The organism is Aquibium sp. ELW1220, from assembly GCF_030398385.1.
Taxonomy (GTDB): domain Bacteria; phylum Pseudomonadota; class Alphaproteobacteria; order Rhizobiales; family Rhizobiaceae; genus Aquibium.
This window is the reverse complement of sequence record NZ_JAOAOQ010000009.1, coordinates 114513-170787: the sequence shown is the minus strand read 5'-3', so window position 1 is coordinate 170787 and position 56275 is coordinate 114513. Positions and strand designations below refer to the sequence as shown.

The 56275-nt window shown below is 67.4% G+C and carries 52 protein-coding genes and 2 pseudogenes (2 of these 54 only partly in view); 26 read left to right on the top strand and 28 right to left on the bottom strand.

The genetic code is table 11. From position 1 onward, the window contains the following. Positions 1-1176, bottom strand: partial view of a phosphoenolpyruvate--protein phosphotransferase gene (gene ptsP, locus N1F91_RS11295; RefSeq protein WP_289992207.1) — the 5' portion only. The gene continues 1095 nt to the left of window position 1, outside the view; only the first 1176 of its 2271 coding nucleotides appear in the window; its start codon is at positions 1174-1176; the stop codon falls past the left edge of the window. Between the two features lie 76 nt (positions 1177-1252). Then, positions 1253-2527, bottom strand: coding sequence for an aspartate kinase (locus N1F91_RS11290; protein ID WP_289992206.1), 1275 nt, complete (start codon positions 2525-2527; stop codon positions 1253-1255). Between the two features lie 232 nt (positions 2528-2759). Here N1F91_RS11290 and N1F91_RS11285 point away from each other — a divergent pair, with 232 nt between their 5' ends. Then, entirely contained in the window at positions 2760-3485 is a 726-nt protein-coding gene (locus N1F91_RS11285) for a gamma-glutamylcyclotransferase (protein WP_289992204.1), read from the top strand. Between the two features lie 52 nt (positions 3486-3537). Here N1F91_RS11285 and N1F91_RS11280 read toward each other — a convergent pair whose 3' ends face one another. From N1F91_RS11280 to N1F91_RS11265, 4 genes are all read right to left on the bottom strand, one after another. Further along, positions 3538-4602 carry a dipeptidase gene (locus N1F91_RS11280; RefSeq protein ID WP_289992202.1) on the bottom strand — a complete coding sequence of 355 codons (1065 nt, stop codon included), beginning with the start codon at positions 4600-4602 and terminating at the stop codon, positions 3538-3540. Positions 4603-4744: 142 nt separating this feature from the next. Further along, positions 4745-6715: a biotin carboxylase N-terminal domain-containing protein gene (locus tag N1F91_RS11275; protein WP_289992201.1), complete on the bottom strand. Its 1971-nt coding sequence runs from the start codon at positions 6713-6715 to the stop codon at positions 4745-4747. 196 nt (positions 6716-6911) lie between these two features. Next, a complete protein-coding gene (locus N1F91_RS11270) occupies positions 6912-8078 on the bottom strand; it encodes an acyl-CoA dehydrogenase family protein (protein ID WP_289992200.1) in 1167 nt (388 codons plus the stop codon). Positions 8079-8344: 266 nt separating this feature from the next. Next, complete coding sequence (locus tag N1F91_RS11265) at positions 8345-9943, bottom strand: carboxyl transferase domain-containing protein (RefSeq protein WP_289992199.1); 1599 nt, start codon at positions 9941-9943, stop codon at positions 8345-8347. 223 nt (positions 9944-10166) lie between these two features. Here N1F91_RS11265 and N1F91_RS11260 point away from each other — a divergent pair, with 223 nt between their 5' ends. Further along, positions 10167-10448 carry an SCP2 sterol-binding domain-containing protein gene (locus N1F91_RS11260; RefSeq protein ID WP_289992198.1) on the top strand — a complete coding sequence of 94 codons (282 nt, stop codon included), beginning with the start codon at positions 10167-10169 and terminating at the stop codon, positions 10446-10448. A 770-nt stretch (positions 10449-11218) separates the two neighbouring features. Further along, on the top strand, positions 11219-11632 hold the full coding sequence (locus N1F91_RS11255; RefSeq protein ID WP_289992196.1) for a hypothetical protein: 414 nt from the start codon (positions 11219-11221) through the stop codon (positions 11630-11632). A gap of 142 nt (positions 11633-11774) precedes the next feature. On the opposite strand, the gene N1F91_RS11250 is transcribed toward N1F91_RS11255, so the two are convergent. Further along, the gene (locus tag N1F91_RS11250) at positions 11775-12344 is read right to left on the bottom strand and encodes an N-acetyltransferase (protein ID WP_289992192.1); all 570 of its coding nucleotides are present in this window, start codon (positions 12342-12344) and stop codon (positions 11775-11777) included. A 111-nt stretch (positions 12345-12455) separates the two neighbouring features. Further along, a complete protein-coding gene (locus tag N1F91_RS11245; protein ID WP_289992190.1) occupies positions 12456-13589 on the bottom strand; it encodes a type III PLP-dependent enzyme in 1134 nt (377 codons plus the stop codon). 2242 nt (positions 13590-15831) lie between these two features. Between N1F91_RS11245 and N1F91_RS11240 the strand changes: the two genes are divergently transcribed. The 4 genes from N1F91_RS11240 (at position 15832) to N1F91_RS11225 (ending at position 19757) form a co-directional block, all read left to right on the top strand. Then, on the top strand, positions 15832-17031 hold the full coding sequence (locus N1F91_RS11240) for an amidase (RefSeq protein WP_289992225.1): 1200 nt from the start codon (positions 15832-15834) through the stop codon (positions 17029-17031). Position 17032: 1 nt separating this feature from the next. Further along, positions 17033-17932 carry a LysR family transcriptional regulator gene (locus N1F91_RS11235; protein ID WP_289992189.1) on the top strand — a complete coding sequence of 300 codons (900 nt, stop codon included), beginning with the start codon at positions 17033-17035 and terminating at the stop codon, positions 17930-17932. 86 nt (positions 17933-18018) lie between these two features. Then, entirely contained in the window at positions 18019-18684 is a 666-nt protein-coding gene (locus N1F91_RS11230) for a DUF1007 family protein (RefSeq protein WP_289992187.1), read from the top strand. After that, positions 18684-19757, top strand: a complete 1074-nt coding sequence (locus N1F91_RS11225; protein ID WP_289992185.1) for a nickel/cobalt transporter — start codon at positions 18684-18686, stop codon at positions 19755-19757. Before N1F91_RS11230 ends, N1F91_RS11225 begins: the two co-directional genes overlap by 1 nt. A gap of 116 nt (positions 19758-19873) precedes the next feature. Here the strand turns inward: N1F91_RS11225 and denD are convergent, their stop codons facing one another. From denD to N1F91_RS11195, 6 genes are all read right to left on the bottom strand, one after another. After that, entirely contained in the window at positions 19874-20842 is a 969-nt protein-coding gene (gene denD / locus N1F91_RS11220; RefSeq protein WP_289992183.1) for a D-erythronate dehydrogenase, read from the bottom strand. Positions 20843-20844: 2 nt separating this feature from the next. Continuing rightward, positions 20845-21045 carry a hypothetical protein gene (locus tag N1F91_RS11215; RefSeq protein WP_289992181.1) on the bottom strand — a complete coding sequence of 67 codons (201 nt, stop codon included), beginning with the start codon at positions 21043-21045 and terminating at the stop codon, positions 20845-20847. Then, entirely contained in the window at positions 21045-21803 is a 759-nt protein-coding gene (locus tag N1F91_RS11210) for an SDR family oxidoreductase (RefSeq protein ID WP_289992179.1), read from the bottom strand. The genes N1F91_RS11215 and N1F91_RS11210 overlap by 1 nt, the downstream gene beginning before the upstream one ends. Positions 21804-21893: 90 nt before the next feature. Beyond that, positions 21894-22874: a cation diffusion facilitator family transporter gene (locus N1F91_RS11205; RefSeq protein WP_289992177.1), complete on the bottom strand. Its 981-nt coding sequence runs from the start codon at positions 22872-22874 to the stop codon at positions 21894-21896. A gap of 132 nt (positions 22875-23006) precedes the next feature. Next, a complete protein-coding gene (locus N1F91_RS11200) occupies positions 23007-23732 on the bottom strand; it encodes a GNAT family protein (protein ID WP_289992176.1) in 726 nt (241 codons plus the stop codon). A 37-nt stretch (positions 23733-23769) separates the two neighbouring features. Beyond that, on the bottom strand, positions 23770-24468 hold the full coding sequence (locus N1F91_RS11195) for a GNAT family protein (RefSeq protein ID WP_289992175.1): 699 nt from the start codon (positions 24466-24468) through the stop codon (positions 23770-23772). A 66-nt stretch (positions 24469-24534) separates the two neighbouring features. Here N1F91_RS11195 and N1F91_RS11190 point away from each other — a divergent pair, with 66 nt between their 5' ends. The 3 genes from N1F91_RS11190 to N1F91_RS11180 all read left to right on the top strand — a co-directional run bounded on the left by N1F91_RS11190 (position 24535) and on the right by N1F91_RS11180 (position 26522). Then, positions 24535-24804, top strand: a complete 270-nt coding sequence (locus N1F91_RS11190; protein ID WP_289992173.1) for a type II toxin-antitoxin system VapB family antitoxin — start codon at positions 24535-24537, stop codon at positions 24802-24804. A 3-nt stretch (positions 24805-24807) separates the two neighbouring features. Then, entirely contained in the window at positions 24808-25218 is a 411-nt protein-coding gene (locus N1F91_RS11185; protein ID WP_289992172.1) for a type II toxin-antitoxin system VapC family toxin, read from the top strand. Between the two features lie 116 nt (positions 25219-25334). After that, on the top strand, positions 25335-26522 hold the full coding sequence (locus N1F91_RS11180) for a pyridoxal phosphate-dependent aminotransferase (protein WP_289992171.1): 1188 nt from the start codon (positions 25335-25337) through the stop codon (positions 26520-26522). On the opposite strand, the gene N1F91_RS11175 is transcribed toward N1F91_RS11180, so the two are convergent. The 4 genes from N1F91_RS11175 to N1F91_RS11160 form a co-directional block, all read right to left on the bottom strand. Continuing rightward, complete coding sequence (locus N1F91_RS11175) at positions 26510-28288, bottom strand: SLC13 family permease (protein WP_289992169.1); 1779 nt, start codon at positions 28286-28288, stop codon at positions 26510-26512. The two genes, N1F91_RS11180 and N1F91_RS11175, sit on opposite strands and share 13 nt — an antisense overlap. A 162-nt stretch (positions 28289-28450) precedes the next feature. Beyond that, positions 28451-29206: an SDR family oxidoreductase gene (locus tag N1F91_RS11170; protein ID WP_289992168.1), complete on the bottom strand. Its 756-nt coding sequence runs from the start codon at positions 29204-29206 to the stop codon at positions 28451-28453. Between the two features lie 196 nt (positions 29207-29402). Then, positions 29403-30239: a hypothetical protein gene (locus N1F91_RS11165; RefSeq protein WP_289992167.1), complete on the bottom strand. Its 837-nt coding sequence runs from the start codon at positions 30237-30239 to the stop codon at positions 29403-29405. 26 nt (positions 30240-30265) lie between these two features. Next, the gene (locus tag N1F91_RS11160) at positions 30266-30703 is read right to left on the bottom strand and encodes an ABA4-like family protein (RefSeq protein WP_289992166.1); all 438 of its coding nucleotides are present in this window, start codon (positions 30701-30703) and stop codon (positions 30266-30268) included. A 171-nt stretch (positions 30704-30874) separates the two neighbouring features. On the opposite strand from N1F91_RS11160, the gene N1F91_RS11155 reads away from it, so the two are divergent. Beyond that, positions 30875-31507 carry a TetR/AcrR family transcriptional regulator gene (locus N1F91_RS11155; RefSeq protein ID WP_289992164.1) on the top strand — a complete coding sequence of 211 codons (633 nt, stop codon included), beginning with the start codon at positions 30875-30877 and terminating at the stop codon, positions 31505-31507. A gap of 35 nt (positions 31508-31542) precedes the next feature. Here the strand turns inward: N1F91_RS11155 and N1F91_RS11150 are convergent, their stop codons facing one another. The 3 genes from N1F91_RS11150 to N1F91_RS11140 are packed head-to-tail and all read right to left on the bottom strand — an operon-like array spanning position 31543 to position 33561. Continuing rightward, the gene (locus N1F91_RS11150; protein WP_289992162.1) at positions 31543-32289 is read right to left on the bottom strand and encodes a tellurite resistance TerB family protein; all 747 of its coding nucleotides are present in this window, start codon (positions 32287-32289) and stop codon (positions 31543-31545) included. A gap of 52 nt (positions 32290-32341) precedes the next feature. Beyond that, the gene (locus tag N1F91_RS11145; RefSeq protein ID WP_289992161.1) at positions 32342-32545 is read right to left on the bottom strand and encodes a hypothetical protein; all 204 of its coding nucleotides are present in this window, start codon (positions 32543-32545) and stop codon (positions 32342-32344) included. A gap of 44 nt (positions 32546-32589) precedes the next feature. Next, positions 32590-33561, bottom strand: a complete 972-nt coding sequence (locus tag N1F91_RS11140) for a rhodanese-related sulfurtransferase (RefSeq protein WP_289992159.1) — start codon at positions 33559-33561, stop codon at positions 32590-32592. A 157-nt stretch (positions 33562-33718) separates the two neighbouring features. Between N1F91_RS11140 and N1F91_RS31120 the strand changes: the two are divergent. The 3 genes and pseudogenes from N1F91_RS31120 to N1F91_RS11130 all read left to right on the top strand — a co-directional run. Next, positions 33719-34285: pseudogene (locus N1F91_RS31120) on the top strand (N-acetylmuramidase family protein); the annotation flags it as partial. A gap of 30 nt (positions 34286-34315) precedes the next feature. Further along, complete coding sequence (locus N1F91_RS31115) at positions 34316-34615, top strand: peptidoglycan-binding domain-containing protein (RefSeq protein ID WP_354670540.1); 300 nt, start codon at positions 34316-34318, stop codon at positions 34613-34615. Positions 34616-34712: 97 nt separating this feature from the next. Then, entirely contained in the window at positions 34713-35363 is a 651-nt protein-coding gene (locus N1F91_RS11130) for a 2-dehydro-3-deoxy-phosphogluconate aldolase (RefSeq protein WP_289992153.1), read from the top strand. Positions 35364-35415: 52 nt separating this feature from the next. On the opposite strand, the gene N1F91_RS11125 is transcribed toward N1F91_RS11130, so the two are convergent. After that, a complete protein-coding gene (locus tag N1F91_RS11125; RefSeq protein ID WP_354670539.1) occupies positions 35416-37266 on the bottom strand; it encodes a DUF882 domain-containing protein in 1851 nt (616 codons plus the stop codon). 247 nt (positions 37267-37513) lie between these two features. After that, the gene (locus tag N1F91_RS11120) at positions 37514-39028 is read right to left on the bottom strand and encodes a sigma-54 dependent transcriptional regulator (protein WP_289992151.1); all 1515 of its coding nucleotides are present in this window, start codon (positions 39026-39028) and stop codon (positions 37514-37516) included. 231 nt (positions 39029-39259) lie between these two features. On the opposite strand from N1F91_RS11120, the gene N1F91_RS11115 reads away from it, so the two are divergent. The 5 genes from N1F91_RS11115 (at position 39260) to N1F91_RS11095 (ending at position 43518) form a co-directional block, all read left to right on the top strand. Beyond that, the gene (locus tag N1F91_RS11115; RefSeq protein ID WP_289992149.1) at positions 39260-41038 is read left to right on the top strand and encodes a M3 family oligoendopeptidase; all 1779 of its coding nucleotides are present in this window, start codon (positions 39260-39262) and stop codon (positions 41036-41038) included. Between the two features lie 73 nt (positions 41039-41111). Next, positions 41112-41519 (top strand): toll/interleukin-1 receptor domain-containing protein, encoded by a 408-nt coding sequence (locus N1F91_RS11110; RefSeq protein ID WP_289992147.1) that lies wholly within the window; start codon positions 41112-41114, stop codon positions 41517-41519. Further along, the gene (locus tag N1F91_RS11105; RefSeq protein WP_289992145.1) at positions 41516-41926 is read left to right on the top strand and encodes a toll/interleukin-1 receptor domain-containing protein; all 411 of its coding nucleotides are present in this window, start codon (positions 41516-41518) and stop codon (positions 41924-41926) included. The genes N1F91_RS11110 and N1F91_RS11105 overlap by 4 nt, the downstream gene beginning before the upstream one ends. Positions 41927-42015: 89 nt before the next feature. Next, positions 42016-42288, top strand: coding sequence for a hypothetical protein (locus tag N1F91_RS11100; protein WP_289992142.1), 273 nt, complete (start codon positions 42016-42018; stop codon positions 42286-42288). A gap of 291 nt (positions 42289-42579) precedes the next feature. Then, on the top strand, positions 42580-43518 hold the full coding sequence (locus N1F91_RS11095; protein ID WP_289992140.1) for a DUF3445 domain-containing protein: 939 nt from the start codon (positions 42580-42582) through the stop codon (positions 43516-43518). A 100-nt stretch (positions 43519-43618) separates the two neighbouring features. On the opposite strand, the gene N1F91_RS11090 is transcribed toward N1F91_RS11095, so the two are convergent. The 5 genes and pseudogenes from N1F91_RS11090 to N1F91_RS11070 form a co-directional block, all read right to left on the bottom strand. Next, a complete protein-coding gene (locus N1F91_RS11090; protein WP_210321285.1) occupies positions 43619-43912 on the bottom strand; it encodes a hypothetical protein in 294 nt (97 codons plus the stop codon). Positions 43913-43987: 75 nt separating this feature from the next. After that, positions 43988-44509 (bottom strand): annotated as a pseudogene (locus N1F91_RS11085) (adenylate kinase); the annotation flags it as partial. Positions 44510-44568: 59 nt separating this feature from the next. Further along, on the bottom strand, positions 44569-46404 hold the full coding sequence (gene ilvD / locus N1F91_RS11080; protein WP_289992138.1) for a dihydroxy-acid dehydratase: 1836 nt from the start codon (positions 46402-46404) through the stop codon (positions 44569-44571). A gap of 146 nt (positions 46405-46550) precedes the next feature. Then, a complete protein-coding gene (locus N1F91_RS11075; protein WP_289992137.1) occupies positions 46551-47006 on the bottom strand; it encodes an SRPBCC domain-containing protein in 456 nt (151 codons plus the stop codon). Further along, positions 47003-47332, bottom strand: coding sequence for a metalloregulator ArsR/SmtB family transcription factor (locus tag N1F91_RS11070; RefSeq protein WP_289992136.1), 330 nt, complete (start codon positions 47330-47332; stop codon positions 47003-47005). The genes N1F91_RS11075 and N1F91_RS11070 overlap by 4 nt, the downstream gene beginning before the upstream one ends. A gap of 193 nt (positions 47333-47525) precedes the next feature. On the opposite strand from N1F91_RS11070, the gene N1F91_RS11065 reads away from it, so the two are divergent. From N1F91_RS11065 to N1F91_RS11035, 7 genes are all read left to right on the top strand, one after another. Next, positions 47526-48971, top strand: coding sequence for a homospermidine synthase (locus tag N1F91_RS11065; protein WP_289992134.1), 1446 nt, complete (start codon positions 47526-47528; stop codon positions 48969-48971). 80 nt (positions 48972-49051) lie between these two features. Beyond that, positions 49052-49426, top strand: a complete 375-nt coding sequence (locus N1F91_RS11060; protein ID WP_289992132.1) for a hypothetical protein — start codon at positions 49052-49054, stop codon at positions 49424-49426. A gap of 37 nt (positions 49427-49463) precedes the next feature. After that, complete coding sequence (locus tag N1F91_RS11055) at positions 49464-50144, top strand: zinc metallopeptidase (RefSeq protein WP_289992130.1); 681 nt, start codon at positions 49464-49466, stop codon at positions 50142-50144. 25 nt (positions 50145-50169) lie between these two features. Further along, the gene (locus tag N1F91_RS11050) at positions 50170-51423 is read left to right on the top strand and encodes an AMP-binding protein (protein ID WP_289992128.1); all 1254 of its coding nucleotides are present in this window, start codon (positions 50170-50172) and stop codon (positions 51421-51423) included. Between the two features lie 159 nt (positions 51424-51582). Continuing rightward, positions 51583-53916 (top strand): 5'-nucleotidase C-terminal domain-containing protein, encoded by a 2334-nt coding sequence (locus N1F91_RS11045; RefSeq protein WP_289992127.1) that lies wholly within the window; start codon positions 51583-51585, stop codon positions 53914-53916. 136 nt (positions 53917-54052) lie between these two features. Further along, the gene (hemH, locus tag N1F91_RS11040) at positions 54053-55117 is read left to right on the top strand and encodes a ferrochelatase (protein ID WP_289992125.1); all 1065 of its coding nucleotides are present in this window, start codon (positions 54053-54055) and stop codon (positions 55115-55117) included. Positions 55118-55178: 61 nt separating this feature from the next. Then, positions 55179-56275: the 5' portion of an FAD-dependent oxidoreductase gene (locus tag N1F91_RS11035; RefSeq protein WP_289992123.1), read on the top strand. 118 nt of this gene lie beyond the right edge of the window; 1097 of the gene's 1215 nt are visible here — the first part of the coding sequence; its start codon is at positions 55179-55181; its stop codon lies beyond the right edge, outside the window.

Below are 56275 nucleotides of genomic sequence, written 5' to 3'. Positions count from 1 at the left end.
GTTCTCGGCCATCGACACCGCGCCCTTGGCCTGGCCTGTCACGGGAATGCCGATGGCCCGGGCGACGATCACGACGTGGCTGGTGGCGGCCGCGTCCTCCAGCACCAGCCCGCGCAGCTTGTCGCGCGGATAGTCGAGCAGGTCGGCTGCACCCATCGAGCGCGACACCACGATCGCGTCGCGCGGAAGCGTTGCGGCGAGGTTCTCCGGACCGTGCCCCATCAGCTGCCTGAGCAGCCGGTTACCGAGGTCGTCGAAATCGTTCATCCGGTCGCGCATATAGGGATCGGTCATGTGCATCATGCGCGCGCGCATGTCGCTCTGCACCTTTTCCACCGCCGCTTCCGCCGTCAGGCCGTTGCGCACCGCCTCCTCCAGCCGGCGCACCCAGCCGCGGTCGTGCGCGAACATCCGGTAGGCCTCGAGCACGGCGCGGTGCTCGCCTTCGCTTGCCACGTCGCGCCGCGACAGCATGTCGTCGATCGAGACCCTGAGCGAGCCGAGTGCCGTGTCCAGCCGGCGCAGTTCGGTGTCGACGTCCTCGTTGAACAGGTTGGTCACCACGATGCGCGGCTCGTGCAGCACCACGTGGCCGAGCCCCACGCCCTCGTTGAAGGACAGGCCGTCGATCGTCACCGGGCGCGACAGGTCGAGCTCCATGCCCGGCCGGGTGAGGCGCCGCAGGTCCCCCGTCGCGATCATCTCGGCGATGACCATGGCGGTGGTTTCCAGCGCCTCCACCTCGTCGTCGCCATAGTGGCGCTTGGTCTTGTTCTGGACGACGAGGACGCCGAGCGTCCGCCCGGCGCGCAGCACCGGCACGCCGAGGAACGAGTGGTAGATCTCCTCGCCGGTCTCCGGCAGGTAGGTGAAGGCCGGATGGTTCTGCGCGTCCTGCAGGTTGAGCGCCCGCGCGCTGGCTGCGATGGTGCCGACGAGGCCCTGCCCGAGCCGCAGCTGCGCCAGGTGCACCGAGCTCGGGTTCAGGCCTTCGGTGGCGTAGAGCTCCAGCACCGAGTCCGCCCGCAGCACGTAGAGGGAGCACACCTCCGCCACCATGTTGGAGGCGATCTCGCGCACGATGCGGTCGAGCCGGGCCTGCGGCTCCGCCGCCTCGGCCATCATCTCGCGCAGCCGTCTCAGCAATACCCGCGGGCTGCCGGCGATTTCACGCATCGGGCGTTTCTCCCACGGCCTTCCGCCGCCTCCGCGCGAATCGCGGATGCGGCAGGCCGAGCAACGTTTGGTAGGACTATTGCTTATCCAGACCGTAGACGGAATGCAAAGTCCGCACTGCAAGCTCGGTGTAGGCGCCGTCGATCAGGATCGAGATCTTGATCTCCGACGTCGTGATGGCGCGAATGTTGATGCCCTTTTCCGACAGCGCCTTGAAGGCGGTGGCGGCCACGCCCGCATGGCTGCGCATGCCGATGCCGATCACCGAGACCTTGGCCATGCCGGTATCGTGCTGCACCAGCTCGAAGCCGATGGTCTCGCGCGACCGGTCGAGCACGGCAAGCGCCTTGTCGAGATCGCTCGACGGCACCGTGAAGGTCATGTCGGTGCGCGATCCGTCCTCGGAGATGTTCTGGACGATCATGTCGACATTGATGTTGGCTTCCGCCAGCGGTCCGAAGATGCCGGCCGCGACGCCCGGTCGGTCGGCGACGCGGCGAAGCGATATCTGGGCCTCGTCCTTGGCATAGGCGATGCCGGTAACAACCTGCTGTTCCACGATTTCGTCCTCGTCGCATATGAGGGTGCCGGGGGGATTGAGAAGATCGCCCATGCCCGGTGCGTCCGGATCCTCGAAGGAGGACCGTACGAAGGTGCGCACCTTGTGCACCATGGCGAGTTCGACCGAGCGCACCTGCAGCACCTTGGCGCCGAGCGAGGCCATTTCGAGCATTTCCTCGAAACTGATCTTCGCCAGCCGCCGTGCCTTGGGCTCGATGCGCGGATCGGTGGTGTAGACGCCGTCCACGTCGGTATAGATGTCGCAGCGGTCGGCCTTCACGGCCGCCGCGATCGCCACCGCGCTGGTATCGGAGCCGCCGCGGCCGAGCGTGGCTATGCGGTGATCCGGTCCGATGCCCTGGAAGCCGGCGATCACGGCCACCTGACCCTCGCCGAAGCGCTTGATCAGGAACGAGCCGTCGATGTCGGTGATGCGCGCCGCGCCGTGGGCGTTGTCGGTGCGGATCGGGATCTGCCAGCCCTGCCAGGAGCGCGCATGGATGCCCATCGACTGCAGCACCAGCGCCAGCAGCCCCGACGTGACCTGTTCGCCCGATGCCACCACGGCGTCATATTCGCGGGCGTCGTAGATGTTGAAGTTCGCCCCTTCGGCCTTCGATGCGTCGCGCACCCAGCCGACCAGTTCGTTGGTCTTGCCGGCCATGGCCGACACGACGACCGCCACCTCGTGGCCGGCGTCCACCTCGCGTTTGACGTGCCGCGCCACGTTGCGGATGCGACCGATATCGGCAACCGAAGTCCCGCCGAATTTCATCACGATGCGCGCCATGGAAGCGATATGCCTTTGCGGGGGTCGCAGCCTCTCGGGCCGCGGAAACTGAAGGGAGGCGCAACGGGCTGTGCCGCCGCGCGGATGCGCGGCTTCCATAGCCAAAGCGCCCCGGCTTCGCAAGCACCGGCCCGGCCGGCGTCTGGCCCTGAACGAAGTGTCACGCGCGCGGATGCTTGAACAAGGCGTCCGGGCGGGATTATCTGGCGCTGCCAAGGAGACGAGACGTGCCATGAATGCGAAGAGGCCGCCGCGATGCATGCGGCTGACGAAGGACCATGTCGCGCGGCTCGCGCGCCACATTCCAGACCCCGGATTTCAGGTCTTCCCCGGCATGGTGCCCGCGACCGACGCCGACTACGAGCGCGTCGTCGCCGAGATCATGGCCGGCGCGCCCGAGGACGGGTTCTGGGTGTTCGGCTACGGCTCGCTGATCTGGAACCCGGAATTCGACTTCGTGGAGCGGCGCACTGCGCTGGCGCGAGGCTGGCACAGGCGCTTCTGCCTCGGCTGGGACTACCGCTACCGCGGCAACCGCGAGCAGCCGGGCCTGATGCTGGCGATCGATCGCGGCGGCCAGTGCCACGGCGTGGTGTTTCGCCTGCCCGGCGATGCGGTCAAGCCCAACATGGACCGGCTGATCCGGCGCGAGATGAGCATGGTCCCATCGGCCTTCCCGCCGCGCTGGATCAAGGTGACGACCCCGCAAGGGCCGCTGAAGGCGCTGACCTTCGCGATGAACCGCAACAGCGGCCGCTACATCGGCGACCTCACCGAGGAGGCGACCGCCGACATGCTGGCCACCGCCTGCGGCTTCCGCGGCTCGATGGCGGAGTATCTTCACGCCACTGTCGCGCATCTCGAGGAGATGGGCATCCACGACCGCCACCTCTGGCGCCTGCAGCACCTGACGGCCGACCGGATCGAGCAGCTGCACGGGCCGTGTCGCGGCGATTGAGCACGGGTGTGCCGTTGCTCGGCAACGGACACCCGCCGCCGCCGAAGCCGTTTCACCCGATCGTCCGCTCCAGCAATCCGACCCAGTTCCGCCAGGCGATCTTCTCGATCAGATCCCGGCCATAGCCGCGCGCCTCCATCGCCTCGATCAGGCGCGGCAGGCCGGCGACGTCGCGGATGGCGGCTGGAATCGGAGCTCCGTCGAAGTCCGACCCGAAGCCGACGCCGTCCTCGCCCAGCGCCTCCACGAGCGCGTCGAGATGCGCGATCATCACGTCGAGCGCGGTGTCGCCGCCCATGCGGCCGTCGGAGCGCAGGAAGCCGGTCGCGAAGTTGAGCCCCACCATGCCGCCGGTCTCGCGGATCGCCGACAATTGCCATTCCGTCAGGTTGCGCGCCGAGGGGCAGAGCGCGTGCACGTTGGAATGGGTGGCGACCAGAGGCGCGTCGGTGATCGCCGCCACGTCGCGGAACCCCTTCTCGTTGAGATGCGACAGATCGACGAGGATCTTCAGCCGGTTGCAGGCGCGCACGAGGTCCTTGCCTGCGTCCGTCAGTCCCGGTCCGGTATCCGGCAAGGATGGAAAGCGGAACGGCACGCCCTCGCCGAAGACGTTACGCCGGCTCCAGACGGGGCCGAGCGAACGCAGGCCGGCGGCGTGCAGCACGTCGAGCAGCGCGAGATCCGGCCCGATCGCCTCCGCGCCCTCGATGTGGAACAGCGCCGCGATCGAACTGCGATCCATCGCCGCGCGGATGTCGGCGGCACTGCGGCAGACCGTCAGCGCCCCGTCCGACGCGCGTTCCAGCCGGAACAGGATCGACGCCATAGCGAAGGTGGCCGCCGCTGCGTCGCCCTGCGCCAGTTCGGGCGGCAACCGCTCGTCGCTGCCGGGCGGCGGCGCGGGGGACGAGAAATCGATCGGCCCGAGCGGCGGCGGGAAGACGGCGAAGAATCCGCCCGCAAAACCGCCCTGCCTTGCCCGCGGCAGGTCGATGTGTCCCTTGCGCGCGCCGTCGAGAAAGAGCCGTTCGGGCTCGGCCACCTTGGCGGAATGCAGCCTGAGCAGCGTGTCGTTGTGGCCGTCGAAGACCGGGACGGGTGTGGATGAGGGCATGGGCGGACGAGGCGTCTCCGTTGCGGGTCGCGTGCGGCCCCTCCCCGGCGCGCGCAGCCGCCGAGTCCTAGCGGAGCGCGGCAGGCAGGGCAAACGCGAACGCATCGTCGCTACCCCCTTCGCATTCGCGGCGACGTTTCCGTCAGCCGTCGAGCTCGAGTTCCACGATCACGTCGCCGGCGCGCACCTGCTCGCCGCAGCCGGCCCGGACAGCCGACACGGTGCCGGAGCCGGAGGAGGCAAGCACCGTCTCCATCTTCATCGCCTCCACCATGCCGACCGTCTGCCCGGCCTCCACCCGGTCGCCGGCCGAGACGGAAAGCGCGCGCAGCGCCCCGGTCACCGGCGTCCGGATGACCGAGGGATCGGCCTCCGGCAGTCGCGAAGCGAGCCGGTCCGGTTCGCTGAAGCGCCAGGTCCGGCCGTCGCGATCGAGCCAGACGTCGCGCCCCTCGGCGAATACGGTCGCGACGGCGAGCGACCCGCCCCCCGCCGCATCCTCCCCCAGGACCGCGTAAAGGCGCGCGCCCTCGATCCGCGCCTCGGCGAGCGCTGCCGCCTCCCCGTCGACGAAGACTCCGGCGAGGCGGCCGCGATCGAAGCGCACCACGGTCTCGAAGCGCGTGCCGTCGCAGTCGAGCGTGATCGGGCAGGCGGCGATGCCCGTCGAGCGGAACCAGCCGCCCGGCGCCGACAGCGCCAGCCACGCGGCGGCCAGCGCCACCGTCTCCCGCTCCGGCGGTGCGGCGCGCAGCAGCGCGGCGTCGGCGGCGATCCAGCGGTCGATCAGGTCCGTCGTCACGGCGCCGGCGCGGAACTCCGGCGACGCCAGCAGGTCGACGAGGAAGCCGCGGTTGGTTTTCAGCCCGAACAGCGGCCGGCGCCGCAGCGCCAGCACCAGCCGGCCGATCGCCTCGTCGCGGTCGCGGCCATGCGCGATCAGCTTGGCGATCATCGGGTCGTAGAAGGGCGTCACCGCCTGCCCTTCCTCCACGCCCGTGTCGATGCGCAGCCCCGGCTCGTCGGGCGACACCTCCGGCCGCCAGCCGCGCACCGTCCCCGTCTGCGGCCGGAAGCCGGATTGCGGGTCCTCCGCATAGAGCCGCGCCTCGATGGCATGGCCGGCGAAGACGACCTCCTCCTGCCGCAGCGGCAGCGGCTCGCCCTGCGCCACCCGCAGCTGCCATTCGACGAGGTCGAGCCCGGTCACCATCTCGGTCACCGGGTGTTCCACCTGCAGCCGCGTGTTCATCTCCAGGAAGTGGTAGCCGCCGTCCGCGCCGGCGATGAACTCCACCGTCCCCGCCCCGACATAGGCCACCGCCTTCGCGCAGGCGATCGCGTCGCGCGCCATCGCGTCGAGCACGCCCGCGGCGATTGGCGGCGGACTTTCCTCGACGATCTTCTGGTGCCTGCGCTGCGCCGAACAGTCGCGCGCGCCGAGATGGATGACGTGGCCGTGGCCGTCGGCAAAGACCTGAACCTCGATGTGCCGCGCCTCCTCCACCAGCCGTTCCAGGATCAGGTCTCCGCTGCCGAAGGCGTTCTCCGCCTCGCGCCGCGCACTCGCGATGGCTTCGGCGAGATCGTCCGCCGTCCGCACCCGCCGCATGCCGCGCCCGCCTCCGCCGGCCGACGCCTTCACAAGGAGAGGGAAGCCGATCCGCTTCGCCTCCGCGGCCATCCTTTCGGCCGACTGGTCCTCGCCGTCATAGCCCGGCACCACCGGCACCCCGGCCGCCGCCACGAGGATGCGCGCCTTCGCCTTGTCGCCCATGGCCCGGATCGCCGATGCCGGCGGCCCGACGAAGACCAGCCCGGCCGACGCGCAGGCATCGGCAAAATCCGCGTTCTCCGACAGGAAGCCATAGCCCGGATGCACCGCGTCGGCTCCCGCCAGTCGGGCCGCGGCAAGGATGGCATTCTGATCGAGATAGGACCGCGCCGCCTCCGCCGGCCCGATCCGCACCGCGCGGTCGGCCATCCGAACATGCGGCGCCCCGGCATCGGCATCGCTGTGGACCGCGACCGTGGCGATCCCCATCCGCTGCGCCGTGCGGATGATCCTGCAGGCGATCTCGCCGCGATTGGCGATGAGGAGGGAGCGGATCATCGTCGTGCGTCCTTCGAGGCTCGCTCCGCTCGCACCTCGGGATGAGGACCCTCGGTGCGGATCGAGCGCAGTCCTTTGGTTGCGGCGTTCCAGATCTGCAGGAAGCCCCCCCGGTCCTCATCCTGAGGGTCCGAAGGACGGGCGAGACCCGTGGCTCGCCCCGAAAGCGAAGCGAGCCTCGAAGGACGCACCACTCTCATCCCCGCGCCCTGTTGCCGGTCCCGGGCAGCGTGCCCTCCAGCTTGGCGATGATGCCGAGCATGATCTCGTCGGCCCCGGCCCCGATCGACACCAGCCGCGTGTCCCGCCAGGCCCGGCTCACCGGATTGTCGGCCGTGTAACCCATCCCGCCCCAGTACTGCAGGCAGGCATCGGTGAGTTCGCGCGCCAGTCGCCCGGTCTTCAGCTTGGCCATGGAGGCGAGCCGCGTCACGTCGGCGCCGGCCACGTACTGCTCGATCGCGCTCCAGGTCAGGGCGCGCAGCGCCTCCACCTCGGTGCGGAGCTCGGCCAGCCGGAAATGCACCACCTGGTTGTCGAGGATGGGCTTGCCGAAGGCCTGCCGCTGGCCGGTATACTCGATGGTCAGGTCGATCAGCCGGTCGAAGCCCTTCAGCGAACTCGCCGCCGAATAAAGCCGCTCCTCCTGGAACTGCAGCATCTGGTAGGTGAAGCCCATGCCCTCCTGGCCGATCAGGTTGGCCACCGGCACCCGCACCTCGTCGAAGAACAGCTGGGCGGTGTCGGAGGAATGCATGCCGATCTTGCGGATCTTCTGCCGCGTGATGCCCGCGGCATCCATCGGCACGCAGATCAGCGACTTGTTCTTGTGCGGCGCACCGTCCGAGGTGTTTGCGAGCAGGCAGCACCAGTCGGCCTCCATGCCGTTGGTGATCCACATCTTGGTGCCCGTGATGACGTAGTCGCCACCGTCCCTGCGCGCCACGGTCTTCACCGCCGCCACGTCCGAGCCCCCGCCGGGCTCCGAGACGCCGAGGCAGCCGACCACGTCACCCGCGATCGACGGCGCGAGGAAGTTCCGCTTCACATGGTCGGAGCCGAAGCGGTTCAGCGCCGGGGTGCACATGTCGGTGTGGACGCCGATCGCCATCGGCACGCCGCCGCAATGGCACGCGCCCAGTTCCTCGGCCATCACCATGGAATAGGAGAAGTCGAGCCCGAGCCCGCCATAATCGGGATCGTACTTCACGCCGAGCAGGCCGAGATCGCCCATCTTCTTCAGGACGTCGTGCGAGGGAAACGCCTCCGCAGCCTCCCAGGCGTCGACATGGGGATTGAGTTCCGTCTCGACGAACCGCGCCACGGTCCGGCGCAGCGAGTCGTGTTCGGGTGTGAAGTGCATGTGGTTTCCTCCAAATACCGTCCTGCAAAATAGATACGGGGACAGTTTACTTAACTCGGACCGATGATGAATTTAACGGAAGGCAAATACAATCCGAATTAAGCAAACTGTCCCCGTATTCACCCACACGCCCATCATGCGATTCTTCAAGTCGACGCTCCCCGAGAAGTGAAAATCCTTCCGAGACACCATCAACGACAACTTTCACATCGTCCGACCCGACAAATTTCGGTTATCGGGTAGACGGGGTAAAACTGTCCCCGCATTCACCCCCGCGCCACCCCAAACGTATTCGCCCGCAGCACCCGCCCCTCGCCCTCCGCTGCAATGGTCAGGCACAGCGCCAGCACGGCGCGCGTGTCGCGCGGATCGATGATCCCGTCGTCCCACAGCCTGGCCGTGGCGTAGAGCGCGGTGGACTGCGCCTCTACGCCGGCGCGGATGCCGGCCGTCATCTTCGAAAGCGCCGCCTCGTCGACCGCGCCGCCTTTTCCCCGCGTGATGATCTCCATCACCTTCGCCGCCTGTTCGCCCCCCATGACGGCGGTGCGGGCCGACGGCCAGGAGAAGATGAAGCGGGGCGAGAAGCCCCGGCCGCACATGCCGTAGTTGCCGGCGCCGTAGGATCCGCCGATTACGATCGTGAACTTTGCCACCCGCGCATTGGCCACCGCCTGGATCATCTTCGACCCGTGCTTGATCGCCCCCTCGCGCTCGGCCGCGGTGCCGACCATGTAGCCGGTCGTGTTCTGCAGGAAGACCAGCGGCGTGCCGGCCTGGTCGCAGAGCTGGATGAACTGCGCCGCCTTGAGCGACCCTGCCGGCATGATCGGACCGTTGTTGGCCAGGATGCCGACGCGATGTCCGTCGATCGCGGCGTGGCCGCACAGCGTGTCGGGCGCATATTCCGCCTTGAATTCGAAGAAATCCGAGCCGTCGACGACGCGGGCGATCACTTCCCTCATGTCGAAGGGCTGGCGTCCGTCGGCGGAGACGATGCCCGCAAGCTCCTCGGCGTCGAACAGCGGCGGCGCGGCGGCCGACATGCGCCCGGCCTCGTCCCAGGTCAGGTTGCGCATGATCTCGCGACCGATTGCCAGTGCCTGCAGGTCGTCGTCGGCGACATGCTCGCCAAGCCCGGTGACGCGGCCGTGCAGGTCCGCCCCGCCGAGGTCCTCGTCGCAGGCGTCCTCGCCGATCGCCGCCTTTACCAGCGGCGGGCCGGCGAGGAAGATCTTCGAGCGGTCGCGCACCAGCACGACGTAGTCCGACAGGCCCGGCAGGTAGGCGCCGCCGGCCGTCGAGGATCCGTGCACGATGGCGACCTGCGGGATGCCGGCCGCCGACAGCCGCGCCTGATTGGCGAAGGAGCGCCCGCCTTCCACGAACATCTCCGCCTGGTGGAGCAGGTTGGCCCCGCCGCTCTCCACCAGATAGATCAGCGGCAGGCGGTTCTCGAAGGCGATCTCGTGCAGGCGCAGTGCCTTCTTCAGCCCGATCGGCGGCACCGTGCCGCCCTTGATGCCGCTGTCGGACGCCGAGACGATGCAGCGTCGCCCCGCCACGACGCCTATGCCGGCGATCGTGCCGCCGCCCATGATGTTCCGGCCGCCGTCGTCGTCATGCATGCGCAGGCCGGCCAGCGTCATCAGTTCGAGGAAGGGCTGGCCGCGGTCGAGCAGGCGCTCGACGCGCTCGCGCGGCAGGATCTGGCCGCGCTCGGCGAACCGGTCGGCGCGCGAGGCCGAATTGGCGCGGATCTTCGCCTCGAGGTCGCGCACCTCCGACAGCTTCGCCGCCATCGCCTCGGCATTGGCGCGAAAGGCCTGCGAACGCGTGTCGAGCCGGGACGCGAGCACTGGCATCAGGGACACGCCTTTGAACCGGGGCATCGCGTCGCACCGCGGAAACATTCCGCGCGCAAGATGCTTCGATGGGTCAATGCCGGCTCCTCCTCCCGCATCGTCCAAGGCTAGACAACGTTGACGTAAACGTCAATCGGCTGGTAAGGGAGGAAAACACCAACGGCACGGCGCCGACGCGTGACACAAACGGGCGAACGATGTTCGCCGCATCATGGAGACTGAGATGAGCCTCGACCAGATCGCATCCAAGATCGACCAGCGCCTTTCGGGCACCGGCTTCGACCGGTCCGTCAAGATCGACCTCGGCGCCGACGGTGCCATCCTGATCGACGGCGAAAGCGCCACGGTCGGCGATGGCGATGCCGACTGCACGATCTCGATGAGCATGGACAACTTCGAATCCCTGATCGCCGGCGACCTCAACCCCACCGCCGCCTTCATGACCGGCAAGATGAAGGTCGCCGGCGACATGTCGGCCGCCATGGCGCTCAGCCAGGCGCTCTGAGGCAGGCCGCAGCCGGCGCCCAAACGCGCCAGCCAGCGCCCGCCGGCGCCCCCTCCGCCTCGTCATCCCGGAACGCGGCGTCGAGCGAAGCGAGGCGGCGCGTATCCGGGATCCATGCCTCGGCGCTACCGGCAAGCGTGACGGCGCCGAAGCCCCCCGGGCGCCGCCGCCTTACTTCGTCGTCCCGCCCTTCGACACCGGCCGAGGCATGGATCCCGGGTCTGCGCCTCCGCTTCGCTCCGGCTTCGCCCAGGATGACGAAGGGGAAAGGGCGCCGGAGCAATGGATGAAGCGGAGCCGCGGCAAAGGCGAGGCAGCCGGACGCAACGGCGAAGCAGACAGACGCAACGCCCCTCCAAACGCGTACCCCTTCGCCTCGTCATCCCGGAACACGGCGTCGAGCGAAGCGAGACGGCGCGTATCCGGGATCCATGCCTCGCCCGTCGGCAGGTGCCGGTTCCGCCCGCTCTCACCGATCCGCGCCCCTCTTCGCACGGCACGCCCCCGGCCCTGGTCTCGCCGTGCAGGCCGTCGGCGGTCTGGAGGCCGGCGGTCTGGAGGAAATACGGGGACAGCTTACTTAATTCGGCAGAATTCGATGCCTTCTTCAGTCCTTCTCGATTCGAGTTAAGTAAACTGTCCCCGCATTTCCGGCAGCCATTGCACCGGGCCGCCACCAACGAAATCAACACCTTCCGCGATTTTTACCTTGTTCTATCCACACCCCCCTCCACCTGCGTCACGATGAGCGCGGCCGATGGAGGGCTGGGATGGACAGGGACGAACGAACGCTCAGGCAGATCATCGCGGCACTCGCCGCGCTGGCCGTGCACGCCGAGCGGTCGGCTGCCCGCGCCTTCCTCGTCCGCTGTTTCGTGCTGGCCCTCCTGCGTCGCGCCGAGGACGTGCTCTGCCGCTACGTCGCCGACGTGACCGGCATCGATCAGCCCTTCTTCGAGGACGAGGCACAGCCCGGCAGCGATCCTGCCGATGCGGCAGTGCTCGCCTGGCGCCTGCGCTGGCTGGCGGCCTTCCTTGGCGCCCTTCTCGACGACGCCTGCGCGCTCCACGCCTGGACGCCGGCCCTCCAGGGCCCGCGCCGGCCGCGGGCTTCGCACCCGCCTGTCGGCACCCTTAGCGTCGCCTTGGGCTGCGGCGCGTTCCAGCCCTACGACACGTCCTGATGCCGTCGGCCCGGCCGCATCTTCATCACGGAAATGGACCGGCGGGCGGAACTCTCCGCACGGCCCGCCGGAGCTTGCGCGGACAGGCGTGCGGGGACTCGCGCGGCCGTGCAGCAATGCGGAGAAGACTGCGCCGCCGGAACTAGGCCGCCATCCGCTTGCGCTCCGCCTTCGCCTTGCGGCCGGCCGCCTTCAGCGTGCCCCTGGCGCCGTCGAGCCAGCCCTCGATGAGTTCGAGCGCCAGGAACCTGCTCTTCTCGTAGGGGCCGGGCATCGACAGCGCGTCGGTCTTGCCCGCCGAGAACCCGAAGCGGGCATAATAGGGCGCATCGCCCACCAGCAGGATCGCGCCATGGCCGAGCCGCCGCGCCTCCGCGATCGCTTGGCGCATCAGCGCCGAGCCTATGCCGGCCGACTTGACCGAAGGGTCAACCGCCAGCGGCCCGAGCAGCAGCGCGGGTGCGCCGCCCTCGCCGGCCGTGACGTCCCACAGGCGCACGGTGCCGACGAGCCGGCCGTCGGCGTCCTTCGCCGAAAAGGCGAGCCCCTCCGACGGACGCCGCCCGCGCCGCAGCTTCTCCGACGACTTGCGCTTGCGGCCGGAGCCCATGGCCCGGTCGAGCAGCGCCTCGCGCTGGGCGACGTCGGCAGCGGTTTCGGCGTGAATCATCGGCGCAACGCCGGCGCCGGTCATGGCAAGGTTGCAGTTCATCTCCGCGATCCTTCACAAGCGGATGAATTGTCCACGAGCGAACCCGTCGCCGGGGCGAAACCCCGGCGGCAGGCATGATCTGAAGGCGTCCGGCAGAAGGCCGGCGAGCCGTCAGATCACGTAGGATCGGAGCGGCTCGAAGCCGTTGAAGGCGACCGAGGCGTAGGTCGTCGTGTAGGCGCCCGTGCCCTCGATCAGCACCTCGTCGCCGATGGTCAGCGACAGCGGCAGCGGATACGGCGTCTTCTCGTACATCACGTCGGCCGAATCGCAGGTCGGGCCGGCCAGCACGCAGGCACCGAGCTCGGTGCCGTCGCGCGGGGTGACGATCGGGTAGCGGATCGCCTCGTCCATCGTCTCGGCCAGCCCGCCGAACTTGCCGATGTCGAGATAGACCCAGCGCACGTTGTCGTTGTCGGCCTTCTTGGAGATCAGGACGACTTCCGACTTGATGACGCCCGCATTGCCGACCATGCCGCGGCCCGGCTCGATGATGGTCTCCGGGATCTGGTTGCCGAAATGCTTCGACAGCGCCTCGAAGATCGCCTGGCCATAGGCCTGCGCCACCGGCACGTCACGCAGGTAGCGCGTCGGGAAGCCGCCGCCCATGTTGACCATCTTGAGCACGATGCCTTCCTCGGCCAGCGTCGCGAAGACGCGCTTGGCGTCGCCGAGCGCGCGGTCCCAGGCGGTCAGGTCGCACTGCTGCGAGCCGACGTGGAACGACACGCCATGAGCCTCGAGGCCGAGCTCTCGCGAGCGGCGCAGCACGTCGACCGCCATCGCCGGTACGCAGCCGAACTTGCGCGACAGCGGCCACTCGGCGCCCTCGCCGTCGGTCAGCACGCGGCAGAACACGCGGCTGCCGGGGGCGGCGCGGGCGACCTTCTCGACCTCTTCAACGCAATCGACCGCGAACAGCCGGATGCCGAGCTCGAAGGCACGCGCGATGTCGCGCTCCTTCTTGATGGTGTTGCCGAAGGAGATGCGCTCGGCCGGCGCGCCGGCATCCATCGCCATCTCCACCTCGGCCACCGAGGCGGTGTCGAAGGACGACCCCATCGAGGCGAGCAGGCGCAGGATCTCCGGCGCCGGGTTGGCCTTCACGGCGTAGTAGATCTTGCTCTGCGGAAGCGCCTTCTCGAAGGCGCGGAAGTTGTCGGCGACCACGTCGAGGTCGACCACCAGGCAGGGGCCGGCGGGACGACGGGTGGCGAGGAAGTCGAGGATACGCTGGGTGGCCATCGGGTCTCTCCAATCGCGCCTTTCGGGCGCGCACAAGCAGGCTCTGCGACGCCGGCCGTCAGCCGCGCGAACACAGGGTGGACAAAGTCGAGACGTCGAAGGCGTGGAGCCAGCCGGTGGAGACCCCGGAACCACGCAATGCCGTCTCGCGGCGATGGATCACGACCGCCCGGCCGTAATCCGCTTTGTCTGCCTTGGCTTGGATGGGAGATCCCAACCGCACTGCCGGCAATGATGGTGTGCCTCTTCAGTAACCCCGGTCTTTGGACGACCGGAAGAGAACCAGAAAGGCCCGCACCGTCGTTGCTTCAAGGTGTCCTCGGATCGGCGGTTGGCCGTCGAACCGACCGGAGGGGTTAGCTCCGGTTACCTTACCGATTTCCTCGCCATTCGAGGGACCGGCGGACACCCACAGGCACGTGCGACTTTGGGCAAGCGCGGATATAGGGACAGGGGGTGTCACAATCAACGGAAAAATCACGTCGCCACGAAAAACTTCGTGTACGTAAGACGAGCGGCGCGACGGCGGATTGCCGCCGTGGCTCGCATCGGCCAGACGGCCGCTTGCCAGGATTTGGGGAGCCGACGCGACATGAGTCTGGCGCTTGCGATCGCCGTGGTGATCGGCACGCTCCTGCTCGTCGTCTTCGCGCTCCATCAGGTGTTCAAGTCCTTCAGGACAAGTGCCAAATCCCCGCCCCACTCGGCGCCACCGATGACGCGCCGCGTCAAGGCGCTGGCGTCCCGGATAGGCGAAATCAAGGCCGGTCATGAGGCGGCCCATGCCGCCGTTGCGGGCCTTGACCCCGGCGCTTCCATCGATGACGCCCTCGCCGCCTTCACAAGGCACGCACCGGGTGCCACCCTCGTCGCGGATGCCGATGCTCTGGGAGAGCGGTTCGACGCAACCGGCCACGCGCCCTGTCTCGCCGTCATCGCCGGCCTGGCCCCTCGCGAGTCCGAATCAGCCGAGGCGAAAGCATCGGCGAAATGCGTCCGCCATGCCGTTGCCGACGTGCTGCGGCGCGCCCCGCCGGCGCTCGCGAGCGATCTGGTGGACCGGCTTGCGCGGGACGACCCGGACCGCTGGACGTGGCTCGCCGGCGAAGGCCGGATCCTTCGGGAGGTCGCGACCCGGCTGCGCTCGATGGACGCCAATGAGGCTGGGCGCGTCGAAGCCCTCGACCAGGATCTTGCCCGGCATCGCACGAAGCGCGACATCGAGGAGGCTGAAAGGCAACTCGCTTTTTATGAGGGCCGCGCCGAAGTCGACAGCACCTATGTCATGGCAACCGAGTTCGTCCGCTGGAGCCTGCTTCCCGGCACCGGCCTCCACGAGCGCTTCGACGGGCTCGTCGCACGCAATTCTGGTCATCCGAGCTGGCGCGAGTTGCGGCTGCAAATGGACCTCATCCTGATCGAGCGAAACCTGCACAGGGACGTTGCCGCCGCCACTGAGCGCATCGCGGCCGGTTTCGACGACCCCGAGCCCTTCGTGGTCGACATTGCCGCCGAAGTCGCCACCGACCTCATCGAGCAGGGCTATCTGGACGAAGCCTTCCGCACCCGGATACACGATGGTATGCGGCGAGCCCGAATGAGGGGCATCTCGGACGGCGCGAAGCTGGCGGCGCTGGAAGCGGCTCTCGAACGGCCTGCCCGCGGCGAACCGGCGGCGACGGTCGAACGCCCGGGAATCACCGTCGAGGAGGCCGAGCAGATCCTGTCGGATATCGAGACATATGTAACGGTGGCGAATCCCAATCGCGTGGGCCGCGATCTCGTGCGGATCGGCAAGCTGGCCGATCCGGCATTCACCGAACGAGTGGCCGAGTTCGTGAAGCAGCGTTCGCTCCAACCCGACTGGCGCATCGTCGCGCTCGACATGGATCTCATCCGGATCGACGGCTCCTGGCGCGACTTGGCCGAGGCCGACCTGCCGATCCGTTTCGAGGATGCCTGCCATCCGGACCTGGAGGGCATGGCCGCGCGCCTCGACGGCGCCTTCGACGACGAGGACGAAGCCGTCGTCGACAATGGAGCCGACATCGCCGCCATCATCATCGAGCAGGGCTACCTGGACGAGGATTTCCGCGAACGGATGCGGGTGGGGCTGAAGCGCGCCCGGGCGCGGCATGGGCCGAAGCTCAGCGCCCTCGACAGGCTCGAAGCGGCGCTCGACGCGCTTGCGCAATCGCATCCGCTGAACGATGCTCGCGCCGACGTTTCACCGGCAAAGACGATGACCCGCATGCATGACGCCTACAACGCCTTCCTCGACCGGAACGAGCCCGCCCCCGAAAGCGCATCGACCGGGCCGCTGGCCGGCCTGACGCTGGCGGTCAAGGACATCTACGACATCGCCGGCCAGAAGACCGGCGGCGGCAATCCCCAGAAGCTGGCCGAGGCGGACCCGGCCGTGCGCACCGCGCCGGCCGTGCAGGCGCTGCTCGACGCCGGCGCGCGCTTCGTCGGCCGCACCCAGACCGACGAGCTGACCTTTTCGCTGATGGGCCAGAACGCGCACTACCCATTCCCGGTCAATCCGGCAGCACCCGACCGCGTCACCGGCGGCTCCTCCTCCGGCTCGGCCGCGGCGGTGGCGGGCGGCCTGGCCGACGTCGGCCTCGGCTCCGACACCGGCGGCTCGATCCGCGGTCCGGCGAGCTTCTGCGGCCTGATCGGCCTGCGCCTCACCCACGGCGCTGTCTCGCTCGACGGCGCGATGCCGCTGGCCCCCTCGCTCGACACCTTCGGCTGGTTCGCGAAGGACATCGCGACCTACGAGCGGGTGGCCGACATCCTGCTTCCCGCCGATCCGCACGATGCGGCGCGCCGCTGGAAGCCGATCCGGCTGGCAATCCTCGACAACCTCGTCCTCGGTCCCGCCGAGCGGGCGGAATACGAGCGGATGGTCGGGACCGTCGCACGCGTCATCGGCACGCCGGAGACGGCGCAGCCCCTGCCGCAATCGATCGACGATCTCTACTGGGCCTTCCGCCGCATCCAGGCCGCCGAAGCCTGGGCCGTCCACGGCCCGTTCATCGCGTCGGGCGACCGCAAGCTCGGGCCGGGCGTCAAGGAGCGCTTTGAATTCGGCGCCACCATCGACGCGGCGACCGTGCGGCACGAAACCGCCGTGCGCGACGCCTTCCGGGCCGCGCTCGCCGACAGGCTGGGCACGGGCGGCCTCCTCGTCCTGCCCACCATGCCGGGCGCCGCGCCGCTGACCGACACCGGCTTCGACGCCATCCAGGCCTATCGCGAGCGCGCGCTGCGGCTGCTCTGCCTGTCGGGCCTCGCCGGCTTACCGCAGATCACCCTGCCGCTCGGCACCGTCGACGGCGCGCCCTTCGGCCTCTCGCTGCTCGGCCCGGCAGGCAGCGACCGCGCGCTGATCCGCCTTGCCTGCACAATCCTCGCCAGCACCGGAACCACCTGACATGGACACCCTCACCCGCATGCGCGCCTTCATCGACGTGGTCGAGGCGGAGGGGTTTTCGGCGGCGGCGCGCAAGATCGGCCGCTCCAAGGCGCTGCTGTCGAAGTATGTCCGCGAACTGGAAGACGAACTCGGCGCGCTGCTGCTCAACCGCACCACGCGCCAGTTCTCCATGACGGAGGCGGGCCACACCTATTACAAGCGCGCCGTCGAGATCATCCGCGAGATCGACAGCCTGGCCGACACGGTGCGCGAATCCTCCGGCGACGTGCGCGGCCGGATAAAGCTTTCGGCGCCGCGCACCTTCGCCGATGCGCCGATCGGCCAGAGCCTGATCGACTTCGCGCTGGAGCATCCAGACATCGTGCTCGACATCAATCTCGACGACCGCTTCGTCGACCTTGTCGAGGAGGGCTTTGACCTCGCCATCCGCATTTCGCGGCTGGAGAACTCCTCGCTGATCGCGCGGCGGCTGTCGCCCTTCGGCGTCCGGCTCTGCGCATCGCCGGCGTTGATCGAGCGCGTCGGCATGCCGCAGAGCCCGCAACAGCTGGCATCGCGTCCCTGCATCGTCGACACCAATGGCCGCTGGCTGTCGAACTGGCCGTTCAAGGGCGACGGGGGCGAAATGGTGAGCGTTGCGGTCTCCGGCCCCATCGAGGTCAACAGCCCGCTGACGGCGCGGGCCGCCGCCGTCTCCGGGCTGGGCTTCTCGATCCTGCCCGACTTCATCGCCGCGCCCGAGATCGAAGCGGGCAACCTCGTGGCGCTGATGGACGACCGGATGTATTCGGGCGGGGGTATCTTCGCCGTCTACCCGCACCGCCGCTACCTGCCGGCAAAGGTGCGCGTGTTCGTGGATTTCTTGGTGCAGTGGTTCAAGGCCAAGGGCGTGGCCTGAGGAGACGACAGTCCCAATTCCGCCAGCTTTGTGATAGAAAACATCGGCCAAATCACCACATCCGGCAGGGACCCGTCAGCCGTCCGATGCATCATCTCGCAAGATCGATCTTCCTTTCGACCGTCTGTGCGGCAACGCTGGCCGTCCCGGTCCCCGCCCTTTCCCACCCTCACGTCTTCGCCGAGGCCCGCCTCGACGTGACGGTGACGCCCCAGGGTGACGTCAAGTCGCTGCGCCATCTCTGGCGCTTCGACGATCTCTTCTCTTCCACCGTGCTGCTCGAGTTCGATGCCAACAGCGACCTGAAGCTCGATGCCGACGAACTGAAGGAAGTCTCGCGCGTCGTCTATGATTCGATCGGCGACTACGGCTATTTCCAGATGGTCCGCGCCGACGACAAGCCGGTGGCCATGAAGCCCCCGCCAGGGCTGATGGTCGACTACCAGGACGACCAGCTGATCATCCTGTTCGAATCGGAACCCGAAAGTGAGCTCAAGCTGGCGGGCAAGCTCGATTTCGGCGTTTACGACCCGACCTTCTATACCGCGATCGACTTCATCGAGGACGACAACATGACGGTCGACCATCTGCCGCAGGGATGCGCCAGCGCGGTCGTGAGGCCGGATCCGGACGAAGCGCTGATCCAGAACCAGGCCAAGCTGACCGAGGACTATTTCAACGATCCGACCGTCGAGGACATCGGCGCCTTGTTCGCGACGCGTCTCCAGATCACCTGCGGGGCCGCCGGCTGATGAGCAAGACGTTCGTGCGAGCCGTCTTCGCGGTTCTCGCCATCACCTACGTGCTGACCCATTTCATGGTCCACGCCCACGCCCAGAGTTCGCTCGGCATCGGCACCAACGAGGCAACGCTGCCGCAGACGGGTTTGCTGTCAGGCCTCCTCAACTGGGTGAACGTCCAGCAGCAGGGGTTCTACCGCGCGCTCACCGGCACGCTGAAGGCGATGCGCGAGGACGGCTCGAAGCTCTGGCTGCTTGTCGGCCTGTCCTTCGCCTATGGCGTGTTCCACGCCGCCGGCCCCGGCCATGGCAAGGCGGTCATCTCCTCCTACATGCTGGCAAACGAGGTGGCGCTGCGGCGCGGCGTGATGCTGTCCTTCGTGTCGTCGCTGCTGCAGGGCGTGACCGCGATCGTCGTCGTGGGCATGGCCTTCCTGGTGCTGCGCGGCACCGCTCTGTCGATGACCGACGCGACCTGGTTCCTCGAGACCGCGAGCTACGGCCTGGTCACGGCCTTCGGCGCCTGGCTGTTGTGGCAGAAGCTCGCGCCGCGCATTGCCCGGTGGGCGGGCCGCGCACCGGCGCACAGCCTGTCGGCGGCCGCCGTCGCTCCCGGCCACGCGCATGCCCATCACCACCATCATGGGCACGATCATCACGATCACGACACCCACGTCCATCATCGCCATGACCATGCGGCGGGCGAGGTCTGCGCCACCTGCGGCCACGCCCATGCGCCGGACCCTGCCATGATCTCGGGCGACCGCTTCGACTGGCGCACCGCCTGGTCGGCGGTGGCAGCCGTCGGCCTGCGGCCGTGCAGCGGCGCGCTGATCGTGCTCACCTTCTCGTTCCTGAACGGGCTGTGGCTCGGCGGCATCGTCTCGGTCTTCGCCATGGCCATCGGCACGGCGATCACCGTCTCCACGCTGGCGACGATGGCCGTGATGGCCAAGAACCTCGCCGTGCGGATCGCCGGCGACGGTCGCACCGGCAACGTCATCCACGCCGGCATCGAGATCGGCGGCGCTGCATTGGTGTTCCTGCTCGGGCTGGTGCTGCTGACGGCGAGCCTGCAGGGCTGAGCGGGAATTGCGGGGACAGTTCACTTAATTCGGTCGACCACCGCGGCGAAGTTTCGGTGGAGCCCGGGTCGAATTAATTAAACTGTCCCCGCAATTCTTCGCGCATCCAACGTGGTCTACGCCATCTCATCCTCGATATGCGCCCGGATGATCTGGTCGAATTTCTCTTCGGCGACGAAGCCCAGCGCCCGCGCACGCTCGGCCGAGAACCGCGTCGGCCAGTTCCTCACGATCGACCAGACCGTCTCGTCCGGTTCCTCGCGGATCAGCCTGACGACATTGTTGCCCGCGACGCGCTCCAGCGCCTCGATCTGCTCGCCCACGGTGACGGCGACGCCCGGCATGGTGAGGTTGCGGCGCGGGCCGATTGAGTCGCCGTCGAGGCTCGCGGCATGGACGAGGAATCCCACCGCCGAACGCGGGCTCGCATGGGTGTGCAGCACGCTGCGCGGCACCGGCAGCACGGCCTCGAGGCCGGCGAGCGGTTCGCGGATGATGCCGGAGAAGAAGCTCGACGCCGCCTTGTTGGGCTTGCCCGGCCGGACGCAGATCGTCGGCAGGCGGATGCCGACGCCGTCGAAGAAGCCGCGCCGCGAATAGTCGGCCAGAAGCGCCTCGCCGACCAGCTTCTGCGTGCCGTAGGAGGTGAGCGGCGTCGGGTGGAACTCGTCGGGAATGATCTCGGGAAACGGCGCGCCGAAGACGGCGATCGACGAGGTGAAGACGACGCGCGGGCAATAGCCCTCGCCCGCCTGCCGGATCGCCTCGAACAGCGCGCGCGTACCGTCGAGATTGACGCGGTATCCCTTTTCGAAATCCGCCTCCGCCTCGCCCGACACCACGCCGGCAAGGTGGAAGATCACGTCCGGGCGCGGGGCGATCAGCCAGTCCGCCGCGTTTTCGTCCGCGAGATCGCCGGTCATCGCCGAGACGGTGGCGCCCGGAATGTCGGGCGCGTGGGGCGGCACGATGTCGTGCAGGTGCAGTTCGGCGACCTGCCGCCCGCCGAGGCCGCCGTCGCGGGCGATCCGTTCCGTGAGCTTGCGGCCGATCATGCCGGCCGCCCCGGTGATCAGGACACGCATGGTCAGTCCTCCCGCTTCGCTCGGCCGCGCAGCCAGAACACGCCGAAGAAGGCGAGGACGAAAAGAGCTCCGACGAGTGCCGCCAGGAACGGCGAAATCTCGCCCAGCGCCAGCATGATCGTCGGCATGAAGAAGGCGACGAGGCCGAACCCGCCGAGGATGAGGGCGGCCGCGATGGCCGCGTTGCGTGTCTTTTCGTCCATTACAGCGTCCAGCCTCCGTCGACCGGGATCGCCACCCCCGTGGTGAAGGCGGCCTCGTTGGAAGCGAGGTAGACGGCGAGCGCAGCGATTTCCGACGCCTCGCCGACACGGCCCATCGGCTGGCGCGAGACGAACATCTCCATCGCCTTGTCCGTGCCGCCGACCGACCTGCCCAGTTCCTCCACCCGCGCCTCCCAGGAAGGCGAGCGCACGGTGCCCGGGCAGATCGCATTGCAGCGCACGCCCTGGCGCACATAGTCGATCGCGACAGCCTTCGTCAGTCCGATCACGGCGGCCTTCGTGGCGCCATAGACGTATCGGTTCGGCGCGCCCTTGATGGAGGAAGCACCCGACGACATGTTGACGATCGAGGCCGAAGCGCCGGTATCCTTCGCCCGCGAGAGCATGCCGGGCAGGAAGGCGCGGATCATCCGGTGCATGGATTTCACGTTGAGGTCGAAGGAGAAGTCGAAGGCGTCGTCGTCGCAGTCGAGCACGGTGCCGTGATGGACGAAGCCCGCCACGTTGACCAGAATGTCGATGGGCCCGACCTTTTCGGCATAGGCGGCAACCGCCTTCGACGACAGTACGTCGAGCTTCGCCTTCTTCGCCTTCGCCAGCCCGTCGAGCTTGTCGCGCGCGATGTCGGAGGCATGCACGGTCGCGCCCTCGGCCACGAAGGCCTCCGCGATTGCCCGCCCGATGCCCTGCCCGGCGGCCGTCACCACCGCGACCCTGCCCTTCAGTCGTCCCGCCATGTTTCCTCCGGTCCAACGCTTGCGCCTCGATCGGGCGCTGCCCTCATGACGCCTAGCTACGGCTTTTGGATCGAGAACGCAAAGCAACCGTCAATGCAGATGCCGATGCCCAACGTTCGGATCGTCTGGACGCTCATGTCCGTGCTCCTCATGATGGCTGTCGGCGCAGCAGTCGAACTCCGGCTCCACCGTGGCGTGGCCGATGCCGTGCGTGGTGGCCAGCCGCCGCTTGATCGCGCCGATGGCGGCGTGCGGGTCGGCGCCCGGCACCAGTCTCGCATGCAGCGTCGCCACGTTGCGCGTGCCGTCGAGAGACCAGACGTGCATGTGGTGCACATCGCGCAGCTGCGCCACCGAGGCAACGAGATCGCGCGCGACGCCGTCGCGGTCGATGCCGACCGGGCTTCCTTCCAGCAGCACGTGACCCGCGTCGCGCACCAGGCCATAGGCGCTGCGAAACAGGAGCAGCGCGACCAGCACCGACAGGATCGGGTCGATCGGATACCAGCCGGTGGCGAGGATCACGCCGGCAGCGGCCAGCGCGGCGACGGAACCGAGCAGGTCGCCGATGACGTGCAGCAGCGCGCCCCGCATGTTGAGGTCCTGGCGGTCTCCGCCGTGCAGCACGAGAAAGGCACCGATATTGACGGCGAGCCCGATCAGCGCGATGGCCAGCATGGGTCCGCCCAGAACCGCGCTCGGCTGCTCGAAGCGCTGCCAGGCTTCCCAAACGATCCACCCGCCGATGACGAAGATGGCGAGCCCGTTGGTGTAGGCGACGAGCGTCTTCAGCCTGTCGTAGCCGAAGCTCAGCCGCGCCGTTGCCTGCCGCCCGGCGAGGTGGAAGGCGTACCAGGCGAAGAACAGCGCCACCGAATCGGTGAGCATGTGGCCGGCGTCGGCGATCAGCGCCAGCGAGCCCGTCAGCACGCCGCCGACGGCTTCCGCCAGCATGAAGCCCCCGGTCAGCACCGCAGCGATCAGGATGCGGGACTTGCTGGTGGCCTCGGCGCCATGCGCGTGGCCATGATGGTCGTGACTGTGGTGAGAATGTGCGTGAGCGTGTCCCAATACCTTGCCCTTCCGGCTGTCGGTTCCGACGATCGATGGGTTGGCGGAATTCGCCTGCCGTCGCCCATTGGTCCCCCCGAGCAGCCGAAAAGGCAAGCCCCGCAGTGTCGCACGCGCGACGACGAAGGCACGTCACGGGTTGTGAAAATCCTCCAGCCGGCGGATCTGCCGGCCAGCCGCATCGAAGTTCGACGGATCCAGCCAGGCCCGGTAGGCGTCGCGGATCGGCGGCCATTCCTCCGCCATCAGGGTGAAGACCGCGACGTCGGCGCTGCGCCCGTCGTGGACGTAGCGCTGGCGGATCACGCCGTCGCGGCGCCAGCCGATCCGCGCGATGTTGCGGAGCGCGGCTTCGTTGTCGAGCGCGATGTGGCATTCGTAACGCCGGAAGCCGCAGGTCTCGAAGATCAGGCACCCCATGAGATAGGCCATTTCCGTGGACGACGTGCCGCGCTGCATCGCCCCGCCGACCGCCGACAGCGCCAGTTCAACCGAGCCATGCACGTAGTCGATCGAACTGAGGCACCTGACGCCGGTCGCGCGGCCGCTCTCCTTGTCGATCAGGGCGAAATAGAGCCGCTTCGGTCGCCCACGCCGGAACGGCCGCGCCAGACGATGCAGCAGCGTCGCACGACTCGCTGTCGCGAATGCCTTGAAGAAGGCGCCCCGGCTGTCGAAACGCTGCAGGCCGGTGTGCTGCAGGTGTTTCGAAACGGTCTCTGCCGACCCGCCGAAGGCGTCCCAGATGTCGGCGCCGTGAAGACGCATGTCGAGCGGAACGATGCGCGCGTGCCGCCCCTCCAGCGGCGTGAGCGGGATGTCGCGCACGCCTCGCCAGTCCCTGACCTCGACGCTCATGGCAAGACCTCCCGGACGACCCGGCGATTGTTCACCGCTAGAGCCTGAACTCCTCCAGCCGCTTGACCTGTTTCCCACCATTGTCGAAGTTCGCCGGATCGAGCCAGCTTTCGAAGGCCTTGCGCAGCGGCGGCCATTCGCTGTCGACGATCGAGAACCAGGCCGTGTCCCGGTTCGCGCCCTTGACGATCATATGCTGCCGGAACACGCCCTCGAAGGTGAAGCCGAAACGCTCGGCCGCCCGCTTGGACGGTTCGTTGCTGTCGTTGCATTTCCACTCGAAGCGCCGATAGCCGAGATCATCGAAGACATGGCGGGCGAAGAGGAAGAACGCCTCGGTCGCGGCCGGACGACGCGCCATCCCGGGTCCCCAGCAGATGTTGCCGATCTCGATCACGCCGAAGGCCGGGTCGATCCGCATCAGCGTCTGCCGGCCGAGCACGCTGCCCGTCGCCTTGTCCACGACGGCGAAGAACAGCGGGTCCTCGCTCGCCGCCGACTTCTCCAGCCAGGGCTGGAAGGAGGCGCGGTCGGCGGGCGGATACTCGAACAGCCAGCGGAACCGCTCCTCCGCGCCGGGAGCTGTCGACGCCGCGTACAGGCCGTCGCCGTGCCGGGCGGCATCGAGCGGCTCCAGCCGCACCAGCCGGCTTTCGAGCGGCAGGCGCTGAGGACGTGGGCGGATCGTCCATGCGGATAGGTCTGTCACGGGCAGCCTCCTTGAAGATGGCACCATAGCAGCATATGCTTCCATCGCTTGCGCCCAGTGGAAGCGATTGCGCTGAGCCAGAGGACGGAACAGTTGGCCATCACCATCCGCAACAAGGAAACAGAGGATCTGATCCGCACGATCGGTCGCCGCACCGGCGAAGGCCCGAGTGCGGTGATCCGTCGCCTGGCACGGAAAGAAGTGATCGGGCAGCAGGCGGACGGCGTTCCCCAGGAGGAAGTGGAACGTCGACAGGCTTTCATGGCCGATTTACGGAGACGCTACCCGCCCCCCGAGCCGAAGCCCTCCTGGAAAGAAGTCGAGGACGAGATGAATTCCATCTTCGGGGCCGATTTCGAGTAGCCGATGGAGATCGTGATCGACACCTCGGCCTTCGTGGCAATCTATCGCGGAGAAAAGGAATTCGCGCTTTGCGAACTGGCCATTGCGCGAGCGTCGAGGATATACGTTCCGGCTTGCTGTCGCCTCGAGGCTGCGCTGTTGCGGCGGCCTGGCGCCGACTTCTTCGAGTGGTTCAGCCTCTTCACGAGCCTTCCCGTGTATCAGGGCGCAGAGCTGACCGGCCGGGTGATGGAGATCGCGATCGCGAGTGCCCGGAGCTACGGCAAGGGCAGCGGCCATCCCGCGCAACTGAACTTCGGTGACTGCCTGGTCTATGCCGTCGCCAAGGAGCGCGACCTGCCGCTGCTCTTCGTCGGCACCGACTTCGGCCGCACCGATCTTACACCCGTGATACCGGACGGAACGACCGGATAGGCGAGCCGCCGAGCCTTCTTCGCCTGCGCCAGTGTCGGTGCGCCGACCGCTTGCACCCGGTTGCCGATCCGTCCCTCGCCGATATAGAAATCTGCACCGACAGGGGAGTGAGAACAGTGCTTCATACCGTATCCGCGTTCGACCGCATCGGCGAGGAGAACGCTTTTGCCGTGCTCGCCCGCGCCACCGCCCTCGCCGCAAAGGGCAAGGACGTCATCAATCTCGGCATCGGCCAGCCGGATTTCCGCACGCCAGACCACATCGTCGAGGCCGCCATCAAGGCGTTGCGCGACGGCCATCACGGCTACACGCCCGCCACCGGTCTGCTGGCCACGCGCGAAGCGGTCGTGCGCCGGACGCTGGCGACCACGGGCGTCGAGGTCTCGCCCGAGAACGTCATGATCCTGCCCGGCGGCAAGCCGACCATGTACGGCGCGATCACCATGTTCGGGGAGCCGGGGGCGGAAATCCTCTATCCCGATCCGGGTTTCCCGATCTACCGCTCGATGATCGAGTTCACGGGTGCGACGCCAGTCCCGGTGCCGATCCGCGAAGAGAACGGCTTCGCCTTCTCGGCCGAAGAGGTGCTGGCGCTGATCACGCCGAAGACGCGGCTCTTGATCCTCAACTCGCCCGCCAACCCGACCGGCGGCGTGACGCCGAAGGCCGAGATCGACCGGCTGGTGGCAGGCTTGGCCGCGTATCCGGACGTGGCGATCCTGTCGGACGAGATCTACGACGTGATGACCTATGACGGCGAGACCCACCAGTCGCTGCTCGCCTATCCCGAGATCCGCGACAGGCTGATCGTGCTCAACGGCTGGTCCAAGACCTGGGCCATGACCGGCTGGCGCATGGGCTGGTCGATCTGGCCGGATGGCCTCTACGACAAGATCCGCAAGCTGGCCGTCAACTGCTGGTCCTGCGTCAACGCACCGGCGCAGTTCGGCGGCATCGCCGCCATCGACGGCCCGCAGGACGAGGTGGAGAAGATGATGCGCGCCTTCGACCGGCGGCGCGGCATCGTCGTGGAAGGGCTGAACAGCCTGCCCGGCGTCTCCTGCATCACGCCCAAGGGCGCCTTCTACGCCTTTCCGAACGTCAAGGAGACGGGTTGGAAGGCAAAGGCGTTGGCCAATGCCCTGCTCGACGAAAAGGGCGTGGCGCTGATCGGCGGTCCCGACTTCGGCATCCTGGGCGAAGGCTATCTCAGGCTGTCCTACGCCAATTCGGAAGAAAACATCCTGCGCGCCATCGAACGCATGGAGGCCTTCCTCCGCTCAGTCCCGCCTCAGAAATCGTAGAAGAGGTAGATGGCGCTGCAGACGGCGACGCCGACGATGAGATTCATCGGAATGCCGATCTTCAGGAAGTCCGAGAAGCGGTAGTTGCCGGCGCCATAGACCAGCGTGTTGGTCTGGTATCCGATCGGCGTCGCGAAACTCGCGCTGGCGCCCATCATCACGGCGATCAGGAACGGCCTCGGGTCGGCGCCCATCTGGGTGGCGAGGCCGATGGCGATCGGCGCAACCAGCACCGCCACCGCATTGTTGGTCACGAGTTCGGTGAGGACCGAGCACAGGACGTAGATCGCGACCAGCGTCGCGAACGGCGGCAGTTCTCCCAGGGTCGGCGCGAGGGCGTCGACGATCAGGCCGACACCGCCCGATCGTTCGAGGCCCGCGCCGATGATCAGCATCGAGAAGATCAGCACCAAGATCGAGCCGTCGATCGAACCCCAGGCCTCCTCGCTGTCGATGCAGCGCAGGACGAGGATGCCGGCCACCGCGAGCATGGCGAGGATGCCGATGTCCATCACGCCGAGCGCCGACAGCACCACCACGGCGATCAGCGCGATGAGTGCGAGCGGCGCCTTGCCACGGCGGTAGGGTCGGCCGCTCGGTCGCGACACCGATATCAGGTCGGCGTCCTCGGTCAGCGCGTCGAAATTGTCCGGCGGCCCTTCGAGCAGCAGCTTGTCGGCCGGCCGCAGCTTGACGCTTTCGAGATCGGAGCCCGGAATATGGCGATGGCGGTGGGCGCCGAGCACCCGCACGCCGTAGCGGCGGCCGAGCGTCAGATCCATGATGCGCTCGCCTGCCGTGGAGCGGTGGGGCGCGACGACGGCCTCCACCACGACGGTCTCGCCGGTACGCTCCTGCCCGCGCCGCATGCCGACGCGAAGTCCGGTCTTCTCGTTCAGCGTCAGCAGTTCCGACGTGTTGGCGACGATGATGAGCGAATCGCCCTTCTTCATCACCCGCTCCTGGAGATTGTCGCGGACGATCTCGTTGCCGCTCCGAAGGCCGAGGATGCGCAGCCCCGAGCGCTTGAAATCGGACAGTTGGCCGATCTTCTGCTGGGTAAAGCGGCCTTCCGCGCGAACCGTCACTTCGGACAGGAACTCTGTCTCGGTATTGGCAGCGGCGTTGCCTTCGTCCCGGCGATCCGGGAGGAGGTAGCGCCCGAGCACGACCATGACCAGCGTGCCGGTCAGCGCCGCCACGACCCCGACGGGGGTGATCTCGAAGATCGAGAACGGCGCCAGACCGCCGGCGCGCGCCACGCCGTCGACGAGGATGTTGGTGGAGGTGCCGATCAACGTGCAGGTACCGCCGAGAATCGCGGCGTAGGAGATCGGGATCAGCAGACGGGTCGACGCGATGCCGACCGCGCGCGCCAGCCGGAAGCCGATGGGGATCAGGATCAGCACCACCGGCGTGTTGTTCATGAAAGCGGACGCCACCACCGTGCCGAAAAGCAGCACCGCCACGGCGAAAGCAGGGCGGCGCGCCGCCTTGTCGATCAGCGTCCCGGCCAGGCTTTCGAGCACGCCCGTCCGCACCAGAGCGCCCGACAGCACGAACATCGCCGCGATGGTGATCGGCGCGGGGTTGGAAAACGCCCCCATCGCCTGGTCCGGCGTTGTGAGGCCGAACAGCAGGAATACGGCGGCGCCCGCCGCGGCAGTCACCTCCGGCGGATACTTTTCAACGATGAACGCAGCGAGCAGCAATCCCAGAAGGGCCAGCGCCGCATAGCCTTCATATCCCGCGATCAGGAAATCCATGGGGTCCTACTCCGGCGTCGCCCGGGCTCCAGGCGAAACCCGTCCTCTCGCGGTCAAGGCTACCCTCTCCCGCCTCTGGAGGCTTCCCCGATAAGAGCCCACCCGGCGCTTCCTGTCGAAGCATAGACTACCACGGCGCGTCGCTCGCCGGGCGGGTTTTGCTCAACCGCGGCCGACGAACGGCATGTTCGTCGCCATCACCGTCATGAACGGGATATTGGCGTCGAGCGGGAGACCCGCCATGTGGACCACCGCTTCGGCGACGTGGCGGACATCCATGACCGCCTCGACCGCCATCTCGCCATTGGCCTGCGGCACGCCCTTCGTCATCGGCGCGGCCATTTCGGTCAGCGCGTTGCCGATGTCGATCTGCCCGCAGGCGATGGAGAAGGGCCGGCCGTCGAGCGCCAGCGTCTTCGTCAGGCCGGTGATGGCGTGCTTGGTCGTCGTGTAGGGTACGGACCCGGGCCGCGGCGCATGCGCCGAGATCGAGCCATTGTTGATGATGCGCCCGCCTTGGGGGGACTGCGTGCGCATGTGGCGGAAGGCCGCCCGGGCACACAGGAAGGAGCCCGTCAGGTTCGCGGCGACCACGTCCGTCCAGACCTCGACCGGAATCTCGTCGATCAGCGTCGACTTGAAGCCCATGCCGGCATTGTTGAAGAGCAGGTCCACCCGCCCGAATTCGGCGGCCGCCCCGTCGAACAGGGCGTCCACCTGGTCTGCCCGGGAAACGTCGCAGGCAATCGCCAGCGCCCTGCCCTCGGCCGCGCCGATCTCGGCGATGGCGGCTTCCAGCCGGTCCAGGCGGCGGCCGGTGAAGACCGTGTTCCAGCCGTTCCTGACCAATGCGGTGGCGGCGGCCTTGCCGATGCCGCTGCCCGCGCCCGTGACGATCGCGACCTTGCCGTTACCCATGAACATGCCTCCTCTGCAACGAGGAGCACTTTGCAGAGCGTCGTCCGAAGCGCAAGCCGGGAGGTCACAAAGAAGGGGCGGCCATTCGCGGCCGCCCAGTTCGGGATCAGCTTGGGAGGAGAACAGTTGATCCGGCAAACAAAAGGATGCGCCCCATTGGTTAACAAAAGCTTAACGCCTCCATCCTGCCCGTTCGTCAGCCGATGAGCGGCACGCCCTGCGTCGCCTGGAAGAGGACCAGGCCTGTGAAAGCAACGAAGGCACCCGCGAACAGCCAGACCGCGAGCACACCCTGTCGGGCCGGAAGGAACAGCGCAGCCGCGAGGCCGAAGGCGGGAACGACGTGCATGGCATGGGTGGCGAAGAAATGCGCCACCCGCAGGTCGCCGCCGTCACGCGCCCAGCCGAGCACCGGGACGGTGTGCGCCGCCGACCCGGCCTCGCCCACGAAGTTCCCCTGCCCGCCGGCAAGGAAACTCGCCGCCAGCACGGTGAGCGCGAAGGTCAGCACCAGCCCGAGCGACAGCGAGGCGCGGAAGGCTGGCGAAAGCGGGGAATGCCGGTCGCGACCGATCAGCACGCCGTAGACCAGGGTCGCGGAGGTGAGCCCGATCGCGAACAGACCCATCAGCGGATAGACCGTTTCGAAGAAGCCGCCGTCGCGGTTGAAATGCGAGGGGACGCCGAGCGTGGATGCACCCATCAGCCACAGCATCTCGAGCCCGACCAGTGCCACGACGACCGATGCATGGAGGCGATACAAGCGTGTCTCGCGGACACCCGCGGGCAGGAAGGCGGCGAACCAGGCGAGGGTCAGGAGATAGGCTGCAAGCGATGCCTGGAACTTCAGCGGTTTGATCCAGACGTTGACACCGCCCACGGTGCGGACGTCGACCAGCGCCGCGAAGGCCGTCGGAAGCGCGAGCATGAGCATGATCAGGCCCATGGCGGCGAAACGGGGTTCGCGGCGATGAAGCTCGGCCATCAGGTCGAAGCTGGCGGTTTCGGCACGGCTGGCGACGAGCGCGGACATGGGGACTCTCCTGGAGCGGGACGGGTTTAGGCGGCGTGGCGCGGTTCGACCACGCGGGCGCGGGAAAACCGGATCATGGCGAAGGCCAGATATCCCACCGGCCCGAACAGGAAGGTGGCGGGCAGGCACGGCACGACCAACCAGAAAGGCATCGATGCTTCCCGCGCGGTGCGCACGATCCAGGCGCCGACGAAGAGGTCGAAGGCGAGGTAGTGCAGCCAGCCGGCAAGCAGGAGCTCGCGTGTCTCGAACAGCCGCGCAACGTTGTCGAGGCTGTCGAAGCCCCCCTCGCCCGACGTCCAGAAGGCCAGGATCAGGCCCGCATAGGCGACCGACAGCAACAGCGGAATGGCGTAGGCTGCAATCGCGTCGGCCGTGCGCGGCGCAAGCGGGCTCGCCAGAAGCACCAGCCACCCGGCCATCGCGAAACTGCCGCCGGCACTGAAGATCAGGTCTGCGTCCATCGGCGGCTCCATCCCGTCTTGACGTTGACAAGATGTAGGATGCCGAGAGATCTTTCTGCTGTCAAGATAGATTTTGACGTCGTAAAGATTGAACCCGCCGCGCCGGGCTGATACGACCCGGGCTCCGTTCGCGCATGCTCGGGAGCGCGTCGCAGTCAGGGGAACCGGCAATTGGAAACGAAAGGGAAGAGCGAGCGGCCGCCTTATCATCACGGCGACCTGCGCCATGCCCTTCTCGATGCGGCCGAGAAGGAACTGGCAGAGAGGGGCATCGAGGGCTTCACGCTGCGCGGCTGCGCCAAGCGGGCCGGGGTTTCTCACGCGGCGCCCGCGCATCACTTCCGCGACGCGAACGGCCTCCTGACCGCCCTCGCAGCGCTCGGCTTCGAGCGCTTCCTGTCTTGCCAGAAGGCCAGGCAGGCTGATGCTCCGCAGGACCCCCGCTCGCAGCTGGTCGCCTCGGGCCTGGGCTACGTCGACTTCGCGCTGGCCAATCCCGCGCTCTTCCGGCTGATGTTCGCCTCCGAGCGCGCCGACTTCACCAGCGACGACCTCGCGCACAACGCCGACGCGGCCTTCGGCTATCTCGTGCAGGGCGTGGCGGCGATCCGCGGGCGAGATCCCTATGGCCACACGGCCGGGATGCTGGACGTCATGGCGACCTGGGGCATCACCCACGGCCTTGCCGACCTGATGCTGTCGGGGCGCATGAAGCCGCTCCTGGCCATGCCGCCGGCCGCCCGCGACGCGGCGCTGTCGCAGATCATCGGCCGCGCCTTCCCGGAGCGACCTGACGATCGTTGAGACGGCGAACGCGCGGGACGGTGCCCTTCAGCCTGTCACCAGGGCGACTTCGGCGCCGGAGCGGCATCTGCGTGCACAGCCACTGGCACCTTCGCCTCCGATACGGTCGCCTCGATATGATCGACCAGCGCATCCGGCAGCTTCAGCCGTCCAGCCAGCATGTCGAGGTAACCGCGCTCGGCCCGCGTCTCCGGCTCGATCGCCAGCCGCGAGGCCGTGTAGAGTTCAACCCGCTGGGCCTCGGTGGTGGCCGCGCCGACGATCGCGTCGAGATCGACGGGCCTGCGCAATTCGTCGACGAGATAGGCCTCGGCCTCGGCATCCATGCCGGAAAGCTTGAGCCTGTCGGCGATCCTGGCCCGCTCCGCATCGTCGATATGGCCATCAGCCCGCGCGGCAGCGATCATGGCGCGCACCAGGGTCAGCGTGAACTCGGCCTCGCCCTGCGGCGCCTCGGACGGATCGAAGCCGGTGGCGGCCGGTGGCGGCAGCAGTTCCGGTTGTGCCCGCGCGGCATCGGCCGGCGCCTGACCGGCCTGGTAGTTCTGGTAGGCCTTGTAGGCGAGACCCGCCACGGCGGCGAGACCACCGAGCTTGAGAGCCGACCCGCCGATGGCCCGTCCCGTCCCGGTGCCGAGCAGGATCGCGGCCAGTGCACCGGCAGCCAGCGGATTGTCCTTGGCGAGCTGGGTCGCCTGCCCTGCCTTGTCGCGGACGGTACCGCCCATGCCGGGCACCTGCGAACCGAGCAGATCGTTGAGCAGCTTCTTGGGATCGAACATGGAGCCTCCGCGCGTGTTGCTCAGGCACAGATAGGCGGCGCCCCCGCGTGGTTCAACGGTCGCCGGACCCGGACGGGCCGGGGTTCGAGAGCGGAACCGTCACACCGTGCTTCTCGAACAGCTTCGCAACGCCCGGGTCGATGCCGCGGCAGCCGCAGTTGCGCATATGCTCCGCATGCCACGCGATCCGCTGCAGTTCGGTCGGGTTTTTCGGCATGCGGTGGCCTTCGTGCCACGCGCGGTTGATCCTGGACATGGGTCGCTCCCGCAGACTCCCCGGGGCGGGAGCACGTCGCGATCCTAGCGGCGCTGCGTCCGCGCGGCTTGATCCGCATCAACCGGCTTCTGCCCGAGGTGCGGCGCCTCGCCGCGCATCTCGGCCAGCGCCACCTGCCGCTGCCGCTCGGCATAGCGGGCGCGGTCTTCTTCGCTGCGCGTGTCATGGCAATGCGGACAGGAGACGCCGGAAGAAAACAGCGGCGACTCGAGGTCCGCTGCCGTCAACGGGCGGCGGCAGGCCCGGCAGAGCTCGGCCTCGCCCTCGACAAGACCGTGCCCGACCGATACGCGCTCGTCGAACACGAAGCACTCGCCCTTCCACCGGCTCTCCTCCGGCGGCACCTCCTCGAGATAGCGCAGGATGCCGCCCTTGAGGTGATGCACATCGTCGAAACCGCGTGCCTTGAGATAGGCCGTCGCCTTCTCGCAGCGGATGCCACCCGTGCAGAACATCGCCACTCGACGGCCCCTCAGCAGGTTGGCATTGCGCTCCACCCAGCCTGGGAACGCCCGAAAGCTCTTCGTCCCGGGATCCACAGCCCGCTCGAAGCTGCCGATCGCGGTCTCGTAGTCGTTGCGGGTGTCGATGACGATCGTGTCGGGATCGTCGATCAACCGGTTCCAGTCCCGCGGTTCGACATAGGCACCGACGCCGGTGAGCGGGTCGATGTCGTCCACGCCCATGGTCACGATCTCGCGCTTGAACCGAACCTTCAGGCGATGGAACGGCATTGTTTCCGACAGGCTGTACTTGATCTCCAGCCCGCGGATACCGAGCTGGTCCTCGATGTATGGCACCAGATCGTCGATGGCCTTCGCTTCGCCCGCCACCGTGCCGTTGATGCCTTCGCGCGCCAGAAGCAGCGTGCCGCGAATGTCCCGCGCGGCGCAGAATGCGAGAAGCGTCTTGCGCAGCGTCTCGGGCTCGTCGAGACGCTGGAAGCGATAAAGCGCGGCGATCCGATAACCGGTCGGTGTCGAAGAGGCGGACATGGCGATCGCCTAGCCCCTCGGCACGGTCGAGGCAAGTCCCGCCGAACGGGCGCTCGACCGGCTTGCTACCCAGCACGTACAACACCTTACGCGAAATCTGTCCACGCCTTCGCTGGCCGCCGGAGAATGACCGGGCCAAACAGGGAGTGAAATGCACATGTTCGACCGTGCCGTCATCGCCGCCATCGAGAACGTCGCAGCCGAGGCCGGACTGGAGGCGGCCGCACTTCTGGCGGTTGCCGAGGTCGAAAGCGGAGGCCACGCCTATGCTGCAATCGCGGGCAGGCGCGAGCCGATGATCCGCTTCGAGGGTCATTACTTCGACCGCCGCCTCACGGGGCAGGCGCGGGAACGCGCCCGCGCCCAGGGCCTTGCATCGCCTCGGGCAGGAGGCGTGCCCAATCCGCGCAGCCAGGCCGCGCGCTGGGCGCTCGTCGAGCGTGCGGCCGGCATCGACCGCAAGGCGGCATGGGAATCGGTGTCGTGGGGGCTCGGCCAGGTGATGGGCGCGCACTGGGCCTGGCTCGGCTATGCCAGCGTCGACGCGATGGTGGCCGAGGCACGCGACGGCATCGAGGGGCAGGCTCGACAGATGCTCCGCTTCATCGAGAAGGCCGGGCTGGAGGGCGCCCTGCGCCGTCGTGACTGGCCGGCCTTCGCCCGCGGCTACAACGGCCCCGCCTTCCGCCGCAATGCCTATGACACCCGCCTTGCCGCCGCCCATGTCCGCCATGCGGGGAATGCGGCGAGGACCGTGCCGGCAGGCAGCGGCACGGCGCCCGTCGTGCAGAAACGTGGCGACGAAGGCGAGGCGGTGCGGGACCTGCAGCGGCGCCTGAGCGCTCTGGGCCACCCTCTGGAATGCGACGGCCGTTTCGGTGCCGCGACGGAGGCGGCCGTGAGAGCCTTCCAGCGGCGAACCCGACTGGCGCCCGACGGCATCGCCGGTCCGGCGACGCTGGCAGCCATCACCGCGGCGGAGGCCGGCCTTCGGGACGTTTCGCTCTGGCGCAGGATTCTCTCCGCCATCGACGCCTGGCTTCGGCGGGACTGAGGCACGGCTTTTGCGCAGCGGTTCCTTTCGCCGCCGCCGCGCGATGCGCTATAGGGGACGTGAGACCCGCGCGTGACACAGAAGGACCACCACCGCCATGCCGCAGAAAGCCGACAAGCTCCTTCCGATCATGACGGGCCAGCCGGTGATCCCCGTCCTGAAGATCGCACGCGTTGCGGATGCCGCGCCCCTGGCACGGGCGCTGGCGAAAGGCGGCCTGCCGGCCATCGAGATAACGCTGCGCACCCGCGACGCGCTCGACGCCATCAGGCTCGCCGCCGCAGAGGTACCGGAGGCGATCGTCGGCGCCGGCACAATCCTGTCGGCGCGGCAGTTCGACCAGGCCGTCGACGCCGGCGCGCGTTTCATCGTCAGCCCCGGCACCACCCAGGAACTCCTCGATGCAGCCCGCCGATCCGACGTGCCGTTGCTTCCGGGAGCCATCACGCCGAGCGAGATCATGGCTGCCGCGGAGGAAGGCTATTCGCTGCTGAAGTTCTTCCCGGCCGAGCAGGCCGGCGGAGCGGCCTTCCTGAAGGCGCTGTCGTCGCCGCTGGCAGGCGTCCGCTTCTGCCCGACAGGCGGCATTACCGCCGCCAACGCCGCATCCTATCTGGCGCTGCCCAACGTCATCTGCGTCGGCGGTTCATGGGTGGCGCCCGACGAACTGGTCGACGCAGGCGATTGGGACACCATCGAGGAACTCGCCCGCAAGGCCGTCGCCTCGGCACGCGTCGGACGGCCCTGACGCAAGAAGGCCCGGCTCGAACACCGGGCCTTCGAATCGGGGTCTCCGCCGCTCAGTTCGTCGCGTCGAACTTGGCGACCGAGAGGAACGTCACGGCGTTGCCGGAGAACCGGGTCGGATCGGGTTCCTGCGCCACCGGCGCGAAGCCCGAGGTGTAGACCTGTGTGGGCGTCGTGCGGATCGCCTTGTGCGCGAGCGACGGCTCCTTGGCGCTGGCGATCGCACGTTGCAGGCGTCCTGCCTTCTCGAGCGCCCACTGTGCGGCGATGTCGTCGACCGGGATCACGACCGGCCTGGGATCGGCCTTGCCGTCCTGCGGACCGGGACGCGCGGCCTTGGCCGTCGTGCGGACGTTCGTGGCGATGGCCTTGTCGGGCGCTACCTTGCCCGCAGCTGCGAGAATGGCGGAGCGCTGCGAGGCGCCAGCATTGACGGCCGCGGAATCGCCGGTGGCGCCGAACGGCTCCCGCGACGGCGGCATCGCGGCGATGAGTTCGGCGATCGGGCCGGTGGCCGGCCGGAGCTCGGGCACAGGCGCGAAAGCCGCAAGCTGGATGTCGGATTCGCCGACGATCGCAACCGGTTCGGCCGGGTCGGACAGGCCGGTCGCGGCAGCAGCCGGGACCTCGGCCGCCGCCTGCAGGGACGGATCGGCCGCAGTGGGCGACAGGACGGCGGCGCGGGCGGGCGACGCGTCCGCAGCGGTCTGCGGACGAAGCGTGGGCACCGGCACGAGTGCCGCGACGGCGACTCCTTCGGCAGGTTCCGCGACGGCCTCGACGGCAGCCACTGCGACAGCCGGCACCGCGCGGGGCGCGAAGGCCGGCACCGGGACACTCCTTGCCGACAAGGAGGCAATGATGGACGCCGGCGAATCATCCGACGCAGGCTCCGGCTCGGCGACCGCAATCGGAGCCGTCTGCGGAATCTCGACCTGCGATGCGGCTGCGGCGACGCCAGGAAGCGGAGCGGCGGGCTGCGGCGCACTGGGTTCCGAACGGCGGCTGGCGGTCTCCGGCTCCCCGCGGCGCACGTTCTGCGCTGCTCCCGCATCCCGCGGACTGACCGAGGCGACGCGCTGGAACTCCGACCCGCTCTCTTCTTCCTCGTCCGCGCCACCACCGAACAGCGTTGCCAGCAGGCCGCGGCCAGCCCCCCTGCTTTCACCCGCGCCGCCACTGCTGGCCACGTTGATGGTCGGTCCGGTGCGGCCCTTGGACTTGTAGGCCGCCAGCGCCTGTTCGTAATTGGGCAGCGGCTTGCCGTCTGACGGCACATGCAGCGTGCCGCCATTGGGAAACACGGCAACGAGTTCCTTGCGGCTCATGCGCGGCCAGTGGCGCACGCTGCCGACGTCGAGATGGACGAAGGGCGCGCCGGAGGTCGGGTAGTAGCCGACGCCGCCGCTGCCCATCTTCAGTCCGGCTTCGCGAAGTTTCGCCAGCTTGACGCCGGGGACATAGAAATCCATGGCGCGGCCCAGCGTGTGCTGGCTGTTCTTGGCAACGCCCTTGCTGCGGCCGCGCAGCATGGAATTGGTCGCCGGAGAACGATAGGCCGACACGACGTGGATGTAGTCCCGGCCGCCGACCCGCTGGTAGGCTTCCCAGACGATATCGAAGAGCCGCGGATCCATCTTGGTCGGCTCGTTGCGACGCCAGTCGCGCAGGAAGCGGTTGAGCTGGTTGAGGCCGGACTGGATGTAGCGCCCGTCCTTCTTGTAAGTGATCTCGGCGCGTTCCTTGGTGTGGATGTAATAGAGCTTGAGCGTGCGGGTCTCGGCTTGGGCGCTGCCGGCGGCACAAAGGGTGGCCAGCGCCAGGAACAGGGCGGCGAGGGCGATTGCGGGGCGCGAGGAAAAGGCCAGCGGCCACCTTGCGATGGAGGATATCCGAATGTTCAAACCGATCAGCCTTGTTGGCTTGTATTTGTCCCCGACGACCAGTCGGAGCCACCCACCCCGACCGACTATCAATGCTAATGGTTAATCGCAGCTTATTGAAGAGGAAATGCGGTCAGACGATGGCATTCAGGCGGTCGAAAGCCGCCTCGGACCCGCATGGTAAACGAAGTCTTGCCACGATCGCCCGCCGCCGGCGGGGTAACCGCCGGTCTGATTCGCTGCGGACTGGATAGGAGAACCCGGTCGTTCAGGACGCGATTCGGTCGGCCCTGCCGGCATCGGGATCGATGCCGTATTCCTTGAGCTTGCGGTAGAGCGTCGAGCGGCCGATCCCGAGCCGCCGCGCGACCTCGCTCATCTGGCCTTCGTAGTGATCGATCGCGAACTGGATCATCGCGAGTTCGACGTCGGCGAGGGAGCGGACATTGCCACGTTCGTCGAGTGCATCGAGGACGGGCGGAATGGATCGGACCGTGTCCGCGCCGGCGCCCGGCAGCATCGCCACGTCCTGCCGCAAACCCCGCGGGCCGCCGGCATCCTCCACGTGAAAACCAGTCTCGTCTCCCGGTTCCACATGGCCGACCTGGGCCCGGATCTGCGGGAAATCCTCGGACGTGAGCGTCGCACCCTCGCACAGCACCACGGCCCGGAAGATCGCGTTCTCGAGCTGGCGGATGTTGCCCGGCCAGTCATAGCTCTTGAGGATGGCCAGCGCGTCGCCGGAAATGCCCGAGATGCGTCCACCGGTCTCGGCCGCGCCGATTGTACCGATGAAATGGCGCACCAAGTCGGCGATGTCCTCGCGCCGGTCGCGCAGCGGCGGCACGAAGATCGGGAACACGTTGAGCCGGTAGAACAGGTCCTCCCGGAACAGTCCGTCCTTGACCCGCTGCAGCAGGTCGCGGTGCGTGGCGGAAATCAGGCGGATATCGACCTTGACCGCGGCGCGACCGCCCACCGGATCGATCTCTCCCTCCTGTACGGCCCGCAGCAGCTTTACCTGCACGTCGAGCGGCAGGTCGCCGATCTCGTCGAGGAACAGCGTGCCGTGATTGGCTTCCAGGAACTTCCCCTGGTGCTTATCCGTCGCGCCGGTGAACGAACCCTTTTCGTGGCCGAACAGGATGCTCTCGACGAGATTGTCGGGGATGGCACCGCAATTGACGGTCACGAAGGGCTTGGCCCGGCGCGGGCCGGATCCCTGGATGGCACGGGCAATGACCTCCTTGCCGACGCCGGATTCGCCCTCGATGAGGATCGGGATGTTAGAAGACGCGGCCTTCTGCGCCAGCCGGATGACGCGGTCCATCGACGGGCTGCGCGTGACGAGATCCCTGATCGCCAGCGTCGTCGGCGCTGACGGGCGCGAACGTCGGCTCGCCGTCTCGTGTGTCTCGACCTTGATGGCATTGGCGATCGCTGCCTGCAGCCGCTCCGGCGAGACCGGCTTGACCACGAAGTCGAACGCGCCGGCCCGCATCGCCGCGACCACGGTATCAATGCCGGCCTGAGCCGTCTGCACGATCACCGGGATCGTTACGCCCTGATCGCGCATCGTGCGAAGCACGGCGAGCCCGTCGGTTTCGGGCATGACGAGATCGAGAACCACCAGCGAAAACCCTCCGGGCGCCGCGGCGAGCTTCTCGATCGCGCTGCGTCCGCCGTCGGCCGTCACGACGGGACGCCCGGTCCGCGCCACCGCCGCCTCGAGGAGGCGGCGCTGCACGGGATCGTCGTCGACGATGAGGATCGGCTGCGACATGAAGCCTTCGCACGGTTCGGTGTATGGTCGAGTTTTGTTGTCTGGATCATCATGGCACAGGGTTCTAAATAGGGGTTCAAGAAAGCCGGTGAACAAACCCTTTCGGATCATCGTATCGGGCGGCGGCACTTGGGCGGACGAGGAAAAACAATGATATTTCCGAGTATTGGACATGAATCGGGGGGGCCGCGTGCTCCTTCGGGGCAGGGAATCGCCAGCCGGTCGGCGGCGATGGGCGATCTGCCCGAATGGAACCTGGCGGACCTGTATCCGAGCATGGATGCCCCCGACCTGCGGCGCGATCTTGCCCGAGCGCATTCGGACGCGGTCTCTTTCGAGGACGCATGGAAAGGCCGGATTGCCGATGCTGCGAAGGCGCCGGGTGACGGGCGCCTGGGCGCCATGATGCATGGCTACGAGGCGCTGGAGGAACTCATCGGCCGCATCGTCTCCTATGCCAGCCTCGTCTATGCCGGCGACACCAGCGATCCGAAGCGCGCCAAGCTCTATGGCGATATCCAGGAGAAGATGACGGATGCCAGCGCGCACCTGCTGTTCTTCGCGCTGGAGCTGAACAAGGTCGAGGAAGCCGACATCGAGGCCGCGCTTGCCGCAGACGAGGCTTTTGCACGGTATCGCCCCTGGGTAGAGGACCTTCGGAAGGACAGGCCCTACCAGCTCGAGGACCGGGTCGAGCAGCTGTTCCACGAGAAGTCGGTGACCGGGCGCGGCGCCTGGAACCGGCTGTTCGACGAGACCATGTCGTCGCTGCGGTTCTCGGTCGACGGCGAAGACCTGTCGCTGGAGCCGACGCTGAACCTGCTGCAGGACCCATCACCTGCCAGGCGCCAGGCTGCGGCAGAGGCGCTTGCGAAGACCTTCAAGGACAATCTGCGCCTCTTCACGCTGATCACCAACACGCTGGCCAAGGACAAGGAGATTTCCGACCGCTGGCGTGGCTTCGAGGACATTGCCGACTCCCGGCATCTGGCCAACCGCGTGGAGCGTGAGGTGGTCGACGCGCTGGCTGCGGCGGTGCGCGAGGCCTATCCGCGGCTGTCGCACCGGTACTACGCCATGAAGGCGAAGTGGCTGGGCATGGAGCAGATGAACCACTGGGACCGCAACGCGCCGTTGCCCGAGACGCCGCAATCGGTGATCGGCTGGGAGGAGGCGAAGAACACGGTCCTGTCGGCCTACCAGGGCTTTGCGCCGGAGATGGCCGAGATCGCGCGTGCCTTCTTTGACCGCAACTGGATCGACGCGCCGGTACGCCCCGGCAAGGCGCCCGGCGCCTTCGCCCACCCGACCGTGCCCTCCGTGCACCCCTACGTGCTGCTGAACTACATGGGCAAGCCGCGCGACGTGATGACGCTCGCCCACGAGCTCGGCCACGGCGTGCACCAGGTGCTGGCGGGCCGTCAGGGCGCGCTGATGGCCTCGACGCCGCTGACCCTGGCCGAGACCGCCTCGGTGTTCGGCGAGATGCTGACCTTCCGCTCTCTGCTCGACAAGACACGCGACCGGCGCGAGCGAAAGGCCATGCTGGCGCAGAAGGTGGAGGACATGATCAACACGGTCGTGCGCCAGATCGCCTTCTACGAGTTCGAACGGAAGGTCCACGCGCAGCGCCGGCAGGGCGAACTGACGGCCGATCAGCTCGGCGAGTTCTGGCTGGAAGTGCAGGCCGAGAGCCTCGGACCGGCGATCCGGCTGCGCGAGGGCTACGACGTCTTCTGGGCCTACATCCCCCACTTCATCCATTCGCCCTTCTACGTCTACGCCTACGCCTTCGGCGACTGCCTGGTGAACTCGCTCTACGCGGTCTACCAGAACGCCGAGACGGGCTTCCAGGAGAAGTATTTCGACATGCTGAAGGCCGGCGGCACCAAGCATCATTCCGAGCTTCTTGCCCCCTTCGGCCTCGACGCCTCGGACCCCGGCTTCTGGGCGAAGGGGCTGTCGGTCATCGAGGGGCTGATCGACGAGCTGGAAGCGATGGAGGGGTGACTTTCCCGGCCACGTCGGCAACAGCTGGTCCACAACTCTGGACTGTGGCACAGTTGCAGGACGGGGGAGGCAAATGAGCTATCGGGTCTTCGTCTCGCATGGATGGGCCGACCGCTGGGTAGCTTCCCAGATCGACCGGCGTCTGCGCGAAGCGGGCGCCACGACCTTCATCGACGTTCACGACATCGAGAAGGGCGACGATATCGAGGATCGCATCTTCGAGGATATGCGGGCATGCCAGGAACTCCTGGTGCTCTTTACGCCATGGTCGGTCGATCGAAACTGGCTTTGGGTCGAGATTGGCGCGGCGCGTAGCTGGAACCTGCGCATCGTGGCGGTTCTCTACCAGACGGACATGGGTACCCTCGACCGGGACAAGGGAGGAACGACATTCCTTCGCTCCCGAAACCTCGTGGACATTAACGACCTCGATGCCTATTTTGAAGAGGTCGCCAAGCGCGTCGAGAGGATCGCGCAATGAACCAGCATGTCACCGCTGCCGTCGGAAGTCGCGTCTTCATATCCCACGCGCATGAGGACGACATGTTCGCGGATCGGCTGGCACGATTGCTCGAGGGCGATGGCTACAGCGTCTTCTCGAACGTCTCGCTGGAGCCGGCCGCCGATTGGACCAGTACGATTCTCGACGGGCTGCGCTCCGCCGATGTGGTCATCTTTGTGGTACCGGCACGCGAAGGCGGCGGGAAGAATGCGCTTGCTGAACTCGGTGCGGCCAAGGCAATGGGAAAGCGGATCGTACCGGTTCTGCCCGAGACGTCGCGATCCTGGAACGCCGATGTCGCCCGTATCGTGAGCCATTCGGCCGTCGTCGATGCCAGCCGCTTCTCCGACGAAACGCTGGTCGGTGCGCTTGCGCTACAGAACTGAATGAGCGCGCGCGTGGATCCTGAAGATTGACGGGACCCGACGGCGAAGGGCACGGAACGTCGAGCAATCTGCCGCCAAGGGAGACGGGAATGAACATTCCGCTCAGCAAGCATCAGGCCGACTGGGTCGCCGAGCAGGTGCGGATCGGCCGCTATGCCTCCGAAATCGAGGCGATCGAGGACGCCGTGGCGGCGCAGTTCGAACAGGACAGGGCGGCCTGGGAGGCCGACGGTGAGTTGCTGCGGGGACGCTTGCGGGAATCCGAGGCCCAGATCGAGCGCGGAGAGGTCGTGGTCGCCGACGACGCATTCTTCGATCGACTGCGCGAGCGGGTCCGCAAGGTTGCCAATGGCGATCAATGAGCGGCCAGATCGTCCTTTCCAGGAATGCCGCAGCCGATCTTGATTCCATCATCGACTACATTTCCGTCGACAACGAGCACCGAGGATACTCCTTTTGTTCAGGAACTCAGCGTCCGCATCGTAAGCAAGCTGTCCATTTTCCCGGAATCGGGCGTGAAAATCGGCAAGCTTCGATACGTCTTCGGCGGCTATGTGGAGATCTACGATTTACGATCCTGACAAACACCTCGTCACCGTCGTAATGGTGATCGAAGGGCACAGAAACTGGCGCCAGCAGTTCGAACAACCGAGTTGAGCAACACGCCCACCCACACGCCCTACGACGGCTCCGCGACGCCGTTCACAATCGGCCTGCGGCAGCTCGACCTCGCCACCTGGCTCGAGGTCGACCGACACTACGAGGCCTATCTGGCACAGAAGCATGCCCTCGTCGGGCGTGACCGCGACGCGGTCTTCCGCGCCGAGCCGGACACGCTGGCCGCGCAGGCGGAGGTGTTCGGCCTCGTGCGCGACCACCTGATCGGCGGCTTCCCGTCGATCTTCCCCGGGACGCGGCAGTGGGAGGCAGCGCTGGCCGCGCTCGACCGGGTCGGGTCGGAAGACCACCCGCCACTGCTGGCCGCCTCGCTGCTGGTTCAGGAGGACTTGGTGCTGATGCGGCGCGGCGCCGATGGCTGGCGTCTCGCCGCCGCCTCGCTCTGCTTCCCATCGTCCTGGTCTCTGGCCGAGAAGTTCGGCCGGCCGCTCGACGAGATCCATGGCCCGGTGCCGGGTTTCGGCGCCGGCTCCCGCCCCGCCGAACTCATCGCGCGCATGTTCGACAATCTGCGCCCCGACCGGCCCGTCGAGCGGATGAACTGGTCGTTGCAGACCGATGCGGAGTTGCACAAGCCGATGTCGTCGCGGCAGCGCGACGCACGCGCGGCGGCGCGGCCGGTGCGTTTCGGCGAAACGCCTGCGGATCACGCCTTCATCCGCGTCGAGAGGCAGACGCTGCGCAAGCTGCCGGTGTCCGGCGACGTGCTGTTCACCATCCGCATCTTCGTCGACCCGATGGCGGTCCTGGCGCGTCACCCGCAGCGCGCCACCCTCGCCCGCTCCTTCGCCACCCAGCTTGCGGCTATGGAGGCCGACCAGCTGGACTACAAGGGACTTTCAGCCGACCACGACCGCCTGATCGACGCGTTGGAGGCGATGTCGCGGGACGGAGTGCATCCGTTCGACCCGTGAGGGCCGGCGCGAGGGCCATCCGGCTGCGCCGAATGCCGGGGAGGACCCGGAGCAGCCGCGAGAAACCGCCGCTCCGCCGTCGCCTTGCGGATCGCTGACGTCAGATGCCGGAACCGAACAGTTCCTCGCCCTCTTCCCAGGGCGTCGGCCGTGCCGCGGAGCCGGCCTTCGGCAGCGGCATCCAGCATTTCAGCTCCGGCTCCGCATAGCCGATGATCTGGCCGGGATGCGAATCGGCCGAACGCCAGCCCTCCGCCCCGAACTGGTCGCCCCGCGCCCAATGGGCGACGTCGACGTCGGCAGCTCCCTGCTCGGAGGCCCGCACCGTCACCAGGATCCGGGTCCCGTCGCGCGGCGCGAACTTCATGTGCCGCCAGCCTTCCGTCTCGTCCATGGCCGTTCTCCCTTTGGGGCTGAACCTAGGATGGATGGCGACGCCGGGCAATGCGCCGAGCGCCTGCCGCGTCGCCGCCACCAGGGTGTCGGGGGGCCTGTCCCCGTCCAGCCGCAGCAGCGGTGCCCGCTGGACTGCCAGCCAGGCCTCGTGGCGCGCCCGGTTTCGGCCGTTGAAGGCCGGGTTTTCATAGCCCGCCGCCCAGTCCATGAACGAGCAGTGGATGCCATGCATGTCGCCGTCCGGAAGGATGCGGTCGCCGAAGCGTTGCCGCTCGCGGTCTGCGAGCCGCGCCATCCGGACCGCGTGCGGTGTGGACAGGAAGACGATCAGGTCGACGCGGTCGATCAGCGGGTCGCCCCAGCCGTCGAAGGAACCGGTCAGGACCCAACCCGCCTCACCGAGGGCCGCCCGGATCAATGGCACGCGGGCGACGGCGGGACGCTTGGTCGTGTACGGTGGGTCGGTCGGCATCCAGTAGTGGTCGTCGCAGTCGACATGGGCGATGTCGAGCACTCGCGCCAGCGCACGGCCGAGGGTCGTCACCCCGGACCCGGCGGCTCCCGTCACGTAGACACGAACATCCGGAACGCCCATTGAAACGACCTCCGTGCCGGCGGCCGCGCGGGCGCGACCGCCAGATTTCAGCGAAGCCGCTACTCCGGCAGGACGCGGACCGCGCCCTTGTCTGCGCTCGCCGCGAAGGCGGCATAGGCCTTCAGCGCCGTCGTGACATTGCGCTTGCGCTGCTCGACGGGCTTCCACCCGGACAGATCCTGCTCGGCTCGGCGCGCGGCGAGTTCGTCGTCCGGAACGAGCAGGTTGATCGTCCGGTTGGGAATGTCGATGTCGATCAGGTCGCCGCTCCGCACGAGTCCGATCGTGCCGCCGCTCGCTGCTTCCGGCGAAACATGTCCGATCGAAAGGCCGGAGGTGCCGCCCGAAAAGCGCCCGTCGGTGAGCAGCGCACAGGCCTTGCCCAGGCCTTTCGACTTCAGGTAGCTCGTCGGATAGAGCATCTCCTGCATGCCGGGGCCGCCCTTCGGCCCTTCGTAGCGGATAACCACCACGTCCCCCGCCTTGACCTCGTTGCCGAGAATGCCCTTCACCGCCGCGTCCTGGCTCTCGTAGACCACGGCGGGGCCGGTGAACTTGAGAATGGAATCGTCGACGCCGGCCGTCTTCACGACGCAGCCGTCGATCGCGACGTTGCCCTTGAGCACGGCAAGCCCGCCATCCTTCGAGAACGGATGCTCGGCCGAGCGGATGACGCCCGTCTCGCCGTCCATGTCGAGATCGTCCCAGCGGCTCGACTGGCTGAAAGCCACCTGCGTCGGCACGCCGCCCGGTGCGGCCTTGAAGAAGTCATGCACCATCTTCGAATCGGTTCGGGTGATGTCCCAGCGGTCGATGGCATCGCCGAGCGTCTCGGCATGCACCGTGGGGGTGTCGCGATGGATCAGCCCGGCGCGGTCGAGTTCGCCCAGGATGCGCATGATGCCGCCGGCGCGGTGAACGTCTTCCATGTGCACGTCGCTCTTGGCCGGCGCCACCTTCGACAGGCACGGCACCCGGCGCGACAACTCGTCGATCGCATTCAGGTCGAAGTCGATGCCGCCTTCATAAGCCGCGGCCAGGATATGCAGGATCGTGTTGGTCGACCCGCCCATGGCGATGTCGAGGGACATGGCGTTCTCGAAGGCCCTGCGGTTGGCGACGTTGCGCGGCAGCACGCTGTCGTCTTCCTGCTCGTAGTAGCGCCGCGCGATGTCGACCACGAGATGCCCCGCCTCGACGAACAGGCGGCGACGGTCGGCATGGGTGGCGAGCGTCGAACCATTGCCGGGGAGCGACAGGCCGAGCGCCTCGGTGAGGCAGTTCATGGAATTGGCGGTAAACATGCCCGAGCACGACCCGCAGGTCGGGCAGGCGGACCGCTCGATCACCTGGACGTCCGCGTCGGAAATCTTGTCATCGGCCGCGGCGACCATCGCATCGATCAGGTCGATCGAGACGGTCTTGCCGTGCATGACCACCTTGCCCGCCTCCATCGGTCCGCCGGAGACGAAGACCGAAGGGATGTTGAGGCGCATGGCGGCGTTGAGCATGCCCGGCGTGATCTTGTCGCAGTTGGAGATGCAGACCATGGCGTCGGCGCAGTGCGCGTTGACCATGTACTCCACTGAGTCCGTGATGATCTCGCGCGACGGCAGCGAGTAGAGCATGCCGTCATGTCCCATCGCGATGCCGTCGTCGACAGCGATCGTGTTGAATTCCTTGGCGATGCCCCCGGCAGCCTCGATCTCCCGCGCGACCAGTTGGCCGAGATCCTTCAGGTGCACGTGGCCCGGCACGAACTGCGTGAAGGAATTGACGACCGCGATGATCGGCTTGCCGAAATCGCCGTCCTTCACGCCTGTCGCGCGCCAAAGGCCGCGGGCGCCGGCCATGTTGCGGCCATGGGTGGTGGTTCTGGAGCGATAGGGTGGCATGATGTGCGCTTCCGTCCGGGGTTTTCCTCTGGCCCCCAATGTAGCGTCGCCAAGCGCGTCTGTGAAGGGCGTACCGTACCGTTCGGTACGGTTCGTTCCGATTGGCCACAGCCGGGGCAGGAAGCACGACCTGACGCGCCCCTGCGTCAGCCGCTTGCCGCAGTTTCAGCCGCCAGTAGCCGTCCGACGGCGTCCAGCAGAGCCGTCCAGCCGTGGCGCCGCCCGTCCAAGCCGTCGCTGGGCGGAATGACGCACATCTGCTCGGTATAGGTCAGCCGCGTGCCGCCGCCGTGGTCGGCGAAGACGACGGTGGCGAGGGAAACGGTGTGGACGCGCCCGTTCACGGCCATGGAATAGGCCATCACGATACGCTCGCTCTCGACGATCTCGAAATAGCGCGTCTCGTTGACGTGCTCCCCCATCGCATCGCGATGCGACGCGCGTTCGCTGCCGCCGACCCGGAAATCCATCCGGTGGCCGGTCGAGCCGAACCATGCCGCCTTCTTCTCGGGCGACGACCATGCCGACCAGACGTGCTCAGGACAGTTGGGATAGAGGCGCTCGATGGTGAAGCTGTCGTGGGTGATCGAGAAATCGTTCATTGCGTGTCCCTTTCCAGAAACGAACCCAGTCGGTCGAGGCGCGCCTCCCAGGCGGCACGGTGCCGGCGAACCCAGCCCTCGATCTCGTCCAGCCGCTGCGGCACCAGAGCAACAGTCCGGACGCGCCCGGACTTTGTCGAGGCGACAAGGCCCGCCTCCTCCAGCACCTTCAGGTGCTTGAGGAAGGACGGGCCAGCCATTGCATGCGGCCGGGCCAGATCGGACACCGATGCGGGACCGCGGCAGAGCCGTTCCACCACCGCCATGCGGGTGGGATCGGAGAGGGCCGCGAAGACCGGTGCGAGATCGGGAGAACAGATAGCCATTCAACTACCTATTCCCTGAAAGGCTGCCCGGTCAACAAAAAAGGTATCCGCGCGGCTACCTTTTCCGCTGCTGGGTCATCCGCGCCGCCCCGCGCTCTGTTGTGCCCTGCCCTTTATTGTGACACCAAACTATGGTTTAGCCGCCTTTTGTGGCCTGCAACGGTCGCGCGGACGAACGAAGGAGCACTTGCGAATGGCGAAACAGACCTGGCCGGTCCACGGCGAGATCACCGGCCCGATCGTGATGATCGGCTTCGGCTCCATCGGCCGCGGCACGCTCCCCCTGCTCGAGCGCCACTTCAGGTTCGACAAGTCGCGCATGGTCGTCATCGACCCGTCCGATGCCGACAAGGCATTGCTCGACGAGCGCGGCATCGCCTTCGTCAAGGAGCACGTGACGAAGAAGAACTACAAGGACCTGCTGACGCCGCTGCTGACCAACGGCCAGGGCCAGGGCTTCTGCGTCAACCTGTCGGTCGACACCGGCTCGCTCGACCTGATGAAGCTCTGCCGCAAGCTGGGCGTGCTCTATATCGACACCGTCGTCGAGCCCTGGCTCGGCTTCTATTTCGACAAGGACGCCGACAACGCCTCGCGCACCAATTATGCGCTGCGCGAAACCGTGCGCGCCGAGAAGGCGAAGCACCCCGGCGGCACCACGGCGGTTTCCTGCTGCGGCGCCAATCCGGGCATGGTGTCCTGGTTCGTCAAGCAGGCGCTGGTCAACCTCGCCGCCGACATGAAGGTGAAGATCGCCGAGCCGGCCACCGACGACCGCGAGGGCTGGGCGAAGATGATGAAGAAGCTCGGGGTCAAGGGCATCCACATCGCCGAGCGCGACACCCAGCGCACCAAGAACCCCAAGCCGATGGACGTGTTCTGGAACACATGGTCCGTCGAGGGCTTCATTTCGGAGGGTCTGCAGCCGGCCGAACTGGGCTGGGGCACGCACGAAGAGTGGAAGCCGAAGAACGCCCGCAAGCACAAGAAGGGCTCGAAGGCCGGCATCTTCCTGGAACAGCCGGGCGCGAACACCCGCGTGCGCACATGGTGTCCGACGCCGGGGCCGCAATACGGCTTCCTCGTCACGCACAACGAGGCCATTTCCATCGCCGACTACTTCACCGTTCGCGACGGCAAGGGAGAGGTGACCTACCGGCCGACCTGCCACTATGCCTACCATCCCTGCAACGACGCGGTGCTGTCGCTGCACGAGATGTTCGGTGCCGCCGGCAAGGCGCAGTCGGTGCAGCACGTGCTCGACGAGACCGAACTGGTCGACGGCAAGGACGAACTCGGCGTGCTGCTCTACGGCCACGAGAAGAACGCCTACTGGTATGGTTCGCAGCTGACCCTTGAGGAGGCGCGCAAGCTCGCTCCCTACCAGAACGCGACCGGCCTGCAGGTGTCGTCCTCGGTTCTGGCCGGCATGGTCTGGGCGCTGGAGAACCCGCAGGCAGGCATCGTCGAGACCGACGAAATGGACTACCGGCGCTGTCTCGAGGTCCAGCGGCCCTATCTCGGCCCGGTCAACGGCTACTACACCGACTGGACCCCGCTCGACGGTCGTCCGGGTCTCTTCGAAGAGGATCTGGACACCAGCGATCCCTGGCAGTTCCGGAACATCCTCGTTCGCTGAACATTGGGGCAACTTCTGCCGCGCCTTGCTTTTGCTTCTGCGGCGCGGCATGAAAAGTCTACCCTTGAGAGGAGGTCTCCATGAAGGCTCTACGTTTGGTCGCGGCGGCGACCGCACTGGCCGCGCTGGCCGGCTGCACGTTCGACGGACCGCGCGGCGGTGGAGCCGGGCCTATGGCCCGCGCGCCGAGCGGCGTCGAGGGCGACTGGATGGGCACCGACGGCGTGGCCGTGTCGCGCTTTACCGGTGGCCGGTTCGAGACGTTTGCCACCGATACCGGGAACAAGCTGGCGGAAGGCAACTACGTCCAGCGCGACGCGCGCACGATCGACATCAACCTGACCTCCCTGATCCGTCAGACCACGTCGAGCGTTGCCTGCAGCCTGGTCAACGCGCGTCAGCTGAACTGCACGAGTTCGACGGGCAGCCAATTCGTCCTCGTGCGGCGCGCCTGAGGGCACGGCGGCCTCCGGCCGGCCGGGGTAGAGCGACATGATCGCGGTCATCGTCGCGATCGTCGTCCTGGCGGCCGTCACCCTGCCACAGCTTCTGGTTCGCACGACGATCAGCCGGCATGCCGTCGAGCGACCGGACCTGCCGGGCACTGGCGGCGAACTCGCGCGCCATCTTCTGGATCGCTTCGACCTTGGGCATGTCAAGGTCGAGATCACCGACAAAGGCGATCACTACGATCCCGATGCGGCCGTCGTGCGGCTTCTGCCGCAGCATCATGACGGCCGCTCGCTTTCGGCGGTGGCCATCGCCGCGCACGAGGTTTCGCACGCCATCCAGCACGGAAACGGCGAGCGGAAGCTGGCGTTGCGACAGCGGCTGGCCAAGGTCGCTCTGTTCACCGACCGGATCGCCGGCATCTTCTTCATCGCCGCTCCCGTCCTCACCGTCGTCATCCGAAGTCCCGCAGCACTAGCAGGCGCGATCGCGATCGGCATCGCGCTCCTGTCGGTCCGCGTCGTGGTCAATCTCGTGACCTTGCCCGTGGAGACCGACGCGAGCTTCGCCAAGGCTTTGCCCATCCTGAAGGAGGGCGGCTATCTCTCCGAGGACGACCTGCCCGCCGCGCAAAGCGTGCTGCGTGCCGCCGCCTTCACCTATGTCGCCGGGGCACTGATCTCCCTGATCAATCTTGCGCGCTGGATCAGGCTCCTGCGATAAGGGGCCGCCGAGGGAGGAACCGCCGATGAAAGCCTATTTCGACGAACTGGAGACACGCGATCCCGAGCGGCGCGAGGCTGACCTGTTCGGCCGGCTGCCCGGTTTCCTCGCCGGTGCGCTCAAGAAGGCACCAGGTCTTGCCCGCTTCCTCGACGGCATCGATCCGGCGGCAATCGATTCCCGCGCTGCGCTGACGGCCCTGCCCGTGCTGCGAAAGTCGGAACTGATGGAGTTCCAGGCCGCCAACCCGCCCTTCGGCGGCTTCGCCGACGAAGGCGCCATGCGCGGTCGCCGCGTCTTTCTTTCGCCGGGTCCGATCTGGGAGCCGGAGGCGCCCGAGGAGGAGGCCATCCACTCCGCCCGCGCCTTCTTCGCCGCCGGCATCCGGCCGCGCGATACGGTCCACAACGCGTTTTCCTATCACCTGACGCCCGGCGGCTTCCTGCTCGATGCCGGCGCGCGCGCGCTCGGCTGCACCGTCTTTCCCGCCGGGATCGGCAACACCGACATGCAGGTCGACGCGGCTGCGGCACTGAAGCCGAGCGTCTATTGCGGAACGCCGGACTTCCTGAAGGTCATGCTCGACCGCGCCGACCAGGCCGGCAAGGACCTCTCTTCCTTTTCCCGCGGGCTGGTTTCGGGCGGGGCGCTGTTTCCGTCACTGCGGGCGGAATATGCGTCTCGCGGCGTCAAGGTGCTGCAGTGCTACGCGACCGCCGAGTTCGGCGTCATCGCCTACGAGGCGTCCGATCCGGACGGCAATCCGCATCCCGGCATGCTGCTGAACGAGAACCTGATCGTCGAGATCGTGCGTCCCGGCACCGGCGATCCCGTCGAAGACGGCGAGGTCGGCGAGGTGGTCGTCACCGGGTTCAATTCCGTCTATCCGCTGGTCCGACTCGGCACCGGCGATCTCTCCGCCATCATGACCGGCACCTCGCCCTGCGGCCGTACGTCGAGGCGTATCCGTGGCTGGATGGGACGCGCCGACCAGCGCACCAAGATCAAGGGCATGTTCGTCGATCCGAAACAGGTCGCCGAGGTGATACGCCGACACCCGGGCATCGCGCGCGCCCGCCTCGTCGTCACCCGCGATGGCGAAAGCGACGCCATGGCGCTGAAGGTCGAGACATCGAATGGGGCGGTCCCCGACACTGCCGCCCTTGGTGCCTCGCTGCGCGACATCACGAAACTCGGCGGGACGATCGAGATCGTTCCGCCCGGTAGCCTGCCGAACGACGGCAAGGTGATTGCCGACGATCGCGACTACAGCGCCTGACCGGTGTCGACGAAGTGCCTTGCATCCGCGCCGAGCCGATGGGAACATGGCCCACGACGATGCAACACCCCTGACATCCGGATCGGCTAAGAACCGGCCACGACCTCGCTTCGCTCGTCCGGAAACGCGACAGTTCCGGACACCCACAGGAGACCGACCATGAAGAAGCTCATAACCATCGCCGCGCTTTCGGCCTCGACGCTCGCGCTGTCGACGGCCGCGTCGTTTGCCGACTACACGCTGAACATCCTGCACATCAACGACCTGCATTCGCGCATCGAGGCGATCAACAAGTACGACTCGACCTGCTCGGAGAAGGAAGCGGCGGAAGCCAAGTGCCTTGGCGGCATCGCCCGCGTGAAGACCAAGCTCGACGAGCGCCGCAACGCGCTCAAGGCCGCCAACGAGAACGTGATCGTGCTGGACGCCGGCGACCAGTTCCAAGGCTCGCTGTTCTACACGACCTACAAGGGCAAGGACACGGTCGAGTTCATGAACGCCATCGGCTTCGACGCGATGGCGGTCGGCAACCACGAGTTCGACGACGGTCCGGCGCTGCTCGCCGCCTTCATCGACGAGGCGAAGTTCCCGGTCATCTCGGGCAACACCAAGGTTGCGGACGCCGAGACGGCGCTTGCCGGCAAGATCAAGGAGAACGTGGTCCTCGACGTCGGCGGCGAGAAGATCGGCATCGTCTCCGTGCTGGCGACGGACACCGACGTGACCTCGTCGCCGGGCGCCAACGTCTCCTTCGAGGACGAGATCGAATATCTGAAGGGCGCCGTCTCCCGCCTCGAGGCCGAAGGCGTCAACAAGATCGTTCTCCTGTCGCATGTCGGCTTCCCGAAGGACCAGGACATCGCCGCGGCGGTCGACGGCATCGACGTCATCGTGGGCGGCCACAGCCACACGCTGCTGTCTAACACCGAAGAGGGCGCGCCGAAGTACCCGACGATGGTCAAAAATCCCGGCGGCCAGGACGTGCCGATCGTTCAGGCCTATGCCTATTCGAAGTATGTCGGCGAGCTCCAGGTGGTGTTCGACGATGCCGGCGTCGTCAAGACCGCGACAGGCGATACCGTCCTGCTCGACAGCTCGGTCACGCCCGACGCCGCGCTCGAGGCTCGTGTCAAGGAACTCGGCGCGCCGATCGCGGAACTGAAGCTGCGGCCGGTGTCCGAAGCAACCGCGACCATCGACGGCAACCGCGACGTCTGCCGCACGCAGGAATGCTCGATGGGCAACCTCGTGGCTGACGCCATGCTGGAGCGCACCAGGGGCCAGGGTGTGACCATTGCCATCCAGAACGGCGGCGGACTGCGCGCTTCCATCGACGAGGGCCAGATCACCATGGGCGAGGTCCTGACCGTCCTGCCCTTCCAGAATTCGATCGCGACCTTCCAGCTGTCGGGCAAGGACCTCAAGGCCTCGATCGAGCAGGGCCTGTCCGAGATCGAGGAAATCAAGGGCAAGTTCCCGCAGGTCGCCGGCCTGAAATATTCCTTCGACATGTCGGTCGCGCCGAACGAAGGCCGCCTCCAGTCGATCGAGACCATGGAAAACGGCGCCTGGGTGCCGCTCGACGACGCGAAGGTCTACTCCGTCGTCACCAACAACTTCATGCGCGGCGGCGGCGACGGCTATAAGCTCTTCGCGACCAACGCCCAGAACGCCTACGATTTCGGTCCGAGCCTCGAAGACGCAGTCGCCGAGTACCTTGCGGCCAACAATCCCTACACGCCGAAGGTCGAGGGCCGCATCACCGTGATCGCTGCCGCTGCCCCGGCCGAAGAGCAGAAGGCCGAGGCCGCGCCGGCCGAAGCCGCACCCGCTGCCGAACCGGCCGCCGAAGCGCCCGCGACGGCGGAGACGAAGCTGCCCGAACTGCCCGCCATGTCCTCCACCCTGACTGCGACCGCCCCGACCGTACCGGTCGACGAGGCCGCCCAGAAGGCCGAGGCCGAGGCGAAGGCCGCTGCCGAAGCCGCAGAGAAGGCAGCAGCCGAAGCTGCCGCCAAGGCCGAGGAAGAAGCCAAGGCCGCGGCCATGAAGGCCGAGGAAGAGGCGAAGGCTGCAGCCGCCAAGGCGGAAGAAGAGAAGATGGCAGCCGAAAAGGCAGCAGCCGAGGCCGCCGCCAAGGCCGAGGAAGAAGCCAGGGCCGCGGCCATGAAGGCCGAGGAAGAGGCGAAGGCCGCCGCCGCCAAGGCGGAAGAAGAGAAGATGGCAGCCGATAAGGCAGCAGCCGAGGCGGCCGCCAAGGCCGAGGAAGAAGCCAAGGCCGCGGCCATGAAGGCCGAGGAAGAGGCGAAGGCGGCTGCCGCGGCTTCGGCGCCTGCGCCCTACATGATCGTGCGCGGCGACAACTACTGGAACCTGTCGCGCAAGTTCTACGGTCGTGGCGCGATGTGGAAGAAGCTCCAGGAGGCCAATCCGGACTACAACCCGATGGATCTCCCGATCGGCGCTTCGCTGGTCGTGCCGCCCGCCAACTGACGTCCGCTCCCGCGACGAATCGACCCGCCTCCGGCTCCGGAGGCGGGTTTTCACGTTCCGGCGGCAACTCGGCCAGCGTGTCCGGATTGAATCTCCGGCGTTTCACGCTATCTCCGTCGGTCCGAAGGGGAACTTCATGAACGTCACGATCCATGCCGACATGCCGAACGTCCGGGCGATCGGACCGCTTCCGGCGGACCATCCGCCGGTGGCCCTGCCGAAGGTCGGTGTGCTTCTGGTCAATCTCGGCACGCCTGACGGGACCGACAAAGTTTCGATGCGCCGCTACCTGGCGGAGTTCCTCTCCGACCGCCGCGTCATCGAGTGGCCGCGCGCCTTCTGGTACCCGATCCTCTACGGCATCGTGCTCAACACGCGGCCGAAGAAGTCCGGCGCGCTCTACGACAAGATCTGGAACCGCGAGAAGAACGAATCGCCGCTGCGCACCTACACCCGGGCGCAGTCCGAGAAGCTCGCCGAAGCCCTGGCGTCCCACGACAACGTGGTGGTCGACTGGGCGATGCGCTACGGCAATCCGTCGATCGCGAGCGTTCTCGACCGCATGACGAAGGCCGGCTGCGACCGCATCGTCATGTTCCCGCTCTATCCGCAATACTCCGCCACCACGACGGCCACCGTGAACGACAAGTTCTTCGAGGCGCTGGTGCAGATGCGGTGGATGCCGGCGGTGCGCACCGTGCCTGCCTATCATGACGAGCCGGTCTACATCGACGCGCTCGCCCGCTCGATCGAGAAGCACCTGGCAACGCTCGACTTCGAGCCCGAGGTGGTGATCGCCTCCTACCACGGCATCCCGCAGAGCTATTTCAAGCGCGGCGATCCCTATCACTGCCATTGCATGAAGACGACGCGCCTGCTGCGCGAGCGACTAGGCTGGGACAAGGAACGGCTGATCACCTGCTTCCAGTCCCGTTTCGGTCCGGAGGAATGGCTGCAGCCATACACCGACAAGACCGTGGAGAAGCTCGCGACCGACGGCGTGAAATCGATTGCCGTCTTCAATCCCGGCTTCGTCTCGGATTGCCTGGAGACGCTCGAGGAAATCGCGGGGGAAGTGGGCGAGCTCTTCCATGAGCATGGCGGCACGAATTTCACCCACATTCCTTGCCTGAACGACTCGGAAGAAGGCATGGCGGTCATCGAGGCCATGATCCGGCGCGAATTGGGCGGCTGGGCCTGATCGACGGAACCGTCGGGGCGCCTGCCCGTTGCGGAGGCGCCTCGAACGGAGTTCCTCCTGCATGACCCGAAAGCTCGACCTGCATACCGGCAGCCCGGTATGGAGAGCCTACCGCGCGCCTGGACCGGCGGCTGAGCCGCTCGCGCGCGACGTGAAGGCCGACGTCGCGATCGTGGGGATGGGCATCAGCGCGGCGATGACTGCCGACGCCCTGTCGGGCGCCGGGCTGTCTGTCATCCTGATCGACAGACGCGGCCCCATGCTCGGTTCGACGGCTGCGACGACAGCCCTCGTCCAGCACGAGATCGACCAGCCGCTCTCCACGCTCTCCCGCCGGATCGGCCAGGACCGCGCCGAGCGCGCCTGGCGCCGCTCCCGGCTGGCCGTCGGCAATCTCGCCGCGCGCATCGCAGAACTCGGCATCGACTGCCGGCTCACCGAACGGCCCTCGCTCTATCTGGCCGGAAACGTGCTGGCGCCCGAGGCGCTGCGGGCGGAAGGCGAGGCGCGCAATGCTGCCGGCCTTCATGGCGCCTATCTGTCCGCCGGCCAGTTGAAGGAGCGGTTCGGTATCGACCGGAAGGCGGCCCTCTTGTCCTACGGCAATCTCGCGCTCGATCCGCGCCGCCTGACGGCGGGCCTCCTGGCTTCGGCGAAGAGCCGGGGCGCCCGGCTTCACGCGCCCGTCGAGGCGACGACCTACGAGAGCCACCGCGGCGGCGTGTCCATCGGCACGAAGGAAGGCCCCGTCATCTCAGCCACCGCTGCCGTCCTGGCCACCGGCTACGAACTCGCCGACATCGTGCCCCATGACGGTCACGAGATCATATCGACCTACGCCATCGCGACACGCCCGCAACCGCGCGCCATCTGGCCCAAGGCGGCCTTCATGTGGGAGGCGTCCGACCCCTATCTCTATCTCCGCGCCACCCATGACGGGCGCATCGTCTGCGGCGGCGAGGACGAGGGATTTTCCGACGAGATGGCCAGGGACATGCTGATCCCCGAAAAGACGCAGCGGATCGCCGAAAGACTGGGCCGGCTCCTGCCCGGCGTCGACACGACCCCGGACTATGCCTGGGCTGGTGCCTTCGGCACCACCCCCTCCGGTCTGCCGCTCATCGGGCCGGTTCCGGGCAGGCCGGGCTTCCACGCAGT

Excerpts from the sequence above, each read along its gene's own strand:
- N1F91_RS11200 (WP_289992176.1), bottom strand. The coding sequence starts at position 23,732 with ATGAGCGTCGAGGTCAGGGACTGGCGAGGCGTGCGCGACATCCCGCTC.
- N1F91_RS11230 (WP_289992187.1), top strand. The coding sequence starts at position 18,019 with ATGCATCATCTCGCAAGATCGATCTTCCTTTCGACCGTCTGTGCGGCA.
- N1F91_RS11050 (WP_289992128.1), top strand. The coding sequence starts at position 50,170 with ATGAAAGCCTATTTCGACGAACTGGAGACACGCGATCCCGAGCGGCGC.
- N1F91_RS11165 (WP_289992167.1), bottom strand. The coding sequence starts at position 30,239 with ATGTCCGCGCTCGTCGCCAGCCGTGCCGAAACCGCCAGCTTCGACCTG.
- N1F91_RS11275 (WP_289992201.1), bottom strand. The coding sequence starts at position 6,715 with ATGATCCGCTCCCTCCTCATCGCCAATCGCGGCGAGATCGCCTGCAGG.
- N1F91_RS11170 (WP_289992168.1), bottom strand. The coding sequence starts at position 29,206 with ATGGGTAACGGCAAGGTCGCGATCGTCACGGGCGCGGGCAGCGGCATC.
- N1F91_RS11145 (WP_289992161.1), bottom strand. The coding sequence starts at position 32,545 with ATGTCCAGGATCAACCGCGCGTGGCACGAAGGCCACCGCATGCCGAAA.
- N1F91_RS11045 (WP_289992127.1), top strand. The coding sequence starts at position 51,583 with ATGAAGAAGCTCATAACCATCGCCGCGCTTTCGGCCTCGACGCTCGCG.
- N1F91_RS11195 (WP_289992175.1), bottom strand. The coding sequence starts at position 24,468 with ATGGTGCCATCTTCAAGGAGGCTGCCCGTGACAGACCTATCCGCATGG.
- N1F91_RS11090 (WP_210321285.1), bottom strand. The coding sequence starts at position 43,912 with ATGGACGAGACGGAAGGCTGGCGGCACATGAAGTTCGCGCCGCGCGAC.
- N1F91_RS11235 (WP_289992189.1), top strand. The coding sequence starts at position 17,033 with ATGGACACCCTCACCCGCATGCGCGCCTTCATCGACGTGGTCGAGGCG.
- N1F91_RS11265 (WP_289992199.1), bottom strand. The coding sequence starts at position 9,943 with ATGCCAGTGCTCGCGTCCCGGCTCGACACGCGTTCGCAGGCCTTTCGC.
- N1F91_RS11225 (WP_289992185.1), top strand. The coding sequence starts at position 18,684 with ATGAGCAAGACGTTCGTGCGAGCCGTCTTCGCGGTTCTCGCCATCACC.
- N1F91_RS11215 (WP_289992181.1), bottom strand. The coding sequence starts at position 21,045 with ATGGACGAAAAGACACGCAACGCGGCCATCGCGGCCGCCCTCATCCTC.
- N1F91_RS11110 (WP_289992147.1), top strand. The coding sequence starts at position 41,112 with ATGAGCTATCGGGTCTTCGTCTCGCATGGATGGGCCGACCGCTGGGTA.
- N1F91_RS11280 (WP_289992202.1), bottom strand. The coding sequence starts at position 4,602 with ATGCCCTCATCCACACCCGTCCCGGTCTTCGACGGCCACAACGACACG.
- ilvD (WP_289992138.1), bottom strand. The coding sequence starts at position 46,404 with ATGCCACCCTATCGCTCCAGAACCACCACCCATGGCCGCAACATGGCC.
- hemH (WP_289992125.1), top strand. The coding sequence starts at position 54,053 with ATGAACGTCACGATCCATGCCGACATGCCGAACGTCCGGGCGATCGGA.
- N1F91_RS11055 (WP_289992130.1), top strand. The coding sequence starts at position 49,464 with ATGATCGCGGTCATCGTCGCGATCGTCGTCCTGGCGGCCGTCACCCTG.
- N1F91_RS11285 (WP_289992204.1), top strand. The coding sequence starts at position 2,760 with ATGAATGCGAAGAGGCCGCCGCGATGCATGCGGCTGACGAAGGACCAT.
- N1F91_RS11065 (WP_289992134.1), top strand. The coding sequence starts at position 47,526 with ATGGCGAAACAGACCTGGCCGGTCCACGGCGAGATCACCGGCCCGATC.
- N1F91_RS11115 (WP_289992149.1), top strand. The coding sequence starts at position 39,260 with ATGGGCGATCTGCCCGAATGGAACCTGGCGGACCTGTATCCGAGCATG.
- N1F91_RS11160 (WP_289992166.1), bottom strand. The coding sequence starts at position 30,703 with ATGGACGCAGACCTGATCTTCAGTGCCGGCGGCAGTTTCGCGATGGCC.
- N1F91_RS11175 (WP_289992169.1), bottom strand. The coding sequence starts at position 28,288 with ATGGATTTCCTGATCGCGGGATATGAAGGCTATGCGGCGCTGGCCCTT.
- N1F91_RS11255 (WP_289992196.1), top strand. The coding sequence starts at position 11,219 with ATGGACAGGGACGAACGAACGCTCAGGCAGATCATCGCGGCACTCGCC.
- denD (WP_289992183.1), bottom strand. The coding sequence starts at position 20,842 with ATGCGTGTCCTGATCACCGGGGCGGCCGGCATGATCGGCCGCAAGCTC.
- N1F91_RS11070 (WP_289992136.1), bottom strand. The coding sequence starts at position 47,332 with ATGGCTATCTGTTCTCCCGATCTCGCACCGGTCTTCGCGGCCCTCTCC.
- N1F91_RS11060 (WP_289992132.1), top strand. The coding sequence starts at position 49,052 with ATGAAGGCTCTACGTTTGGTCGCGGCGGCGACCGCACTGGCCGCGCTG.
- N1F91_RS11210 (WP_289992179.1), bottom strand. The coding sequence starts at position 21,803 with ATGGCGGGACGACTGAAGGGCAGGGTCGCGGTGGTGACGGCCGCCGGG.
- N1F91_RS11130 (WP_289992153.1), top strand. The coding sequence starts at position 34,713 with ATGCCGCAGAAAGCCGACAAGCTCCTTCCGATCATGACGGGCCAGCCG.
- N1F91_RS11105 (WP_289992145.1), top strand. The coding sequence starts at position 41,516 with ATGAACCAGCATGTCACCGCTGCCGTCGGAAGTCGCGTCTTCATATCC.
- N1F91_RS11100 (WP_289992142.1), top strand. The coding sequence starts at position 42,016 with ATGAACATTCCGCTCAGCAAGCATCAGGCCGACTGGGTCGCCGAGCAG.
- N1F91_RS11260 (WP_289992198.1), top strand. The coding sequence starts at position 10,167 with ATGAGCCTCGACCAGATCGCATCCAAGATCGACCAGCGCCTTTCGGGC.
- N1F91_RS11120 (WP_289992151.1), bottom strand. The coding sequence starts at position 39,028 with ATGTCGCAGCCGATCCTCATCGTCGACGACGATCCCGTGCAGCGCCGC.
- N1F91_RS11240 (WP_289992225.1), top strand. The coding sequence starts at position 15,832 with ATGACCCGCATGCATGACGCCTACAACGCCTTCCTCGACCGGAACGAG.
- N1F91_RS11150 (WP_289992162.1), bottom strand. The coding sequence starts at position 32,289 with ATGTTCGATCCCAAGAAGCTGCTCAACGATCTGCTCGGTTCGCAGGTG.
- N1F91_RS11245 (WP_289992190.1), bottom strand. The coding sequence starts at position 13,589 with ATGGCCACCCAGCGTATCCTCGACTTCCTCGCCACCCGTCGTCCCGCC.
- N1F91_RS11075 (WP_289992137.1), bottom strand. The coding sequence starts at position 47,006 with ATGAACGATTTCTCGATCACCCACGACAGCTTCACCATCGAGCGCCTC.
- N1F91_RS11250 (WP_289992192.1), bottom strand. The coding sequence starts at position 12,344 with ATGAACTGCAACCTTGCCATGACCGGCGCCGGCGTTGCGCCGATGATT.
- N1F91_RS11270 (WP_289992200.1), bottom strand. The coding sequence starts at position 8,078 with ATGCACTTCACACCCGAACACGACTCGCTGCGCCGGACCGTGGCGCGG.
- N1F91_RS11290 (WP_289992206.1), bottom strand. The coding sequence starts at position 2,527 with ATGGCGCGCATCGTGATGAAATTCGGCGGGACTTCGGTTGCCGATATC.
- N1F91_RS11140 (WP_289992159.1), bottom strand. The coding sequence starts at position 33,561 with ATGTCCGCCTCTTCGACACCGACCGGTTATCGGATCGCCGCGCTTTAT.
- N1F91_RS11185 (WP_289992172.1), top strand. The coding sequence starts at position 24,808 with ATGGAGATCGTGATCGACACCTCGGCCTTCGTGGCAATCTATCGCGGA.